This window comes from Enterococcus sp. 1001283B150225_161107_E12, from assembly GCF_015556925.1.
GTDB lineage: Bacteria > Bacillota > Bacilli > Lactobacillales > Enterococcaceae > Enterococcus_B > Enterococcus_B mundtii.
The window spans coordinates 1-57,671 of record NZ_JADNNI010000019.1 but is presented as its reverse complement, the minus strand read 5'-3'; the positions used below and the strand labels follow the sequence as shown (position 1 = coordinate 57,671).

56 protein-coding genes are annotated in these 57,671 nt (G+C 39.1%); 7 read left to right on the top strand and 49 right to left on the bottom strand.

Annotated elements, in window-relative coordinates:
* Nucleotides 1-98: 98 nt before the first annotated feature.
* A complete protein-coding gene (locus I2F89_RS13085) occupies nucleotides 99-1,535 on the bottom strand; it encodes an NCS2 family permease (protein WP_071866067.1) in 1,437 nt (478 codons plus the stop codon).
* A 291-nt stretch (nucleotides 1,536-1,826) separates the two neighbouring features.
* On the opposite strand from I2F89_RS13085, the gene I2F89_RS13080 reads away from it, so the two are divergent.
* The gene (locus I2F89_RS13080) at nucleotides 1,827-2,636 is read left to right on the top strand and encodes a Cof-type HAD-IIB family hydrolase (RefSeq protein ID WP_010735846.1); all 810 of its coding nucleotides are present in this window, start codon (nucleotides 1,827-1,829) and stop codon (nucleotides 2,634-2,636) included.
* A gap of 154 nt (nucleotides 2,637-2,790) precedes the next feature.
* On the opposite strand, the gene I2F89_RS13075 is transcribed toward I2F89_RS13080, so the two are convergent.
* The 7 genes from I2F89_RS13075 to I2F89_RS13045 all read right to left on the bottom strand — a co-directional run bounded on the left by I2F89_RS13075 (nucleotide 2,791) and on the right by I2F89_RS13045 (nucleotide 12,100).
* Nucleotides 2,791-4,947, bottom strand: a complete 2,157-nt coding sequence (locus I2F89_RS13075) for a peptidoglycan D,D-transpeptidase FtsI family protein (RefSeq protein ID WP_195514482.1) — start codon at nucleotides 4,945-4,947, stop codon at nucleotides 2,791-2,793.
* A 254-nt stretch (nucleotides 4,948-5,201) separates the two neighbouring features.
* The gene (locus I2F89_RS13070) at nucleotides 5,202-6,047 is read right to left on the bottom strand and encodes a MurR/RpiR family transcriptional regulator (RefSeq protein WP_034688402.1); all 846 of its coding nucleotides are present in this window, start codon (nucleotides 6,045-6,047) and stop codon (nucleotides 5,202-5,204) included.
* Nucleotides 6,048-6,329: 282 nt separating this feature from the next.
* Complete coding sequence (locus I2F89_RS13065) at nucleotides 6,330-6,734, bottom strand: VOC family protein (RefSeq protein ID WP_071866066.1); 405 nt, start codon at nucleotides 6,732-6,734, stop codon at nucleotides 6,330-6,332.
* A 42-nt stretch (nucleotides 6,735-6,776) separates the two neighbouring features.
* A complete protein-coding gene (locus I2F89_RS13060) occupies nucleotides 6,777-7,580 on the bottom strand; it encodes an AraC family transcriptional regulator (protein ID WP_195514481.1) in 804 nt (267 codons plus the stop codon).
* Nucleotides 7,581-7,739: 159 nt separating this feature from the next.
* Nucleotides 7,740-9,674 (bottom strand): threonine--tRNA ligase, encoded by a 1,935-nt coding sequence (gene thrS / locus I2F89_RS13055; RefSeq protein ID WP_074799751.1) that lies wholly within the window; start codon nucleotides 9,672-9,674, stop codon nucleotides 7,740-7,742.
* A 324-nt stretch (nucleotides 9,675-9,998) separates the two neighbouring features.
* Nucleotides 9,999-10,178 (bottom strand): 2-hydroxymuconate tautomerase, encoded by a 180-nt coding sequence (locus tag I2F89_RS13050; protein WP_002287649.1) that lies wholly within the window; start codon nucleotides 10,176-10,178, stop codon nucleotides 9,999-10,001.
* A gap of 110 nt (nucleotides 10,179-10,288) precedes the next feature.
* Nucleotides 10,289-12,100: a heavy metal translocating P-type ATPase gene (locus tag I2F89_RS13045; protein ID WP_161642961.1), complete on the bottom strand. Its 1,812-nt coding sequence runs from the start codon at nucleotides 12,098-12,100 to the stop codon at nucleotides 10,289-10,291.
* A gap of 196 nt (nucleotides 12,101-12,296) precedes the next feature.
* On the opposite strand from I2F89_RS13045, the gene helD reads away from it, so the two are divergent.
* Nucleotides 12,297-14,579 carry an RNA polymerase recycling motor HelD gene (helD, locus tag I2F89_RS13040; RefSeq protein WP_195514480.1) on the top strand — a complete coding sequence of 761 codons (2,283 nt, stop codon included), beginning with the start codon at nucleotides 12,297-12,299 and terminating at the stop codon, nucleotides 14,577-14,579.
* A gap of 199 nt (nucleotides 14,580-14,778) precedes the next feature.
* On the opposite strand, the gene I2F89_RS13035 is transcribed toward helD, so the two are convergent.
* The 27 genes from I2F89_RS13035 to I2F89_RS12905 form a co-directional block, all read right to left on the bottom strand.
* A complete protein-coding gene (locus I2F89_RS13035; protein ID WP_071866062.1) occupies nucleotides 14,779-15,417 on the bottom strand; it encodes a hypothetical protein in 639 nt (212 codons plus the stop codon).
* A gap of 479 nt (nucleotides 15,418-15,896) precedes the next feature.
* Nucleotides 15,897-16,616 carry a YebC/PmpR family DNA-binding transcriptional regulator gene (locus I2F89_RS13030; RefSeq protein ID WP_029594248.1) on the bottom strand — a complete coding sequence of 240 codons (720 nt, stop codon included), beginning with the start codon at nucleotides 16,614-16,616 and terminating at the stop codon, nucleotides 15,897-15,899.
* A gap of 98 nt (nucleotides 16,617-16,714) precedes the next feature.
* Nucleotides 16,715-17,896: a nucleotidyltransferase gene (locus I2F89_RS13025; RefSeq protein ID WP_071866011.1), complete on the bottom strand. Its 1,182-nt coding sequence runs from the start codon at nucleotides 17,894-17,896 to the stop codon at nucleotides 16,715-16,717.
* 77 nt (nucleotides 17,897-17,973) lie between these two features.
* Nucleotides 17,974-18,735, bottom strand: a complete 762-nt coding sequence (locus I2F89_RS13020) for a class I SAM-dependent DNA methyltransferase (protein ID WP_066025699.1) — start codon at nucleotides 18,733-18,735, stop codon at nucleotides 17,974-17,976.
* A 1-nt stretch (nucleotide 18,736) separates the two neighbouring features.
* Complete coding sequence (gene rsfS, locus I2F89_RS13015) at nucleotides 18,737-19,090, bottom strand: ribosome silencing factor (protein WP_034688417.1); 354 nt, start codon at nucleotides 19,088-19,090, stop codon at nucleotides 18,737-18,739.
* 24 nt (nucleotides 19,091-19,114) lie between these two features.
* Nucleotides 19,115-19,699: a bis(5'-nucleosyl)-tetraphosphatase (symmetrical) YqeK gene (gene yqeK, locus I2F89_RS13010; protein WP_023519420.1), complete on the bottom strand. Its 585-nt coding sequence runs from the start codon at nucleotides 19,697-19,699 to the stop codon at nucleotides 19,115-19,117.
* Complete coding sequence (locus I2F89_RS13005) at nucleotides 19,689-20,336, bottom strand: nicotinate-nucleotide adenylyltransferase (protein WP_010735862.1); 648 nt, start codon at nucleotides 20,334-20,336, stop codon at nucleotides 19,689-19,691. Before I2F89_RS13005 ends, yqeK begins: the two co-directional genes overlap by 11 nt.
* 12 nt (nucleotides 20,337-20,348) lie before the next feature.
* On the bottom strand, nucleotides 20,349-20,660 hold the full coding sequence (gene yhbY, locus I2F89_RS13000) for a ribosome assembly RNA-binding protein YhbY (RefSeq protein ID WP_019724120.1): 312 nt from the start codon (nucleotides 20,658-20,660) through the stop codon (nucleotides 20,349-20,351).
* Nucleotides 20,661-20,675: 15 nt separating this feature from the next.
* The gene (yqeH, locus tag I2F89_RS12995) at nucleotides 20,676-21,785 is read right to left on the bottom strand and encodes a ribosome biogenesis GTPase YqeH (protein WP_019724121.1); all 1,110 of its coding nucleotides are present in this window, start codon (nucleotides 21,783-21,785) and stop codon (nucleotides 20,676-20,678) included.
* Nucleotides 21,782-22,309 carry a YqeG family HAD IIIA-type phosphatase gene (locus tag I2F89_RS12990; RefSeq protein WP_010735865.1) on the bottom strand — a complete coding sequence of 176 codons (528 nt, stop codon included), beginning with the start codon at nucleotides 22,307-22,309 and terminating at the stop codon, nucleotides 21,782-21,784. The genes yqeH and I2F89_RS12990 overlap by 4 nt, the downstream gene beginning before the upstream one ends.
* Nucleotides 22,310-22,624: 315 nt before the next feature.
* Nucleotides 22,625-23,359 carry an amino acid ABC transporter ATP-binding protein gene (locus I2F89_RS12985; RefSeq protein WP_161642955.1) on the bottom strand — a complete coding sequence of 245 codons (735 nt, stop codon included), beginning with the start codon at nucleotides 23,357-23,359 and terminating at the stop codon, nucleotides 22,625-22,627.
* Nucleotides 23,360-23,372: 13 nt separating this feature from the next.
* Nucleotides 23,373-24,062 (bottom strand): amino acid ABC transporter permease, encoded by a 690-nt coding sequence (locus tag I2F89_RS12980; protein ID WP_161642953.1) that lies wholly within the window; start codon nucleotides 24,060-24,062, stop codon nucleotides 23,373-23,375.
* Nucleotides 24,063-24,073: 11 nt separating this feature from the next.
* Nucleotides 24,074-24,892: a transporter substrate-binding domain-containing protein gene (locus I2F89_RS12975; protein WP_074799755.1), complete on the bottom strand. Its 819-nt coding sequence runs from the start codon at nucleotides 24,890-24,892 to the stop codon at nucleotides 24,074-24,076.
* A 331-nt stretch (nucleotides 24,893-25,223) separates the two neighbouring features.
* On the bottom strand, nucleotides 25,224-26,081 hold the full coding sequence (locus I2F89_RS12970; protein WP_195514479.1) for a nucleotidyl transferase AbiEii/AbiGii toxin family protein: 858 nt from the start codon (nucleotides 26,079-26,081) through the stop codon (nucleotides 25,224-25,226).
* Between the two features lie 12 nt (nucleotides 26,082-26,093).
* Nucleotides 26,094-26,687 carry a type IV toxin-antitoxin system AbiEi family antitoxin domain-containing protein gene (locus I2F89_RS12965; RefSeq protein ID WP_195514478.1) on the bottom strand — a complete coding sequence of 198 codons (594 nt, stop codon included), beginning with the start codon at nucleotides 26,685-26,687 and terminating at the stop codon, nucleotides 26,094-26,096.
* Nucleotides 26,688-27,153: 466 nt separating this feature from the next.
* Nucleotides 27,154-27,639: a hypothetical protein gene (locus I2F89_RS12960; RefSeq protein ID WP_195514477.1), complete on the bottom strand. Its 486-nt coding sequence runs from the start codon at nucleotides 27,637-27,639 to the stop codon at nucleotides 27,154-27,156.
* A 263-nt stretch (nucleotides 27,640-27,902) separates the two neighbouring features.
* Nucleotides 27,903-28,688 carry an acetyl-CoA carboxylase carboxyl transferase subunit alpha gene (locus I2F89_RS12955; protein WP_071866002.1) on the bottom strand — a complete coding sequence of 262 codons (786 nt, stop codon included), beginning with the start codon at nucleotides 28,686-28,688 and terminating at the stop codon, nucleotides 27,903-27,905.
* Nucleotides 28,681-29,550: an acetyl-CoA carboxylase, carboxyltransferase subunit beta gene (gene accD / locus I2F89_RS12950; protein WP_062805459.1), complete on the bottom strand. Its 870-nt coding sequence runs from the start codon at nucleotides 29,548-29,550 to the stop codon at nucleotides 28,681-28,683. The genes I2F89_RS12955 and accD overlap by 8 nt, the downstream gene beginning before the upstream one ends.
* A gap of 1 nt (nucleotide 29,551) precedes the next feature.
* A complete protein-coding gene (locus tag I2F89_RS12945; RefSeq protein ID WP_071866000.1) occupies nucleotides 29,552-30,931 on the bottom strand; it encodes an acetyl-CoA carboxylase biotin carboxylase subunit in 1,380 nt (459 codons plus the stop codon).
* A 7-nt stretch (nucleotides 30,932-30,938) separates the two neighbouring features.
* Nucleotides 30,939-31,358 carry a 3-hydroxyacyl-ACP dehydratase FabZ gene (fabZ, locus tag I2F89_RS12940; RefSeq protein WP_010735872.1) on the bottom strand — a complete coding sequence of 140 codons (420 nt, stop codon included), beginning with the start codon at nucleotides 31,356-31,358 and terminating at the stop codon, nucleotides 30,939-30,941.
* Nucleotides 31,359-31,377: 19 nt separating this feature from the next.
* Nucleotides 31,378-31,857, bottom strand: coding sequence for an acetyl-CoA carboxylase biotin carboxyl carrier protein (accB, locus tag I2F89_RS12935; RefSeq protein ID WP_307725284.1), 480 nt, complete (start codon nucleotides 31,855-31,857; stop codon nucleotides 31,378-31,380).
* 2 nt (nucleotides 31,858-31,859) lie between these two features.
* A complete protein-coding gene (gene fabF, locus I2F89_RS12930; protein WP_010735874.1) occupies nucleotides 31,860-33,095 on the bottom strand; it encodes a beta-ketoacyl-ACP synthase II in 1,236 nt (411 codons plus the stop codon).
* Nucleotides 33,096-33,107: 12 nt separating this feature from the next.
* Nucleotides 33,108-33,845, bottom strand: coding sequence for a 3-oxoacyl-[acyl-carrier-protein] reductase (gene fabG, locus I2F89_RS12925; protein WP_071865998.1), 738 nt, complete (start codon nucleotides 33,843-33,845; stop codon nucleotides 33,108-33,110).
* 10 nt (nucleotides 33,846-33,855) lie between these two features.
* Nucleotides 33,856-34,776 (bottom strand): ACP S-malonyltransferase, encoded by a 921-nt coding sequence (fabD, locus tag I2F89_RS12920; RefSeq protein ID WP_074799792.1) that lies wholly within the window; start codon nucleotides 34,774-34,776, stop codon nucleotides 33,856-33,858.
* Nucleotides 34,777-34,885: 109 nt separating this feature from the next.
* A complete protein-coding gene (locus I2F89_RS12915) occupies nucleotides 34,886-35,110 on the bottom strand; it encodes an acyl carrier protein (RefSeq protein WP_034688440.1) in 225 nt (74 codons plus the stop codon).
* A 54-nt stretch (nucleotides 35,111-35,164) separates the two neighbouring features.
* Entirely contained in the window at nucleotides 35,165-36,127 is a 963-nt protein-coding gene (locus I2F89_RS12910) for a beta-ketoacyl-ACP synthase III (RefSeq protein WP_115357461.1), read from the bottom strand.
* 9 nt (nucleotides 36,128-36,136) lie between these two features.
* Nucleotides 36,137-36,577, bottom strand: a complete 441-nt coding sequence (locus tag I2F89_RS12905; protein WP_010735879.1) for a MarR family winged helix-turn-helix transcriptional regulator — start codon at nucleotides 36,575-36,577, stop codon at nucleotides 36,137-36,139.
* Nucleotides 36,578-36,886: 309 nt separating this feature from the next.
* On the opposite strand from I2F89_RS12905, the gene I2F89_RS12900 reads away from it, so the two are divergent.
* Nucleotides 36,887-37,843, top strand: coding sequence for a GIY-YIG nuclease family protein (locus I2F89_RS12900; RefSeq protein WP_071865996.1), 957 nt, complete (start codon nucleotides 36,887-36,889; stop codon nucleotides 37,841-37,843).
* Nucleotides 37,844-37,873: 30 nt separating this feature from the next.
* Here I2F89_RS12900 and I2F89_RS12895 read toward each other — a convergent pair whose 3' ends face one another.
* The 6 genes from I2F89_RS12895 to I2F89_RS12870 all read right to left on the bottom strand — a co-directional run bounded on the left by I2F89_RS12895 (nucleotide 37,874) and on the right by I2F89_RS12870 (nucleotide 43,610).
* The gene (locus tag I2F89_RS12895) at nucleotides 37,874-38,104 is read right to left on the bottom strand and encodes a YkuJ family protein (protein WP_010735881.1); all 231 of its coding nucleotides are present in this window, start codon (nucleotides 38,102-38,104) and stop codon (nucleotides 37,874-37,876) included.
* 85 nt (nucleotides 38,105-38,189) lie between these two features.
* Nucleotides 38,190-39,077, bottom strand: a complete 888-nt coding sequence (locus I2F89_RS12890; protein WP_195514476.1) for an NAD(P)-dependent oxidoreductase — start codon at nucleotides 39,075-39,077, stop codon at nucleotides 38,190-38,192.
* 87 nt (nucleotides 39,078-39,164) lie between these two features.
* Nucleotides 39,165-40,388, bottom strand: a complete 1,224-nt coding sequence (locus I2F89_RS12885; RefSeq protein ID WP_071865994.1) for a glycosyltransferase family 4 protein — start codon at nucleotides 40,386-40,388, stop codon at nucleotides 39,165-39,167.
* Nucleotides 40,389-40,411: 23 nt separating this feature from the next.
* A complete protein-coding gene (locus tag I2F89_RS12880; RefSeq protein WP_195514475.1) occupies nucleotides 40,412-41,452 on the bottom strand; it encodes a glycosyltransferase family 4 protein in 1,041 nt (346 codons plus the stop codon).
* 164 nt (nucleotides 41,453-41,616) lie between these two features.
* Nucleotides 41,617-43,344, bottom strand: coding sequence for a phosphoenolpyruvate--protein phosphotransferase (ptsP, locus tag I2F89_RS12875; protein ID WP_019723966.1), 1,728 nt, complete (start codon nucleotides 43,342-43,344; stop codon nucleotides 41,617-41,619).
* The gene (locus tag I2F89_RS12870; RefSeq protein ID WP_002287602.1) at nucleotides 43,344-43,610 is read right to left on the bottom strand and encodes a phosphocarrier protein HPr; all 267 of its coding nucleotides are present in this window, start codon (nucleotides 43,608-43,610) and stop codon (nucleotides 43,344-43,346) included. Before I2F89_RS12870 ends, ptsP begins: the two co-directional genes overlap by 1 nt.
* A gap of 544 nt (nucleotides 43,611-44,154) precedes the next feature.
* Between I2F89_RS12870 and I2F89_RS12865 the strand changes: the two genes are divergently transcribed.
* Nucleotides 44,155-46,392, top strand: coding sequence for an ATP-dependent Clp protease ATP-binding subunit (locus I2F89_RS12865; RefSeq protein ID WP_071865992.1), 2,238 nt, complete (start codon nucleotides 44,155-44,157; stop codon nucleotides 46,390-46,392).
* A 194-nt stretch (nucleotides 46,393-46,586) separates the two neighbouring features.
* Complete coding sequence (locus I2F89_RS12860; protein WP_071865991.1) at nucleotides 46,587-46,907, top strand: DUF1827 family protein; 321 nt, start codon at nucleotides 46,587-46,589, stop codon at nucleotides 46,905-46,907.
* Between the two features lie 21 nt (nucleotides 46,908-46,928).
* Here I2F89_RS12860 and I2F89_RS12855 read toward each other — a convergent pair whose 3' ends face one another.
* The 4 genes from I2F89_RS12855 to I2F89_RS12840 form a co-directional block, all read right to left on the bottom strand.
* The gene (locus tag I2F89_RS12855; RefSeq protein ID WP_071865990.1) at nucleotides 46,929-47,150 is read right to left on the bottom strand and encodes a flagellar motor switch protein; all 222 of its coding nucleotides are present in this window, start codon (nucleotides 47,148-47,150) and stop codon (nucleotides 46,929-46,931) included.
* Nucleotides 47,151-47,392: 242 nt separating this feature from the next.
* Nucleotides 47,393-48,973, bottom strand: a complete 1,581-nt coding sequence (locus I2F89_RS12850; RefSeq protein ID WP_195514474.1) for a peptide chain release factor 3 — start codon at nucleotides 48,971-48,973, stop codon at nucleotides 47,393-47,395.
* Between the two features lie 245 nt (nucleotides 48,974-49,218).
* Nucleotides 49,219-50,595, bottom strand: coding sequence for a hemolysin family protein (locus tag I2F89_RS12845; RefSeq protein ID WP_071865988.1), 1,377 nt, complete (start codon nucleotides 50,593-50,595; stop codon nucleotides 49,219-49,221).
* A 126-nt stretch (nucleotides 50,596-50,721) separates the two neighbouring features.
* On the bottom strand, nucleotides 50,722-51,846 hold the full coding sequence (locus tag I2F89_RS12840) for an AI-2E family transporter (protein ID WP_071865987.1): 1,125 nt from the start codon (nucleotides 51,844-51,846) through the stop codon (nucleotides 50,722-50,724).
* Nucleotides 51,847-51,981: 135 nt separating this feature from the next.
* On the opposite strand from I2F89_RS12840, the gene I2F89_RS12835 reads away from it, so the two are divergent.
* Complete coding sequence (locus I2F89_RS12835) at nucleotides 51,982-52,416, top strand: GNAT family N-acetyltransferase (RefSeq protein ID WP_019722746.1); 435 nt, start codon at nucleotides 51,982-51,984, stop codon at nucleotides 52,414-52,416.
* 60 nt (nucleotides 52,417-52,476) lie between these two features.
* On the opposite strand, the gene I2F89_RS12830 is transcribed toward I2F89_RS12835, so the two are convergent.
* From I2F89_RS12830 to recX, 3 genes are all read right to left on the bottom strand, one after another.
* Entirely contained in the window at nucleotides 52,477-53,010 is a 534-nt protein-coding gene (locus I2F89_RS12830; RefSeq protein WP_010735893.1) for a DUF402 domain-containing protein, read from the bottom strand.
* Nucleotides 53,011-53,102: 92 nt separating this feature from the next.
* Nucleotides 53,103-54,287 carry an A/G-specific adenine glycosylase gene (gene mutY / locus I2F89_RS12825; protein ID WP_071865986.1) on the bottom strand — a complete coding sequence of 395 codons (1,185 nt, stop codon included), beginning with the start codon at nucleotides 54,285-54,287 and terminating at the stop codon, nucleotides 53,103-53,105.
* Complete coding sequence (recX, locus tag I2F89_RS12820) at nucleotides 54,280-55,080, bottom strand: recombination regulator RecX (RefSeq protein ID WP_071865985.1); 801 nt, start codon at nucleotides 55,078-55,080, stop codon at nucleotides 54,280-54,282. Before recX ends, mutY begins: the two co-directional genes overlap by 8 nt.
* Nucleotides 55,081-55,185: 105 nt before the next feature.
* On the opposite strand from recX, the gene rlmD reads away from it, so the two are divergent.
* Nucleotides 55,186-56,562: a 23S rRNA (uracil(1939)-C(5))-methyltransferase RlmD gene (gene rlmD / locus I2F89_RS12815; RefSeq protein ID WP_071865984.1), complete on the top strand. Its 1,377-nt coding sequence runs from the start codon at nucleotides 55,186-55,188 to the stop codon at nucleotides 56,560-56,562.
* A gap of 114 nt (nucleotides 56,563-56,676) precedes the next feature.
* On the opposite strand, the gene I2F89_RS12810 is transcribed toward rlmD, so the two are convergent.
* The gene (locus I2F89_RS12810) at nucleotides 56,677-57,393 is read right to left on the bottom strand and encodes a YcjF family protein (protein WP_019722749.1); all 717 of its coding nucleotides are present in this window, start codon (nucleotides 57,391-57,393) and stop codon (nucleotides 56,677-56,679) included.
* Nucleotides 57,394-57,671 lie beyond the last annotated feature (278 nt).

Genomic DNA, 57,671 nt, shown 5'->3' with positions numbered 1-57,671 from the left:
ACGTATGTGCCGGTATCGTTCGTTTTTGCAAAAGAGGAAGAATACCAAAAAAATAGAAGCAAAGAGTTAGCTTACTCTTTACCCCTATTTTTTGTCATTTAAATGATTGCTAAAATAACGAAGTTGAGGATGAATAAAATATCAACAACCCATAAAGCAAATGAAATCTCACTAGTTTTGCCTTTGACTACTTTCATGATCGTATAGAAGATAAATCCAGCAGCGATTCCGTATGAGATGCTGTAAGCTAATCCCATGAAGATCGAAGCAAAAAAGGCAGGTAATGCTTCTTCCATATCTAACCAATTGATATCAGCAAACGAAGCCATCATCATCACACCAACTAAGATCAATGCTGGTGCAGTCGCTTGTGCTGGTACAATAGCAATCAGTGGAGAGAATAAACTACTCAAAGCAAATAATGCAGCTACGACGACTGAAGTCAAACCTGTACGTCCACCAGCACCGATTCCAGCTGCCGATTCAACATAAGTCGTAGTATTCGATGTTCCAAAAATCGCACCGATCGATGTGGCGATTGCATCAGCAAACAACGCTTTATCCATTTTTGTTCTAAATCCTCGACCGTCTTCTAAAGCTTCTTCATCTTCTTTAGAGAAGATTCCTGTACGTCTACCGGTACCGATGAATGTTCCGATCGTATCAAATGTATCGGATAAACTAAATGCGATGATCGTCATCAGTACTTGTGGAATCTTAGAGCTATCACTAAATAATGATTGCATCCCTTCCGCACCGAATGCCGCACCAAAGGTTGTTCCCAGTTCATTGATCGAATTCCCCAAAGAATTTTGTTCCCAGTCGATCGCTCCTAGATCAACGACCCCCATCAAAATCCCGATGATCGTCGTTACAACGATCCCGATCAAGATCGCGCCACGGATATTTTTAACCACTAAAATCGCTGTCAATACTAGCCCGATGACTGCTAATAAGATTGGCGCATTATTGAAGTTTGCAAGTTCTGGAACGATGCCACCATTGATGGTCACGTTGGTTACTTGACCGTTGTCAACCACAGAGCTAGAAATCGCTGATTGATCTGCAGAAAAAGACAAAAATCCAGCATTTTTGATCCCAACGTATGCAACAAAAATCCCGATACCACCGCCAATTGCATGTTGTAAACTCTCAGGAATGGCATGGATGATCATTTTCCGAATATTTGTTACTGTAATAAATACATTGATCAACCCACAAATAAAGACCATGGCTAATGCTTCTTGCCAAGAATAACCTAATCCAAAAACAACTGTAAACGTGAAGAAAGCATTCAAACCCATTCCAGGGGCTTGTGCATACGGCACATTAGCAAATAATCCCATAACTAAAGTACCGATGATCGAAGCAATGATCGTCGCTAAAAAGACTGCCTGAAATGGCATGCCAGCAGCTGACAAGATCGTCGGATTAACAAATAATATATAACTCATGGCAAAAAATGTCGTGACACCCGCCATTATTTCTGTTGGTACATTTGTATTATTTTTCTTTAGTTGGAAAAACTTTTCCATAAAAATTTCCACTCCCTGATTTTTTCTAACGGACTATATAATATGTAAAAATAAATCCAAATATAATTTTCCGTCGAACATTTATAAATTATATAGACATTTCATTCGTTTTTCAACATAAATCTTTATGAAATACCATTTTAATCTTTTAATGTTCGTGTTTAGGTTGATTTCGTTTCTTATTTTCTATTTTTGCTTCAAAGCAATTATTTTTCAGAAAGATCTGCACCTTGTTTATTCATTGAAATATGCTAGACTAAAACAAATCGTTGTTTGAAAGGAATGACAGCATTGAACAAAAAATTGATTGCGATCGACTTGGATGGAACAACGTTGAATCCTGAGTCGATCATTACTTCTAAAACCCAAGAAACATTGAGAAAAGCCATTGATGCTGGCCATCATGTCAGTATTGCAACCGGACGTCCTTATCGAATGAGTTATCAATATTATCAACAGTTAGAATTGACAACACCGATGGTCAACTTTAACGGTGCGCTTGTGCATATCCCAAACCAACAATGGGCTGGGGAGCAAGAAACATTGATCAATAAAGAGATTGTTTTTGAGATCTTAGCGCAAAAAAATCAATTGAATCTAGATTTTATTGCTGCGGAGAATCGCGACACTTTCTTTATCGATACTTTTGATTTTTTTGACGCAAAATTCTTTGCTTCACCAAATCCTAAACCAGAAAACCTACTGTCTCCACGAAATCTAACAACTAACCCTACGTCCTTATTGGTACGTACAGAAAAACAATATGCTGAACAAGTTTCTGCCGAACTAACACGTCAATTTGGGAAGCATGTCGATGTAAGGACTTGGGGTGGCCCAATGGCGATACTGGAGATTGTTTCAAAAGGGATCGAAAAAGCGAAAGGAATCCATCAAGTAGCGAATTATCTATCGATCGAACAAAAAGATGTGATTGCTTTTGGTGATGAACACAATGACTTAGAACTTCTTGAATATGCGGGCTGGGGTGTGGCAATGGCTAATGGGACTGAGCAACTAAAAGGCGTAGCCAACGATGTCACTGAGCAAACAAATGAAGAAGACGGTTTGGCGAATTACCTTGAAAAATTACTTTCATTATAAAAAATCCATCTGGGGCATTCGTCCTCTCGCACCACTTAAAACCAAATAAACAGAGGGAGCAGAAGTAAGCTCTTCGAAAATAAGGCGCCATCCACAAAATCTTTGTGGATGACGCCTTATTTCTTGAGGCTAAATACTTCTGCTCTGACCTCTGTTATCTGTTTGCCATGAACATATCGTAATAAGCATTCATGATCTCTTTGGCTATGACCGAATTCATATGGTCTTTTTCATCTAGCAGGTTTGGTAAGACAACACTTACCGCAATCTCAGGATTTTCTGTTGGTCCGTAGGCCACAATATTACTATTGACTGTTACGATATCGGGATGACCTTCAGCGACTGTTTCGGCTGTCCCTGTTTTAGCAGAAAGATCCATTTTTGCATCTGCTAATGATCGAGCAGTCGTGTAGTTATTTGTTCCATGGACTACTTGATGGAATCCTTCACGTAAAAGGGCCATCTCTTCAGGAGACACGTCTACTGTATTTTCGACAACTGGTTCCATCTCTTTTTTCACTTCACCTAAGTTACCATTCTCGTCGTTTCCGTAAATGCCTTTGACAATGCGTGGTTGGATTCTTTTTCCACCGTTCGCCACCGTTGCAGCATATTGCGCTAACTGGATTGGGGTATACGTATCGAACTGGCCAAATGCCAAGTCAGTAAAGTTTCCTGGTGTGAACCAGTCTTGTCCGTTGTCTGCATTGAATTTCTTCATGTATTCAACAGAGTGTGAGATCCCCGCAGACTCATTTGGTAAATCGATCCCTGTGACTGTTCCAAGTCCAAATTGTTTAAAGCCGTCACGCAATTGTTCATACGCTTGTGCCTCTTCACTTAGACTAGGTAAGCCCATATTTGGTACGTACTCTAACCCTAGCATCTTCAACGCTACTTTGATCATATAGGTATTTGATGAAAGCTCTAACGCTTGGACCACATCCAACGGTACAGATCCAGTACGATTGAAGACGGAACTTTTTTCTGAAGAGCCCTGTAATCGAATCGGTTCATCTACTAATACTTGATTACCGCTGATCACGCCACTTTGCCAACCGGCGGCTAACGTACCTGCCTTTACAACAGATCCTGGAACAAAGGCATTCGTGATCGTACCAAGGGCATTTTCAGTCAACTCTTTTGAGCCTTGCTCATGGCTGAAACCCGTCATCGCTAATACTTCACCCGTTTGAGGATTCATCGCGACTACATACGCACCTGGTGAGTATTGGGCTTTTCCATTATCGACTAATTTTTGATAATTGTTTCTAAGAATCTCTTCGACCTTCGCTTGGAACTCTGCATTGATCGATAACATCAAATTCGATCCTTTTTCTCCTGCATACAATTCTTTTTGTTGGATGACATTTCCATTGTTATCTAAAGTGATTTCATATTGTGTCTTTGTTCCTTGCAAGACATCTTCATATTGTTTTTCTAAATAGCTTTGGCCTACTCGGTCATTACGTGAGTAGCCTTTTGCCAAGAATTCTTCCACTTGATCGGCAGGTAAGCCTTGTTTTTCTGATGTTACGCTTCCTAGAATACTCTTGATGGAATCCGCCGCATTATACTGGCGTACCCAGTCAGTTCCTGTTGAAACACCTGGCAGGTCTGATGCATGTTCTGCCACGATCGCCAATTCTTGATCCGTAACACCAGAATTTTTAATGAAAACTGTATTCAATTCATAAGCATTATTCATTCGTTTAAAAATCGTTGCTGCTTTCAATTGTTCCTCATTGAAATTGATTTCCTCATCTGTCACTTTATCTACAGTTGCTTGGTATTGTTCACTCGTGCTCAAGCTTTTTTCTTTTGCCGATAGGCGTTCAGTCGCAGCTTTCAAATGTTCGGGGTCTGCTAACCAAAAATCCTTCTTATCACGTGTAGTCAAGTTTTCATCCACTGGCATATCGATCAACTGTGTCAAGGTATTTGCTGTTTTCAGCAAATCCTCCGCTGTCATATTTCTGCCTCTCGTGAATGTGATTGCTTGGTTGGCTTGATTTGTCACCAAAGCTTTCCCAGTGGCATCATAGATCATGCCTCGGGGTGAACTTACTTGTACCGTTAGAGACGAAGATGATTTGACTTTTGCTTCTAGTTCCTCACTGTTTACGATCTGCAAATAACCTAATCGAGCAATCAATGACACGAACAACGTAAATATAATGAAAAAAAGGAAATTTAAACGAAAGGGAACATGCGAACGTCGAAACGTTTTATTTTTTGGTTCTTGTGTTCCTTTTTTTATTCGATCTAACCAAGAATTATTTGTATTTTTTTTCATAAAACTTTTCATCATTCCTTCTTTTTCGCCTACTTATAGGCTCCATTGTACCTAAAAAAAACAAAATTAAAAAGTAAAATCCTGATCCGCAAGAAATTCTTTAATTCTCGACCCAAAAAAGACTAGTTTGTTTCACAAACAAGCAATGTGTCACACAAATGGATTCTAAAAAACTTTAAAAAATATGGTTATTTTTGAAAATAAAGTTTTCTTTTACTGTGAAACAATGGAAACAAATATGACATTGTGGAAAACTATCATCTGTTATTTCATTTTTGTTTGACATAATTTTTGATCACTTCTTTGGTTTGAGTGACTTTCTCCGTTAATTTTTCATTCTTTGCCATATAAAGATAAAAAATGATATCAATCGTTGCAAATTGAGCCAATAATGAGTTAGTTGCTGCACTTCGGTTCGTGATTTCTTTTGGTCTTGATGTCTGGACAACGACATCGGCCAATTTACTTAATCGGTTATTTCCAAATTGAGTCAATGCGATAACATCGATACCCATTTCTTTGGCTAACTGTCCGATCATCACCACTTCTTTGCTGTTTCCTGAGTTAGAGACAAGCCATAGGACTTTTTTGGTCTCATTACTCACTAATTGTGGCAATAAGACGTGGATGTCTTTTTCAAAAATGATTGGTTTTCCTACACGTGACCATTTTTGGAGGATATCCTCAACCACTAAAGAAGATGCGCCCACACCATATAGATAAACTGTTTGTGCTTCTTCCAGACGCTCAACGACACGTTGGATCATCTCTTCTTCTAAAATATCCACGGTTTCTTTGATCGCCACTTGCGCATTATTCCCTAATTTATGTTTGATCGAATAAAATGATTCATTTGGTTCAATATCACTGAATCCTTCCACGATACCTGCTTGTAGTTCGGTGGAAATAGTGATTTTAAAATCCGTTAAACTTTGAAATCCAAGTTTTTTGGAGAAACGAACAACTGTGGGAGCGCTCAGGCCCGCCGCTTCTGCTAGCTCATTGGCTGTCATCGTTGGTATTTTTTCTACATGTGTTACGATATAATCTGCTAGTTTTCTTTCGGCAGAAGAATAGTCATTCATCATACTTTCAATGCGACTCACTACGCTCATCTCATACACATCCCTTTTTCTAAATGTCTATGTCATTATATCATACTCAAAGGCAAACAATTCTCATACTAAACAAGAAAATAGAGAATATCCTTTGTTCTCTGCCTGCTCAACCGATTACTGTTATTCCTAAAAATCAATCGCTAAAAAAAGAAGCCAAGGTATAAGTGGCAACATGTCACACCCTTATCTTGGTTTCTTTTGACTTATCATTTATGGAATTTCACAGAACCAGCTATAAAAAACAAAATAAAAAAGAAAGAAGCAACATATAAAAAGAAACTAATATCCATCATTCAGTTCAAACAAATTGCCTTCTGGGTCTCTAAAGTAGGCACTGGTAAATCCTCCCCAAGCCTCTATTTTCTGAGGTTCACCTAAAAAAGTGACACCGTTGGCGGTTAACTTCGCATAGTCCTTTTGGATATCCTTCGTAGGTAATGTGATCACCACTGTATCAGATATTCCATTTTTAGCAGACTGTATATACCCTTTGACCAAAGACATTTCTTTTGCTAACGTCATATCAAAACAGTTAGGTTCTCCTTTTGCCATAGCAAATGACGTATACGGACCTTTTCGATCTCCCCATGTAGGAACCAATCCTAATTTTTTTGTGTAAAAATCATAACATTCCCCATAATCTTTTTGAATCAACAACCCGATTTTTGCCTGATTAAAGTTCATCTATCGACCACTCCTTTTTTAAGTTAGTTTTATTGTAGCAACTTAGGTTAGTAACGTATTGGATAGAAGCGACATTTTTCGCTGCTCACTCAACTTAACAAACTCAATGGGTGTGAGGCCAATATTTTTTTTGAACTCATTGATAAAATGGGACTGGTCATAATAATTTCCAACAAGCTCCCTTCGATCGGCAGGTTGTTTTAATAAAATGGTCAAACTATGATGAAATTTTATGGTCGATAGAGCCAATTGTGGGGTGAGACCGTAATGCTTTTTGAATAGCCGTTGGACATGCCTTGGACTAAGTCTCATATATTCGTATAATGCTTGTGGGGAAGCTAATTTTTTTATATATAGTTTTTCAAATAACTGAATGTATTCCGTCGAAGAGATACATTTGGCTAATCCGGATAAATAGCTGATCAGCGATTCTTTCATTTCTTCAATCGTGAGCGTAAAAAGAAGGGTTGTATCAAACCCAACATCTACTTCTTCAATGAACAACACTTGATCCATCGCTGCTGTTGCCTCTCGACCAGTTAAGGCAGAAAAAGCGCCTGGCTTCAAACGAAAACCAATATAGTGTTCGGGAAACCTTGTGATAAAGTTGAAGTCCGTTTTACTTGAACCGGTATAAAAAATAGATTGATCCAAGACATTGACAATTAAATCAATGCAACCATCGGCGATGATCACATCCTTGACCGTACCGCTAAAGTCAAATGAAATAGACTCCCACATACACACCAAGACATCTGCTAAGTCTGGGAGAACCGTTTCTTTATAATGTATTTTTTCTTCATATGCTTGATGAAACAGATGATGAGGTTGGATCGGTTGATACATTCTCTACGTTCCCCCTTATTTATCTAATACTTTTATTTTAGCATGATCAAGCGTTTTGACGTATGTAATGAGTGCCTCATAAAAAAACAGGAAGGAACAATTCTTTGTTGTCCTTCCTGTTTTTATTAAATTAGGCGTTGGTTCTCTTACGAACTCGTCTTAACGGCTGTAATTATGAACCTCTTCTGCCATCGCATCGACAAAGATATTCAAGTCCTCTACGGCAGTTTCTTTACTACCGTATCGGCGGATATTGACTGTTGCATCTGCCACTTCTTTATCTCCAACCACGATTTGGTATGGGATTTTTTGCGTTTGTGAAGCACGGATCTTATAGCCCATTTTTTCATTGCGATCGTCGACTTCTACACGCAAGCCTTTCATTTGTAGACGTTCTTTGATTTCATACGCGTAATCTGAATGAGCATCAACTGAAACTGGGATGATCGTTGCTTGGATCGGTGCCAACCAAGTTGGAAATGCGCCTTTGTATACTTCTGTCAAATATGCCACGAAGCGTTCCATTGTTGAAACGATGCCTCGGTGGATAACGACTGGACGATGATTATTTTCACCATCTTCTCCTACATAAGTCAAATCAAAACGTTCTGGTAGTAAGAAGTCTAATTGGATCGTTGATAATGTTTCTTCTGTTCCCAATGCTGTTTTAACTTGGACATCTAATTTTGGTCCATAGAAGGCTGCTTCTCCTTCCGCTTCGAAATAGTCAAGTTCCATTTCATCCATCGCAGCTTTTAACATGATCTGTGCTTTCTCCCACATGGCATCATCGTCAAAATATTTGTCTGTGTTGTTTGGATCACGGTAACTTAAACGGAAGCGATAGTCTGTAATATTGAAATCAGCGTAAACTGCGACCATCAACTCCAACGTACGTTTGAATTCATCTTTGATCTGATCAGGACGAACGAATGTGTGTCCGTCATTCAATGTCATTTCACGTACACGTTGTAATCCAGACAACGCACCTGATTTTTCATAACGGTGCATCATACCAAGTTCTGCGATACGGATCGGTAACTCACGGTATGAATGGATCGTATTTTTGTAGACCATCATGTGATGTGGGCAGTTCATTGGGCGTAGCACGAGCATCTCGCCATCTCCCATATCCATTGGCGGGAACATATCTTCTTGGTAATGATCCCAGTGTCCTGAAGTTTTGTATAACTCCACGTCACCCATGATCGGTGTATACACATGTTGATAGCCTAAACTGATTTCTTTGTCTACGATGTAACGTTCGATCGTACGACGGATCGTTGCACCTTTTGGTAACCAGAAAGGTAAACCAGAACCAACTTCAGGTGCTACCATGAATAATTCTAATTCTTTTCCTAATTTGCGATGGTCTCTTTCTTTAGCTTCTTCGCGCATTTGGATAAACTCTTTTAACGCCTTTTTATCAAAAAATGCTGTTCCATAAACACGTTGCATCATTTGGTTATTTGAATTTCCACGCCAGTAAGCTCCTGCTACAGATAATAATTTGAAGACTTGGATCCGACCAGTTGAAGGGACATGTGGGCCACGGCATAAGTCGATGAACTCTCCTTGTTGGTAAGCCGTGATTACTTCGTCTTCTGGTAATTCACTGATCAATTCCACTTTGTAAGGATCACTTGCAAAGATTTCTAATGCTTCTTGTTTTGATAACACACGACGTTCGATCGGCAAGTTTTCTTTGACGATTGCCATCATTTCCGCTTCGATCGCTGGTAGATCTTCGGCACTGACTTGGCTTTCACCATTGTCTGTATCGTAGTAAAACCCTGAATCGATTGCTGGTCCTACACCAAAGTGGATATTTGGATATAGACGGCGCATAGCTTGTGCCATCAAGTGAGCACTTGAGTGACGAACCAAACCAAGTGCGTCTTCATGATCAGGTGTCACGATCTCGATCGAGCCATCCTCTTCGATCCCGCGGTTCAAGTCGATCAGTTCGCCATTCACTTTTCCAGCCAAGGCTTTCTTTGCTAAACTTTTAGAAATACTTTCTGCAATTTCTGCAGTAGTGATCCCTGGCGCAAACTCTTTGACTGCACCATCAGGAAATGTCATTTTTATCATAGGGGTTCCTCCTTTAAATTTCTGTTTTTAGCTTCGCCACCAATAAAAAAAATCCTAGTATCTATACAGATACTAGGACGAAAAATTCGTGGTTCCACCTAATTTTGAATACGACATACGTACTCCTCAAGCGTGATAACGGTACGACCGCCTCTGTTTCAACAAAGGTTTCGAAAGTGGTCATCCTTTGGTTTTCTCCTGGAAAAGTTTCAGCCTAGCTTTTCCTCTCTTATCGAAGACTCTCAAATTCAGTTGTCTTTCTCATCAATCATCTATGTGTTTATTTAACCACTATTATTTCAAAAAATCAAGCCTCGAATCCACTTATTTTTTCCATTCACCATTGACACCATATGTGCCTTTTTTCATTTCGTTGATAATCACATGAATGTGTTCTTTTGGTGCTTGCGTATTTTTATGGACAGCCTCGGTGATATCTTTCATCATGTTCTCTAATTGTTCTGGGCTACGTCCTTCGACTAATTCTACGTGTACGAATGGCATATTCTCAACTTCCTTTCATGGTTTGCTCTTTTATTGATCAAGTGTTGCTTCTCTCTTTGCATCATACCGCAAAAAGATTTTGCTGAAAAGTCTCTTTTATCATTTTGCCTTTAATTTTGTGTGATCATGGAATGTTGTTTTTGTTTCGCTGACTTTTTTGCCCGTAACGCACTTAAAATGGAAACTGTATCAACCACTTCTTGAAGCATTGCGCCAAACAACGCTGGAATGACTCCTGTACTGGCAACGATCATCAAAAAGACACAAACAAAAATACCGATCAAAACAGATTGTTTCGCTACTTTCATCGTTTCCCGAGAAATCATCACTGCTTCTGCCACTCGTTCTAAATCATCCTTTAAAATGACGACATCTGCACTTTCACTTGCAGCAGTTGAGCCATGGGCGCCCATCGCGATGCCTACATCTGCGACAGTCAAGGCAGGAGCATCATTGACACCATCTCCTACCATCGTGACAGGCCGCTTTTCTTTGGGGATACTAGTTAAAATCGTTAATTTATCTTGTGGTAAACAACGTGCATGAACTTCGGTCAAGCCAACTTCCTCGGCAATTGCTTTTGCAACCGTACGACCATCCCCAGTCACCATCAGTAAGTCGGTGATGCCTTGAGCTTTCAAGTTTGCGATTGTTTTACTTGCTTCTGGACGGATCGTGTCTGAGAAGTAGATCGTTCCGGCATATTTTCCATCAATTGACACATAGATCGCAGTCGTATCTGTTTTAGCTTCCGGAACATCAATAAAGCGTGCATTCCCTACTTTAACCTGCATGCCATCAACCGTAGCTGTAATCCCTTGCCCTGAGATTTCTTTTAAATCAGTGACTGGTAACAATTGGGGAACTGCTTGAACTAAGGAACGGGCCAAGATATGGGCTGAGCCTTGTTCCGCACTCGCCGCCACACGTAATAATTCCACTTCTGAAAACCCATCAACTGGAGCGACACCCGTTACTTCAAGTATCCCTTTGGTGATCGTTCCTGTCTTATCAAACGCAATCGTTTTGGTCTCTGCTAATTTTTCCACAGCGGTACCAGTCTTGACAACAATCCCACTTTTACTTGAGCGACTCATTCCCGCTACTAGAGCGACAGGTGCAGCCAAAATCAATGGACATGGCGATGCTACAACTAAGACTTGCGCAAAGCGTACAGGATCACCACTGGCCCACCAAGAGATTCCGCCGATCAAGTAAGCGATCAAAGTAAAGGGAACAGCATAACGATCTGCTAGACGGACAAAACGTGCGGGTTTTTCTTTCGATTCCTCTACTAGTTTGATAATTAATTGATACTGGCTATCTTCTGCCCGTTTTTCAACCACCATTTTGACAGATGAGTCCCCATTGACCGAACCGGACATCAATTCATCACCGACTTTCTTGCTCATCGGTTTTGCTTCTCCAGTCAATGACGCTTCGTCAAAAGTAGATTCCCCCATGATCACTCGTCCGTCAGCTGGAACGATTTCCCCTGGTTTGATCACCAGATGATCGCCGATCTCAAGTGTGTCTACCGCAACATCCAGTTGTTGATCTCCTTGCAATTTATGGGCAGTTCTTGGCGTATTATCTAATAGGGATTGCAATTCCTGACCTGCTTTTTTTTGTGCATAGTCTTCCAAACTTTCGCCACCTGTCAACATGATCAAAATCATCAAACTCGCCCAATATTCATTGACGAGCAATGTCGCAACAATAGCTGTAATTGCTAAAATATCGACCCCATATTTCCCTGAACGTAGCGTTTTGATCATTTCGACAAACATCAAGAAGGCGAGTGTACCACCGGTGATAGCAATGATCATAAACGCAAGGCGAGGACGGTCGAACATAAACTCACTGATGAGGGCCACCGCTCCAATCAGTAGTGTCATCGCAAATTTTTTAAAATGTGTCATTTCGTTCAGCTCCTTTCTCCACATTTAGAATACCTGTTCTCTAAAGCCATTTGAACTAAAAACCCCTAAATGAAAACAACTATCACTCTCATGTAGTTTGACGTTTATTTTTAGTTAACTCACTTGTGTACCTTTTTTAGTCAAACTGTGCTATACTTTTAATTCGTTATTTACGGCGGAAGGAGTAAACGATGCAATGAATGAAAGACAATTAGAACAACAGCATGTGGAAGAAACCACACAAATGATCCAACTTGAACAACGCCTATTGAATCGCAAATTAAGCGACTTGACTGAAAAAATGAATGACTCCACAAAAGAAACAGCTAATCACAAAATACGTAGCGGCTCCAACGAGTCTTTTTATGAGTCAGTGGTCGAATACCGCCAACATGAACAAGAATTGCTTTTAAAATACCACACATTAGAATCTCAGCAAAAACGTCTGCAAACATTAGAAGTAATGAAAGACAGTCCTTACTTTGCTCGTATCGATTTCAAAGAAGAGACGGAAAAAGAAACTCTCTATCTTGGCATCGCCTCATTGAGAGATACAGAAGAAGAAACCATCGTGATCGACTGGCGTGCACCGATCGCTAACCTGTATTACGAAGGAGAAATCGGTCCTGCTTTTTATGAAACAGATGTCGAAAAAATCGACGTCGAACTTCTCTTGAAACGACAGTTCAAAATCGTTGAAGGAAAAATCGTCTCTATGGTCGATACATCTGAAGTCATCAATGATGATTTTCTATTAGAAATCTTGGATGACGCATCAAGTGCTCACATGAAAAACATCGTTTCAACGATCCAAAAAGCACAAAATGCCATTATCCGTGACACCAACAGTAAAGTGATGCTGATCGAAGGAATTGCTGGAAGCGGTAAGACTTCAGCATTACTTCAACGTATCGCATTCATCCTTTATCACAATCGGAAATGGCTGGATGCTGAGAACGTCTTATTGTTCTCACCAAACCATCTGTTTTCTGATTACATCTCCACTGTTTTACCATCTCTTGGTGAAAGTGGTGTTCCGACACAAACCTTCAAAAATTATTTACAGCAATTGGTTCCTGAATTTGAGTTGACTGAAGAAGAACAACAAGAAGTCGGTTTCCTTTCTGGTGCTGATGACCCGATAAAAACGTTGAAATCCGGATTGACTTTCGTGGATCACCTGGAGACTTACATCCAGACGATCACTGATTTTGGGCCATTGTTCCGTGAGATGAAAATCAATGGTCGAACGATCCTATCCAAAGAAGCGATCCGAAGATGGTACCAAGAAACCAATGAACTACTTCCATTGCATCAACGTCTATCTTTATTACAGACAAAGTTATTGAAAAAATTGGGCGGCCTGCAAAAGGATGAAACCCGTCAGAAATGGGTCAAAGAACTGGCAGAAGAACAACTTCAAGAACTATATGCAACCGATCCAAATTTAGAATACACCGAACAAAAAGAAAAATCATTGCGTAAAAAACTCACGAATCAAATCGTGAAAAAAAGATTCCGTAAAGTTCACCGAGGAATTTTACATTATCAATTCGTCAACTTACCGAAACAGTTTCTTCACTTTTTACAAACGATTCCTAAAACGATGTTAACCGCACATGGAATCAGCGAAACTTCTTGGAACGAACATCTTCAAGAAGTCAAAATGAACTTACGGAAAAGAGAATTGCCGCAGGAAGACGCCGTCTTGTACTTCCTATTGATGCGTCGAATCCATCCCGTATCAGTCACACAAAAGGCAAGGTATATTTTCATTGATGAAATGCAAGATTTTGCTCCTTCGCAGGTCGCATTGCTGCAATCAATCTATCCAACTGCAAATCTAACATTTTGTGGGGATCTGAACCAAAATGTTTTTGGGAACGAGACGATCACTGGTTCGCTAGAGTCGCTTTTCCCAGAGAAAGAAGTGACCCAATTCCAATTGACGACGAGCTATCGCTCCACGAAGCAAATCACTGATTTTGCCAATCATTTCTTAGCTCACGACAATCTTGTAGAAACAACGGCTCGTGAAGGTCGCCTACCGTTGATCGTCCAAAGTGATTCATCTGTAAGTAAAATCAATTGGTTGGAACAAACGATCATTGACACGAAAGAGCAAGCAAAATATTGGCGTACTGCGATCATTGGTAAAACGATCGCTGAATGTGAAGCACTCTATGAACAATTGCCTAGTTCGCTAAAAGATCAAGTCCAATTGATTGCGGACGAGTCTGATTTTATGAAACGTTCAATTATTCTTCTTCCTGCTTATCTAGCAAAAGGATTAGAATTTGACCGAGTCTTTTTATGGAATGTCGATGATGCACATTTTAATTCAGGTCATGACAAACAAATCTTATATACGATGTGTACGCGTGCTATGCATGAATTGATCCTCTTCACATCAGCGAAAGACGCTTCTTTTCTACAAACAATGGCTACTGAAAATCATGAGTCTCTCGCTTTAGATTGATTCGTTATTAAAAATAAAAAGCATCAGGGGAATCAGTCCTCTCCCACCACTTTAAACTGAATATAAGGCGAGAACAGAAGTAACCTCTTCAAAAAATAAGGCGCCAGCCACAAAAATTGAAAAAACAATTTTCGTGGCTGGCGCCTTATTTCTCGAGGCTAAACACTTCTGTCTCTGCCTCTTTTTATTCATCTATCGGTCACAACATCAAATCTGTGTTTGGGTATTTCAAACGAACAAGTGAGACGATCATTCGCAATTCTTCGATATTTTCGGGATATTCTGGGTCAAATACTTTACTATGGCGACCAATCCCTCCATTATCGATCAGACGATAAATACGATTCCAATCCATAAATTGTTCGACTGTTTGGAAATTACTGATCGGGTAACCCCCACTATCCAATATTTCTGATACACGAAAAGCCAAATAAGCTGTATCAATGACTTTTTCTTTTTTCGTATCTACTTTTTGACTTGTCTCAATCAATATCTTTTCTGGTTGATGCTTCAGACTCCAGTCCAATAATAAAAAGAAAGCTTCCATCCGATAATCTTCTTCAAACAACTGAAATGCTGAGTCAGAACGTCGAAAAAGCAATGGAATCAAATATTTTTTTTTATAGATCAGCATGGGCGCGCGATCAACCATACATTCTAGGTAACGATTCAAATAGCCTGTGCCTATATAGTTTCCTAAACGATAGCCTTCTACCCCATAAGGTGCATATTTTTGTGCAAGCTTTGAGCAATCGGTGATATTGACTGCCAACTCTTCTACTTTTTGGTAACCGCTTAGAATACGTTCGAAAGGCTCTAGATTAATTTTTGCTTCCATTATTCTTTCCCCGCCTACATCAAATTACTATTCGTTTACTCACGATACTTTAATAATAACACAGGTTGAAATAGAAATGATAATAAATCACAAAAAAACTGTAACAAATAACACAGGATTTTTAATTTAGCTACTCTGTACTTGTTCTCTTTCTTTCACATCGTATGACTATACTTCATTTTTAGAATCGCCAAAAAATCCCTTTACCAGAAAAAGTTGGATAAATAAAAGATCAAAAGCAAAACATGACAATGGCTTTCCGAACAGGATAACAGCTGTTTGTTTTTTAGGAAAATAAAAAAGTATCTGGCCATTCATCCTCTCGTAACACTTAAAACGGAACAAACGGCGGGAACAGAAGTATCTCTTCAGAAATAAGGCGTCAGCCACAAAAATTTGAAAAACAATTTTCGTGGCTGGCGCCTTATTTCTCGAGGCTAAACACTTCTGCCATGGCCTCTTCTATCCGCTTTATTCAATTAATCTTCTAAGGCAACATTATGGAAGACATGTTGGACATCTTCTAGATCTTCTAATACATCGATCATTTTTTCGAATTGTTCCAAGTCTTCGCCAGTCAACGTCACTTCATTTTGAGGGATCATTTGGATCTCCGCAATTGAAAAGTCAGTGATGCCTTTTTCTTTTAGTGCTTCTTGAATACTGTGGAAATCTGGCACTTCTCCGTAAACGATGATTTGGCCATCTTCTTCCATGACATCACGTACATCGATGTCCTTTTCCATCAAGTATTCTAAGATCTCATCTGCATCTTCACCGGCAAAACCAAAAATCGCGGTATTGTCGAACATATAAGATACTGCCCCAGAAACGCCCATATTTCCGCCGTTTTTACCGAATGCTGCACGCACATCAGCGGCTGTTCGGTTGACGTTGTTGGTCAATGTGTCTACGATCACCATTGAGCCATTTGGTCCAAATCCTTCATAGCGCAATTCAGAGTATGTTTCATCCCCTGAACCTTTTGCTTTTTCGATTGCTCGGTCGATGATATGTTTTGGTACATTGTAAGTTTTAGCGCGTTCAATGACGAAACGTAGTTTTTGGTTAGCGTGTGGGTCAGGGTCACCTGATTTTGCTGCTGCATAGATTTCAATTCCGAACTTCGCATAAACTCGGCTGTTATTTGCATCTTTAGCTGTTTTTTTAGCTACGATATTGGCCCATTTACGTCCCATAGTTTCACTTCGCTTTCTGATTTGATATAAGATAGATTCTTTTTGATTCGTGCGGGAACACACAAAACGTCCTGTTTCATTATACTTGTGAATCAGGTTTATGTGAAGCTTTTTTTCTCTTCGATCGTTTCGATAAAGACTGGTTTTCGCCCAAATACTTGTTCCGCTACCTCGCCACCTAAGCGATAGATTTGATCACTGCGAACGAGTAGTTTTGCCACTTGCGCTTCTTTTTTGCCGATTTTCGCAAAAAGGGCTAAGGTTTTTTTATTTTTGAGACATGCTCTACCTGCTGTTGTAAAGCCCAACACATGGATGTATTCTTGCATCTGTTGCTCTCTCATCTCTTCTTTTTGGATATTCAATAACACGTAGCATGACAAGCGCTGGATCCTCGTCCACGTATAGCGTTTTGTTTTGACTTGTTCGACAAACTCGTAAAATGTATTAGCTGTCTTTGCCGCTTCTAACATCCTGATCTCTAAACCTTCCGTCATCTGGTAGATTTTTTGCAACGAGTCAACGGTGGAAGAAAGAAGACGGTATTTTAGCAAGGGCCAATAGGATGTCCAAGTTTGCAAACTTGCTATTTTTAAAAACGTCTCTGTCTCTGATGGAACTGTTGCAGAAATCGATCGACTTTCAGTTAGTGCTTTACGAATCGCTGTGGCACTGGCTATTGTTTCTTCTGATAAGTCTTCATCATGATAGCCAGCCCCTTTACGGTTGATCGGAACTAATTCCATTGGATGTTCATACGTAGCATTTTCTTTTGCATAGCTCAACCCTAGAATATGATTGGGTGAAGAAAAGTCAAGTGAGATTTCTGGGTAGACATGTTTGAATACCTGTGTCATCTTTTGCGGATAACTCATTGTCTGATCAGGTAATTCTTGAAAAGCTTTGGTGATTTGATCCTGATGGTGCAAAACAAATTGACCGAATGCTTGATAATCGAAGGTCGCTTCATCTTCTGTTCCAAAACATAAATAGTCACAGTTTAATTTTTGCAACAGTTGAACTGCTCCTTTGGCAAAATAATCAGCAGATTGTACTGCCCACTCGATTGGTAATTCAACTACGAGATCCACTCCGTTTTGCAAGGCTACTTCTGCACGTTGCCACTTATCTAAAATCGCCGGTTCACCTCGCTGCAAAAAATTGCCACTCATCACCGCAATCACTACATCGGCACCGGTTCGTTCCCGTGCTTGTTGGACATGGTAAAGATGACCATTGTGAAAGGGATTATATTCAACAATGATGCCACATACTTTCATTCGCTTTTCTCCTTTCGCCTAGTAAAAAAGAAGAGACTAAGCTTTTTGATCCAGCCGTCTCTCCTTTTTATTGTTTGCTACAGTTCGTCGATTTCGCCTTCTTCTTTCTGGGCGACAAAAAACCAACGTCTGGATTCTTCGTTAGGTGTTTCGTCTGTAAAATCAGCGAATACTTCTACTTTAGCAAATCCGCTATTCTCTAACATCCGCAAGTAGTTTTCTAGTGGATACGTACGTTCTTGATGTAATTCATCCTCACGTGTGAACGTACCGTCTTTTTCTTGTGATTCGACAAAGAATGTCAAATAATGTTCAATGCTATGTTTTTCTTTCCCCGTATAACTGTCCCAAAGAAAGGCAAAATCGTCTCCTTGGTAATGATAACTATACTCCGGAAATACTTGATCGATTTGATAAACGGAATGGACATCAAACAAGAAACGGCCGTTCTCTTCCAATGCCTGATAGACTTCATCGAATACTTGTTGTACTTCTTGATCGTTTTGCATATAGCACAAAGAATCTGAGAAACAAGTGATGGCTTGGTATTGCCCACTCTCTGATAGATCTAACATATTCCCTTCAACAAATTGTACCGTTGCTTCTTCTTCATAGGCACGTTGACTGGCGATCATCAGCATTTCTTCTGATAGATCCAAACCAGTTACATTGTAGCCGTCTTTGGCAAAAGCCACAGCTAATGCTCCTGTACCACAAGCTAGTTCAAGGATGTTTTTAGTTGTTTCAGGCAAATGGCGTTTAGAAAATGCGAGCCATTGTTCATAAAGCCCGTCATCCATGACTTCATCGTAAATAAAGGCAAATGTTTCGTAGGCCATGCTAATCCAACCATTCAGTCAAATCGACAAGTGGCGCATCCGACCATAACTTCTCTAAATTATAAAAACCACGTTCTGGGGCATGGAATACATGGATGATCAAATCACCTAGATCGATCAGAATCCATTTGCCGCCTTCTTTTCCTTCTACGCGTTTTACTTCGTATTTGCTTTCTTCTTCTTTTTCAATGATTTCTTCCACGATGGCATTGATCTGACGTTCACTGTTTGCTGAACAGATCATAAAGTAGTCAGCTAATAGCGACACTTTACGGACGTCTAAAGCTAAAATATCTTCTGCACGTTTTGAATCTGCTGCTTGGACAGCGATTTTTAATTGTTCTTTACTATCGATGATGATTTCCTCCTAATGGGTCAGCTATTTTGCCACCCAATGATTATATGTTTCAATTGTTTTTGGATAAATTTTGCTTTCTTGCGCAATCAAATGTGCTAATGTATGTTTGGTTTCGAATGCAACTGCTTCATCTAAATCGATCATGGCAATCTCACGGGCTTCTTTGACACCTGGAAAAGAACGTCCTGGTTCGATATAGTCAGCCACATAGATGACTTTATCGAGTAAGGACATCTCAGCAGCTCCTGTCGTATGGAGACGGATTGCTTGTAAGATCTCCTCATCAGTGATGCCTAATTCTCGTTCAACAAATGATGCACCGACTAATCCGTGCCAAATTGCATTTCCATAAGCTAATAACTCTGGGTCAAGTTGCTCACGTTCGATGAATAAGATAAACTCATCGTCTGGTCGTTCTTTCGCATAATCATGTGTCAATGCGGCGATACTCGCTTTTTCTGGCGAGCAACCATACCTTTCAGCAAGTGCAACAGCTGTTTGTTCTACACCCAAGACATGTTTGAAGCGTTGTTCACTCATTCTCATTTGGACTTTTTGCATCAAAATTTCTCGAGTATAGGCCGTATAATCTGTACTATAATTCATGTTGATACAATCCTTCTTTCTGAATATAATCCAAGACTTTATCTGGGATCAAATAACGGACGGAACAACCTTGTTGAATTTTTTGACGAATCTTTGTCGAACTTAGATCAATCTCAGGGACATCGACCCAGATCACAGGATACGGGGTTTCCACTTGATACCCACGTCGATGAATACCGACAAAGTGGACCATTGTCAATAACTCGTCGATTTTGTACCACTTTGGTAAATATTCGACCATATCACCGCCGATGATAAAATAGTAGTCCGTATCAGGATTATTTTGAGTCAAAGCCTTCATCGTGTCATACGTATAGCTTTTGCCGCCTCGTTCGATTTCAATCGTTTCAATCGTTAGAAAAGGATTGTCTTCGATCGCAAGTTCCAGCATGTTTAAGCGATGTTCTGCCGGTATAGTTGGCTTTTCATCCACATGAGGTGGTTGATAGGAAGGCATTAAACAGACATGGTCTAGTCCTAAATTCTGTCCTGCTTGTTCTGCCATCACTAGATGGGCTAGATGCACAGGATTGAAAGTTCCGCCCAAGATCCCCACCTGTTTTCTTTTCTCATAAAGATGGGGCATTTCTTTTGGAAATACTTGAGGTCGAACAAAGGATTTCGCTTGCGATTTCATCTTCGTCACTCCTTAGATTGCATGTACTTCTTTAGATATCCGTTGGTATTTCTCTTTAGATGATGCTTTGTATAAAACAAGCACGCGTCCGATGATCTGAACCACTTCACATGCGATGGCTTGTTCTAATACTTGTGCCACATCTTCCGCGATTTCATCTGTATTTTGCAACAATGATACTTTGATCAATTCTCTTTTTTCAAGTGCTTCTTCGATTTGGACGATCATCGCTTCATTGATCCCACCTTTACCGATTTGGAAAATCGGTTGTAGATGGTGTGCCTGACTACGTAAAAATCGTTTTTGCTTTCCTCTTAAACTCATGTTTTTCCTTCTTTCTTAAATCAGTGCTTTTCTTCTTAACACATGTACCCCTTTTGGCGCCCAGCCTGCGATGACTGCTGGTTCCGTTACCGTGATCCAGCCTAGTCCTGCAAAGACGATATCTGTCTTTTCTTTTACAGAAAACTCAAAGCGAACAAGTTCAGGGAATTCACTGACTTCATTCGGACGTGGTGGTTGCAATAAGCCGCCTACATGTTTTTCATAAAAAGCATCGGCTTTTTCTAATTTTGTCCGATGTAAATTGACATCATTTGATACATAAGCAATAAATGAACCCCTTTTGCCACTGATAAAGTCGAATCGAGCTAATCCTCCAAGGAAAAGCGTTTGACCTTCATTCAGCTGATACACCTTAGGCTTGATTTCCTTCGTCGGTGCGATGATACGTAAGTCTTTTTTGCCTAAATAGTGGGCCATTTGATGGCGATGGATAATTCCTGGTGTATCGATCAAAAATTGCCCATCATCCAATGGGATCTCGATTTTGTCTAACGTTGTTCCTGGGAACTGCGAAGTCGTGATCACTTCTTGGACGCCTGCCGTATTTTTGATGATTTGATTGATCAATGTCGATTTTCCGACATTCGTCACACCAACGATATATACATCTCGACCCTCACGATATTTTTCGATTTTCTCTAGAAGTGTTGTCATTTCAGGTGCTTTTTTTGCGCTTGTCAACAACACCTCAACAGGTCTTAGCCCTGCTTCATGGGCACGCTCATTCATCCATTGGATCATTTTTGATTTTTTCAATGATTTAGGTAAAATATCGACTTTATTTCCTACCAAAAGAACAGGATTATTGCCGACAAAACGATGTAAACCAGGAATCAGTGAGCCGTTGAAATCAAAGATATCAACCACATTGACGATCAATGCGTCTTTTTGTCCTAATTCATTTAGTAATCGCAAGAAATCATCATCTGTCAATGATACATCTTGGATCTCATTATAATGTCTCAAACGGAAACAACGTTGACAATAAACATCCCCTGTTGCTAACCCTTTTTCGAGTGCTGCTTTTGGTGTATAGCCTAATTCATCAGGATGTTCTGTTTGGATCATCACGCCACAACCGATACATTGCAATTCTTCGTTCATTCAATGCCACCTCGCCAATCCATATCTGGATGTTTCTTTACTAAATAACTCATGATCTTACGTTCCCAGAACCGATTGAATTTCGTCTTCCAACTATCAGTTTCAATGATTGGTTTAACTAAGACACTACGGATACCAGCACTATTCGCGCCACGAATATCGGTCATGATCTGATCTCCGATCATGATGATCTCTTCATCTGCCAGATCCAACATTTTTTTTGCTTTATTGATTCCCACTGGCAAAGGCTTCAACGCTCTTGCAACATAAAGTAGCTCAAATTTTTTAACTGCACGAGCTACGCGTTCTGAGTTGTTGTTAGAAACAACGACTACTGGTATGCCCGCATTTCTCATTTCTAAAATCCAAGTGAACAATTCTTCCGTTCCATCTGGATTATTCCAAGCAATCAGTGTATTATCAAGGTCCGTCAAGACGGCTTTGATCCCTAGTTTTTTCAGTTGTGCAGGGGTAATTTTATAGACGGCTTCTACCATCCATGTAGGTTTATAATTTGAAAACATGTTGTCTCCTCATCTGCAAAAAATGAAGGAGCACGATATGTACTCCTCAACCCCATATTATACTGTAAAATCTAAAAAAAAACTACCTCTATACATTAAACCTTTTAATGGAGGGAATAACAGAAGGAACCAACTCCAAAAATAAGCAACCAGCTCATAAAATAGATTCTTCTATTTCTGGAGTTGGTTGCTTATTACTGAAAGAGTTACTTTTGGAACATCATTCATACAATTTTAGAAAAACCTAAAGAACTGAAATCACTATCCATAGGTAATGTTGGAAAAAGAGCGCCATTCCTTATATCTTAATTTTTACTACAGTACTTTGGCCAAAAAATCGATGGTCCGAGGCTGGCTCGTCCGCTCCAGCACTTCACTAGGTGTCCCCTCTTCCACGATCTGTCCTTGATCCATAAAGATGATTCGATCACCCACTTCTTTCGCAAAGCCGATTTCATGAGTGACAATGACCATCGTCATCCCTTCTTGTGCCAATTGCAACATAACCGAGAGTACTTCACCCACCATTTCTGGATCAAGTGCCGAAGTGGGCTCATCGAACAACATGACGTCTGGTTGCATTGCCAACGCTCGGGCAATCGCTATCCGTTGCTGCTGTCCACCTGATAAAGAGTAAGGATAGGCGGTGGCTTTATCTGACAAGCCAACTTTTGCCAATAATTCCAAAGCGATCGCCTCGGCTTCTTTCTTAGGCATTTTTTTCACTTTGATTGGTGATAAGGTGATATTTTCTAATACTGTCATATTGGGAAATAGATTGAACTGTTGAAAAACCATGCCCATTTTTTCTCTTGTTTTAAAAATATCGTGTTGCTTGTGTGTGATATCCGTTCCCTCAAACTCCACCGTACCAGCTGTAGGGGATTCGAGTAGATTCAAACAACGGAGAAACGTACTTTTTCCTGAACCTGAAGGACCGATGATCACCACGACCTCCCCGGCGGAAATGGTCGTAGTAATTCCTTTCAATACTTCTGTTTCTGCAAATGATTTACTTAGCTGTTTGATCGTTACTATTGATTTTTCCATTCGACATTCTCTCCTAACGTTGATACCCTTTTCCGAGTTTTTTCTCCCAACTACTCAACAACCGCGATGTTACAAAGGTCATAACGAAGTATAACCCTGCGGCAATAAAATAAGGTTCCAATGGGATATAGGAGTTTGAGATAACGATTTGAGCCGATCCCATCAATTCATTGATACCGATCACTGTCAATAAAGAAGAATCTTTGATCAACGTGACAAACTCATTTCCTAATGGTGGCAAAATATTTCTCAACGCTTGTGGGAAAATGACATAACGCATCGCCTGTATAGGACGTAAGCCTAGTGAATACGAAGCTTCTGTTTGTCCCATATCAACAGCCGCAATTCCTCCACGGATGATTTCAGCAACATACGCCCCAGAGTTCAGTGATAATACGATGATTCCTGGTATCAAACGCCCTAAGTCGATCGTTAAAATCCCCACGGACCAATCCACCGCTGGAAAGAAACGTTGCAATAAGATGAATCCGATCATGATCTGCAATAACATCGGTGTGCCTCTTAATAATTCGATATAACTATTAGCTAACCAATTCAAAGGCTTGATCTTTGAGCGCTTCAATAATGCCATGGCTAAGCCGATCATTGTACCAAAGATGACAGTCAAGATCGAAATGACGATCGTAACGACCGCGCCGGATAAAAAATAAGGTAAGTACTTATCTAAAAACGAAAAATTCACACTGCGTCCCTCTATTCTGTCGCTGTTTGTTCAGCTAGTTCATGATTTTTTTTGATGAATTCATCGATTTTTTCCTCATCACTTAGTTTTTTGATAATTTTATTCAACTCTTCTTGTAATTCTGTACTCCCTTTTGGTAAGGCAATAGCAAAAGCTTCATCGTCTGATTGTTCTAAAGGAATATCTGCAATCATCAAGTTGGGATTTTGAGCGATATATGCTTCGGCAATCGTTTGTTCAACGACCATGCCATCCAGCGAACCTTGATTGATCTCGATCACCATATTTGGTACTTTATCGATCGTGACTACTTTAGCTTCTTTGATTTGTTCGTTGATCACTGCTTCTTGGATCGAGCCTTTTTGCGCCCCTAAGCTTTTACCTGCCAAGCGATCAATGCTTGTTAACGTGTCTTCATCTTTTTTATTGATCACGAGAACTTGTGGCGGATTGTAGTAATTATCGGTGAAATCAAATTGTTCTTTCCGTTCTGCGGTCGCTGAAATTGCTGAAATCGCTACATCGACTTTTCCTTCTTTTAAAGAGGCTAGCACTGTATTGAAACTCATATCTGAAAGCTCCAGTTTCACACCAAGTTCATCTGCAATGGCATTTGCTAAATCAATGTCTGATCCGACGATTTGATCTTTCCCATCGACGATCGTATGAAATTCAAACGGCGCATAATCAGCAGATGTTGCTACTTTCAATACACCACTTTCCTTGATTTCTGCCAATTGATCGTTTGATTCTGCTGCATCCCCATTACCACACGCTCCTAATGCGAATGTTGTAACTAAAAATAAAATAATTCCTGAAATCTTTTTCATTGTCTCGCCCCTTATTTATTTTGTTCTGTCATTATAGCATGAAAATTTCAAAAATAAACCATTTTTTGTATATTTATTTATTTCATTTCACTTTTATGCTTTAATAATGAATAATAATCACGAATTAAGAATATTTATTTTAATATTTCAAGGGAAGAAATGAAAAAAAGCTGAGAACCAAGTCTCAGCTTTTTTTATTTGATTTTCAGTCTATTTTACTTTGTTTTTCAAGGCCAAACACCTCTGTACCAAGCTCATTAGTTCCGCTGATTTACGCTAAATCACACAATTAATATCGTTTGCCATCTTGATTTTTTTCAATTCTTGTAAACTATTGTTTTCTTTCTTGATTTTCAATTTTGATTATATTTTGCATTAGATAAGCAACTCCGTTAACTGTATCTGCAAATGAAATAGAATTCGCAAAAGAATTAACTGAGCGATATTTGTCCCATAGTTTTTCCAAATAATCGCTCCCTTTTATCTTTTCGATTTCCCTTTCATAATAAAAAGATAACGGTTTGTTGTCTCCACGTTTTGTAAATGTATTTCGGACACTTATATATAGCTCTTTCATATCAATATTTTCTAGTTTTGGGATGGCAAATAGGTCGTAGTAATCTTTCAGTCTCGAATTGTCTGTCCCAAAGCTAAATGTAGCACTCAGCTTTTCTGCAATAATCTGTTCAGTTGGATAAGCTGGAATCTCCACTTTTTTATCTTCAAACATCAATTGATGATGATGTATATCTACTTCAGGATAAATAGAATCTCCTGTTGTTACATCCAATTTAAATGGGACACGTATTTTTTCTAAATGAGCAATCACTTTAATTTGAAACCCAGGATAAAAATCAATTTCCCTTGTCTCTTTAATCTCTTGAACAGAGAAAACAATTCCCTCTTTCGTAGGTTTACTAGTTAATTCATTAAAGATGTTCTTCAATTTTTCTTTAGTTAATTTACTATTTCTAAATGTCGTATCAATATCAATTGTTGTTCTTCTATCAATTCCATATTTTGAACCTAATAGAAAACCACCTTTCAAAATAAAGTCATTTTTATACTTCGATTCAGAGATTTGTTCAACTAAGCGATCCATCATAAAATGCCTTTGAACTAACTGTGCATTTAATCCTATACTTTTTGCAAGATTTCTTGTTTTTGCTGTAAATTGTGTAGGGGTCATATTTTCTCTCCATCAATACAAACTCTGCATATGATATTTCATTTCTTTTTCTACATGTAGTTTTGTCATATAATCTCTTAATTTACTTGGGTCTCTCATAGGATCTCTCATGTACTCTTTTAAAGCTTCTAATTTCATTTCGTATTCAATTTCATATCTCGGATTCCAAATATCACAAAGAGTTCGTTCCTTATCGTATATAATAATAGGATTTCCTTGAAAGGAAGTGCCCTCCACTTTCCCTAACTCGTATACTTCCTTCTTCACAAAATGAAATTGTAACTGTTGCTCTTTCGTAATTGAACGATTCACATTATAACCATGTGGAAAAGTCAAATGAATGAAGTTCGGCATGTTTGTAGAAAGTTGATATATATCTAATGTCGTTTCATGAGAAAATATTCCTCTGGAAAATCGTTGCTGAAGACAAAATAAATCATCGATTCCATGACCAGTCTCTACATAATAACCACGATCAACTTTCATCAAAATTCCTTGATTCACCAATCTTTGTACAGTAGTTGCTGAAATTCCTAATTTTCTAGCTTCCTTCATAGATAAATTTCCATCGCGAATACGCAACAACTCTTTCAGCTTATCTTGCATTTAATCCCCTCACTTACGTTACAAATACACTACATTAAACTTATCATAATAGTGTAATTGTAACAAGGCATTCTTTATGTGGGAAACAAATGGTCGATTACTGTGTAATGGATGTTTCGCGAATATCTGGATAATATAACTTCCTGAAAGCTATACCAAGACGATAAGATACGTTAGCAAGTTTATGCACACACCAAGAACGCCTTACACTATAACTATTCAGATGGTCTACTTAAATAGTTAAGTACCAATATCCAGCACTAAAAAGAAATACCTATGGTTTCAACAACTTTTAAAATTTCAAATCAAAAATCCTGATTCGGTACAGAAAAATATTTTTAATCAATTAAAAGAACAGGGAAAAGATGGTGCCCCCCTTCTTTCTGTTCAAATTATTCTGAAATTCCTCTACTTCAATAATCATTATGCAAGAAGCATCGTTTTTTAAGGCTATTCCTTTACTCAACTATTCCTCATTCCCTGACACAAAACTATATTCAATCTTATGTGAGTCAGATAAACGATTTCCACTTTCACCTACCCAAGAAAATTCTTTTCGATAATCCTTTCCGACTAATGTTGTCGTTTTCTTCTTCTGATTTACTTCGACTGTTACATGTTTGATTTCTTTAACAAACGTTTGAAAAAGTTCAGTCGTTTTTAATTCTTGTTCTTCGGTTGTAAAATCAGGTGTCAGCAAACTTTTGATTTCTTGTTCTTCACTGCTTGAGAGTTTCAGATTAGACGGGACTTGATCTAGGTTTTGTGCCAGTTGGATTTCTTTCATGATTTCTAAATTGCCCTCTTTAAGAGTATAACTACCTCTGTTTTGTATCGTCCCAGCATTCGTTAGTTGAACGATCTCGGCGTTTTCTAATTGATGATCATCCGATTTAGAAAAGCCAGGCAAAAATAGCGTTACCGAAAGTAACACTCCATAAAAAAAGAACATTCGACAATTTGTCCAACACTACATCAACTCCTTTTAAACAAAGATATCATATACATTAAAAATAACAAAAATATGTTTTAGAATACTATTTTTACATGTATTCTGTATCGACAATAATCAATACTTTCCATTATTTATTGACACACAAGCAACCATCATTCTACTAGAGATTAAGCTATTTGTTCATACACAAAAAAACTATAGAGGAATCCCTCTACAGTTTTTCATTTACATAAGCGAAGCGTGCATATGACGCGTTACCTTTAATATTTACGAAAACGTTGGTAGCGTTGTTCGATCAATTCTTCAGTTGGTTTCTGACAGAGTTCAGTCAGTTTTTCGATCAATGCTTTTTGCATCATACGCGCAACTTTTTCTTTGCCTAAATGCTCTCCATTGAATGTTTCGGGAATCACTCGATCGATGACGTCTAACTCTAATAATTCACCAGCAGCGACTTTCATCAATTCAGCGGCTTCGGCTGCTCGGCTACCGTCTTTCCAAAGAATCGAAGCAAAGCCTTCTGGTGATAAAACAGCATAGATCGTTTGTTCTAACATCCAGACTTCATCGGCTAAGGCTAAGGCTAAAGCCCCGCCACTACCGCCTTCACCAATAATGATACTGATGATCGGTACCTTCAAATCCGACATTTCTAATAAATTACGGGCAATCGCTTCCCCTTCGCCACGTTCTTCTGCACCGATTCCACAATAGGCACCAGCAGTGTTGATCAACGTAATGACCGGACGGTTGAATTTTTCTGCTTGCTTCATTAAACGCAGTGCTTTACGATAACCTTCCGGATGAGGAGAACCAAAATTCCGGCGAATATTTTCTTGTAAGTCACGACCTTTTTGGATGCCAATGACGGTCACAGGTTTTCCGGCTAGTTTTGCCACACCTCCGACAATCGCTTCATCATCACCAAATAAGCGATCACCATGAAACTCTTGGAAGCCTTCAAAAATCGTTTCAAAAAAATCAAGACTTGTCCAACGATCTTTTGCTCGCGCCAGTTGGACGATATCATGAGCAGTTTTATTCATGGTTGATCCATCCTTTCTGCGTATGCAATTCTAGTAATTGATGGATCGTATCCTTGAGTTCTTTTCGTGGAACGATTTGATCCACAAAGCCATGTTCCAGTAAAAATTCTGCTTTTTGGAAATCTTCTGGTAGTTCTTGTTTGATCGTTTGTTCAATCACTCGGCGGCCAGCAAAGCCGATCAAACTTTGTGGTTCAGCTAAGATGATATCCCCTTCCATCGCAAAGCTGGCGGTAACACCACCTGTCGTCGGATCTGTTAAGACAGTCAAATAAAATAGCTGTTTATTGCTATGACGTTTGACCGCTGCGGAGATTTTGGCCATTTGCATGAGAGAGAAAATCCCTTCTTGCATCCGGGCGCCCCCTGAAGCAGTGAACAATACGACGGGTAATTTTTTACTCGCCGCACGTTCAAACAAGCGTGTGATCTTTTCCCCTACGATCGTGCCCATACTTCCCATGATAAAATTAGGGTCCATGACACCGATAGCAAAAGGAATACCTTTAATAGTCGCTTGACCAGTTAGAACTGCTTCATGTAAGCCAGTCTTTTCTTGCATCTTGCCAATCTTTTCTTGATAATCAGGAAAATCAAGGGGATCTTTCGTGACGAGATCCGTATCCCATTCCTCTAAACTTTTCTCATCAATGATCAACGCTAATCGCTGCCATGCGCCGATCCTAAAGTTATAACTACAGTGTGGACATACTTTTTCTTCCCCAATATCTTTTGTGTAGATGATATGTTTACAATTCGGGCATTTCGCCCACATATTGTCAGGGACCGATGGTGCATTCGTTGGCTTGATTTCTCGATTAGGATTGATTCGAATGTATTTTTTCTTTTTGAATAAAGCCATCTTATTCGTCTCCTATCTCCGTCTCGGGAATCCAGTTTGGTAAAAACTCTTCTTGTAAGAATGCGGTACTGTAATCACCAGCAATCACTGCAGGGTGACTGATCAGATCCATTTGGAATTCAGCATTCGTGATCACGCCATCTGTTACGATCTCGCTCAATGCCCGTTGCATTTTCATCAACGCATCGAAACGTGTATCGCCATGTACGATGACCTTAGCAATCATTGAATCATAATAAGGCGGAATCGTGTAACCAGAATAAACCGCGCTGTCGACCCTTAATCCCATACCACCAGCTGGCAGCAACAAATTCTTGATTTTACCTGGTGAAGGCGCGAAATGAAATGCTGGATTTTCTGCATTGATCCGGCATTCGATCGCATGCCCTTGGAAAATGATATCTTCTTGTTGGATCTCTAGTGGTCGTCCGGCCGCAACCTCAATTTGTTTTTTGACAAGATCGATATTTGTGACCATTTCTGTTACTGGATGTTCAACTTGGATGCGGGTGTTCATTTCCATAAAATAAAAATCACCGGATTCATCCATTAAAAATTCGATCGTTCCTGCATTTTCATAGTTCACTGCCTTTGCTGCTCTAACAGCTGCTGCACCTAAGTGATTTCGTTTTTCTTCAGAGATCACAACAGATGGTGATTCTTCTAAGACTTTTTGATTATTTCGTTGTAAGGAACAATCACGTTCACCTAGATGCAGAACATGACCAAATTGATCACCTAATATTTGCACTTCAATATGTCTTGCGGGATAAATGATTTTTTCCAAATACATATCATCGTTACCAAAAGCAGCTGCTGCCTCTTGTTGGGCGGATGAAAAATGTTGTGGTAATTCTTCTTTTGACAAGACTTTGCGGATTCCTTTACCGCCACCACCAGCGGCGGCTTTGAGCATCACTGGATAGCCAATTTTTTCTGCCACTTCCAGTGCTTCTTCAACAGTCGATAGCACACCATCACTACCTGGGATCACAGGAACATCTGCTTGTTGCATCAACTGACGTGCGTTGATTTTATTTCCCATATCATCGATCGTTTTGCTTTTAGGTCCAATAAAGACGATATTACATTCTTCACACATCGAAGCAAATCGACTGTTCTCTGATAAGAATCCAAATCCAGGATGGATTGCTTCTGCTTTTGTAACGATGGCTGCACTTAGAACTGCTTGTACATTCAAATAGGAATCTGTTGCTCTTGCAGGACCGATGCAGACGGCTTCATCTGCTAATTGTGTGTGTAATGCCTCCGCATCCGCTTCAGAATAGACCGCAACGGTTTGGATTCCAAGCTCACGGCAGGCACGAATGATCCGTACGGCTATTTCGCCGCGATTTGCTATCAAGACTTTTGAAAACATAACTCACCTATCCAATCATAAAGGTTAATTCAGCTTCAGCAACTTTTTTGCCGTCCACTTTTGCAATTCCTTTGCCTATTCCTGCAGAAGACTTGATTTTAGTGATTTCCACTTCTAATATCAACGTATCTCCAGGAGTCACTTTTTTACGAAACTTCGCTTTATCTAATCCGCCAAAGTAAGCAGTTTTTCCTTTGAACTGTTCCAATGATAATAGAGCTACTGCTCCTGCTTGGGCCATCGCTTCTACGATCAAAACCCCAGGCATCACAGGTTCTTCTGGAAAATGTCCTTGGAAAAAAGGTTCATTGATCGTCACATTTTTTTTAGCAACGATCCGTTCGCCTTCGACGATTTCTTCCACTCGATCAATCAGCAACAGCGGATAGCGATGAGGGATGATTTCTTTGATTTCTTGTATATTCATAGGTCTGGTTCTCCTTGGCTTAATTTGGTTGGATGATAAAGAGTGGTTGTCCGTATTCTACGACTTCTTCATTGTCGATCAAGATCGCAACGATCTCACCATCGACATCACTGGTTACTTCGTTCATCAATTTCATTGCTTCGATGATACAGATCACTTCACCCTTAGAAACTTTGTCTCCTACTTTTTTGAATGCTGGCTTGTCAGGAGATGGTTGTAGATAGACGATTCCAACGATTGGTGATTTCACTTCAGTCCCATCAATTGTCGGCGCAACTGCTTCCGGTTGAACAGCATGGCTTTCTTCTTTTGGTAAAGCCGGTACAACTTGTTGAGGTTGTGGTTCAGAAGCACTCGTTGTTGGTACTGTTTGCCCCATTCCCCGACTCATTTCATTTTTATTCATATATAATTCAAATTGTCCGTCTTTCAAGTCAAATTCTGTTAAAGTTGACTGATCAAATTGACTGACTAATTCTTTGATTTCATTGATCTTCAACATTATTCCTCCCAGCGTTTCATACATAGTACAGCATTATGTCCACCAAATCCTAATGAATTACTCATGGCATAAGACAGTTCAGCTGGTTTACTTTCGTTGATCACAACGTTCAGATCGATTTCAGGATCTTGTTTTTCAACATTGATGTTTGGTGGAATAAACTGGTGCTCTAACGCCATCAAAGTGGCAAGCGCCTCAATCCCACCTGCAGCACCTAATAAGTGTCCAGTCATTGATTTCGTACTGCTGACATAGGTTTCTTTGAAAGAGTCTCCTAAAGCGATTTGGATCGCTTTAGCTTCTGCTTGATCGTTTGCTGGTGTACTTGTTCCGTGTGCATTGATATAGCCCACTTCTTTAGCATCGATCCCCGCTTCTTCCATCGCCAATTTCATTGCTTTTGAGGCACCAGAACCATCTGGTGTCGGAGCTGTCATATGGTAAGCATCACAATTTGAGCCGTAACCCACAACTTCACCATAGATTTTTGCGCCACGAGCTTGTGCATGTTCCAGTGATTCAAGAACTAATACTCCTGCCCCTTCACCCATGACAAAGCCATTACGGTCTTCATCAAATGGCATAGAACCACGTTCAGGATCTGTCGATGTTGACAAAGCAGTCAATGCCGCAAATCCGGCGATCCCCATTTCACAGATTGTTGCTTCTGTTCCACCTGCAAGAATGATATCGGAATAACCATGTTTGATGTTGCGGAACGCTTCACCAATGGCATTCGTTCCACTGGCACAAGCAGTCACGATCGACGTACAAATTCCTTTCGCCCCTACACGTAGCGCAATATTACCAGCTGCCATATTGGCGATCGACATTGGAACAAACATTGGTGATACACGATTTGCTCCTTTGTCGTGCATGCGGATGACTTGGCTTTCGATCGTTGGTAACCCACCGATCCCAGAGCCAACGATAACGCCAAAACGATCTTGGTTGATCGTTTCTTTTTCAATTCCACTCATTGTCAATGCTTCCATTGCAGCATAAATGCCGTAGATTGAAAACATATCCATACGTTTGCTATCTTTTTTTACAAAATATTTATCAAAAGGAAAGTCTTTTACTTCACCTGCTAAAGTGATTCCTGTGTCTGTTGCATCAAATTTTGTGATCGGTGCAATGCCATTTGTCCCAGCTTTTAAACTAGCTAAAAAACTATCTGCATCATTACCGATCGGTGAAGTGACTCCATAACCTGTAATTACTACTCGATTCATAAATTTTCCTCCCTATCCGTGCATGACCAATCCGCCGTCAACATTGATGACTTGACCTGTGATATACGAACTTTTCGCTAAGAACAATGCGGCTTCCGCAATATCTTCCACTTGGCCGAAACGTTGCATTGGAATTTGTTTTTCTGCTTGTTCTCTTACTTTTTCGGATAATACATCTGTCATATCTGTAGTGACAAACCCCGGAGCAATCACATTACATGTGATTCCTCGTGTGGCAACTTCTCTTGCCACAGATTTAGTGAAACCGACAACCCCTGCTTTACTTGCTGCATAATTGGCTTGACCCAAGTTACCGATCAATCCTGAAACACTTGAAAGATTGATGATCGCGCCTTCTCTTTTTTTCATCATTTTCTTTAGCACGTGCTGTGTCATATTGAAAGTTCCTGTTAGATTGATATCCAAACATTTTTTGAAATCATCTGCATCCATACGTAGGACAAGTTTATCATTCGTAACTCCCGCATTATTGACCAAAATATCGACAGAACCCAACTGCTGTTCTGCTTCTTTGATCATCTCTCCTGCTTTGTCATAATCGGAGATATCACCTGTGATCCCTACACATTCAACCCCATGCGCTTTGATCGCATTGATTTTTTCGGCTGGGATCTCTCCACGACCATTTAAAAAGATGTTTGCGCCTGCTTTGGCAAAGGCTAAAGCGATCGCTTCACCGATTCCTCGTGTACTGCCTGTAATAAATACATTTTTTCCAGTTACGTCCATAACTTGCCTCCTATGACAATCGATTGATTGTTTCTTCAAATGTTTGTTGATTCTCCACACGTGCAACGGCGATCGACTTGTCGATTTTTTTCATAAAGCCACTTAATACTTTACCGGGCCCGACTTCGACCACTTGATCGATCCCTAAATCTTTAAGTTTTTCGATACTTTCGTAAAAACGAACGGGTTTCATCACTTGTTGTTCAAGTAAACCTGGAATTCTTTCTTTCGTCATGATCTCTGTCGTGGTGTTGCTGATCACAGGTATTTCAGGTTCTGAAAAAACGATCTTGCTTAGTTCCTCCGCTAATTGTCTAGCAGCAGGTTCTAAGATTGCTGTATGGAAAGGGCCACTTACATTGAGTGGAATCATTCGTTTGATCCCTTGTTCTTGTAATAGTGCCACCGCTTGATCCACTGCTTTTTCTTCCCCTCCGATGACGATTTGCTGAGGTGTATTGTAATTTGCGGGGGAAACGATCCCCGTTTCTTCCGCCTGCTTACAACAGCTCTCGATGACATCCACCGGTGCGTTCATCACAGCTACCATTTTTCCACTACCGGTAGGTGCAGCGTCTGTCATAAACGTGCCTCTTTTTTCGACCAATGCTACCGCTTCTCTAAAGGAAAGCGCGCCACTGGCTACTAAAGCAGAATACTCACCTAAACTAAGCCCTAAAACGGCTTGAGGAGTGATCCCACGTTCTTTTAGCAAACGATAGCACGCAATGCTGACAGTTAAAATAGCTGGCTGCGTATAGATTGTTTGATCCAAACGTTCATTTGTTGAAAAACAAAGCTCCGCCATATCATAGCCCAAGATCTGACTAGCTTCATCAAAAGTCTGTTTCACAATGGGTTCATGGTAGAGGTCTTGACCCATTCCTTGGTATTGTGCACCTTGTCCGCTAAATAAAAATGCTGTTTTCATCATAGTCTCCAATTTATATTCAGGATAGATAGCTTTTTGTTTCATTTAAAAAAAGGCTAAGACATTCCTTTTTCGGAAAATGTCCCAGCCCCCAACCTAATCTTGATGATTATGCAGTTTGTTTTTCAACATAAGTGACTAAATCTTGAACTGTTTTGATGCCGTCTTCTGTTTCGATTTTCACATCAAATTCATCTTCGATTTCGTTGATGATTTGGAATAAATCCAAGCTATCTGCTTCAAGGTCTTCTTGGATGTTTGTCGTTAATTTGATTTCTTCTGCGTCTTTCCCTAATTCTTCCGCAATGATTTCTTGAATTTTTTCGAATACCATATGATAATTCCTCCGATATTGTTTCTTTATTTTATATTTTTTATTTTTATCAGTTTATAGTTCCATGAGGATACTTCCCCATGTCAATCCTCCACCATAACCTGTAAATACCACTTTTTGTTGTTGACCTAAGGTAATTTTTCCGCTTTCTATCGCTTCATCTAAAAGAATCGGGATGCTTGCTGCGGAAGTATTGCCATATTTATCCATGTTCGTTAGAAATTGCTCCTGGGGAATTTTTACTTTGCGAGCAATCTTTTCGATAATTCGTAAGTTTGCCTGATGCAAAAGCAGATAATCAACAGGTGTGTCTTGAATGAGTTCCTTGATGTTCATCGCAACGTCTCTTACAGCAAAGTCAAAAATATCCCGTCCAACCATTTTTAAATAGTAAGAACCTTCTGAATCTTTCGTGTATAAAGGCGATCGATTTGGTAGATAGCCAGAAGTAAGGGATTGCGCACGCGAACCATCTGCCGCTAGCGATTCTCTCACTAATTTTTGATTTGAGCCAGCTTCTAACAAAACCCCACCAGCACCATCACCAAACAAGACAGCGGTTGAACGATCCGTCCAATCGATCAGTTTAGATAATGTTTCGCCACCAATTACTAAACCTTTCATTGAGCCACAGCGAATCAGTTTCTCTGCAACACTCAAAGCATAAACAAACCCTGAACATGCGGCGCTGATATCAAATGCGATTGCTTTGGTTGCGCCGAGCCTTCCTTGAACTAAAGTTGCTACAGAAGGCGATGTATAATCAGGCGACATCGTAGCAACGATAATAAAATCGAGTTCCTTTGGATCGAGTGTTTTTTTCTTTAGTAATTTTTCGGCAACGAGGTAACACAAATCGGAAGTCTCCTGCTCGGTCACACAATGTCTCTCTTTGATTCCTGTACGGGATGAAATCCATTCATCCGAAGTGTCCATCATTTTTGAGAGATCATCGTTTGTGATGATTTTTTCCGGTAAGAAACTTGCCGTTGCTGTGATCGTTCCAAATTGTTCCATTAAACTTCCTCACTTGTAATCTCGCAAGAAATCATGCAAGTTTTTCAATGCAGACAGCAAAGCTTGTTGTTCGTCGGTAGCCATACCATCCATAATGTTTTTGACCATTTCACGATGGAAATGCTGATGCACGCGGTAAAGTAACTTACCTTTTTTGGTCAACCCCAGCTTCACCACTCGTCGGTCGTCTTCACTACGGATACGCTCAACGTAGCCTTTCCTAACTAACTTGTTGATAGCAGTGGTCAAGGTCCCAACAGTAATCGACAGTTCTTTGGCTACTTCTGAAGTTGTCTTTTTCTTGTACATACCGATTGCCTCGATCGTATGCATCTCTGTAATCGACAGATCTTTGAATTGTGACTTTTTTAATTCGGATTCTTCGATCGTCAAAATATCATTGAAGACACTAACGAGATAATCATTTACTGTATTAAAATCAGGTTCCATGTTCCACCATCCACTAAAATTAGTTTGATTATCAAATCTTTTGATGTTCAAACTATATCTTAACTTTTTTCAAAATGCAACCTTTTAACTAGATTTTTTTGCATTATTAATTTTTTTTAATTTTAAACTTATGACAAAATGCTTTAATATCAACCTTTTAACCTCTAAAAATTAAAATAAAAGAACAAAAAAATATTTTGATTATCAAAGTATCTCTCTAATTTATTTATAAAATATAATCCCTTTTATTGTTCATTTTTTTAAATCTGTTATAATCTTTTTAGTTCAAATTCAATTAGGGGAGCGCTTATGCACTTAAAAGAGAAAGTAAAAAACCTACCTTTATTACCTGGTGTTTACTTGATGAAAAATAGCGATGGAAAAATCATTTATGTGGGTAAAGCTAAAAATTTAAAAAATCGCGTAAGTACGTACTTTCATCAAAATAAACAACACTCGAAAAAAGTCTTGCGCTTGGTTCGTTCGATTGCTGATTTTGAGATCGTTGTCGTTGATACTGAACTAGATGCCTTATTATTAGAGTGTCAATTGATCCAACACTATCGCCCTATCTACAATCGTCGGATGAATTATTTTGACAACTATAACTATTTACATATTCAATCCGATGGTCTTTTTCTCACGAATATTCCTACCGCAAGAACTTACGGACCTTTTCGCCTTTATAAAAAAATGCCTAGTATCCTTCGAATCATCGAAGAAAACTATCAAATGCCTTGGCTTTCTGAAATCAGTCATTTGGCGTTACAAGTCCAACTTCCTGAAATGAAGGCACTGAGCTTTGAACAAAAAAAGAAAGAGATCCAAGGTCTATTGCAAGGAAGAAACAAAAAATTGTTAGGCTATTTAAAAAAACGACAATTGCATTTTATTGAACAGCTTAATTTTGAGAAGGCAGCTATTCTACAACGGGATATCGAATTGATCACGTACTTTACTGGTCGGATACAAGAACAAAAAAAATTTTTACGAACACCGAGAATCACATTGAGCATGCCGTTAGCTAGCGATGAGACCAAGATCAAGCATTTCTTGGTTTCGTACGGTCAAGTGGCTGACACAACGATCACAGCCCCTGGACAAGCACCTCATTTCTATTATGAAAAAGACAATAGGTTGTCACTCAAGCGACAACTGTCTCAAGAAGAAATCGATCCTGTTCAAATCTTGATCAGCTACCAACGTAAACTGACAAAAGACGAACAGGAAACAAAAAAAGAGTCTGGAATCCAACCGATTGGTTGAATCCCAGGCTCTTTTAGCTAGCTCGAAATCTTATTGAATCAAATCATAGATCTCCATCGCAACGATATCGATATTGTCGAATTCGTATTGTTGATGTGTGTCTGTTTCAGTTAGTTCAAATGTTTCTGTCGCTTTATCATAAGTTACGGTGCATTTTTCTACGCCCTCTTTTTCAAAGCGACGAACTTGCAGCTCATTGTCTGCTGATTCGACCATAGCCTCCAGTCGTTTAATGATTGCGACTAATTGTGAATGTGCCATCGGAGGTCCTCCTTTTCTTAGTTCTGTTATATTGTATCAAAAGCATCGTCGACTTGCATTGATTTTCTCCAAAAAAACTAGTTTTTTAGGATTTTTTTTTCGGCTGTCTACCATCTTCCCACCAAAGCTTGATCAATGCTTGCGTTCCATCGTTCTCGAAACCCTTTTCTGCTAACTGTTCATATAGCTTTCGGGCTTCTTTGGTCGCTGGTAAGTCCAATCCTACTTTTTCTGCTTCGGCTAAAGCAATCTTCAAATCTTTGATAAAATGTTTGACAAAAAATCCTGGTGTATAATTCTCTTGTAAAATACGAGGTGCATAATTACTCAATGACCAATTTGCCGCACTACCGCCTGAAAGCGTCGCAATCACTTTTTCTAAGTCTAAGTCAGCTTTCTGTGCATAAACGAGCATCTCTGTCATGCCAGTCATTGTTCCGGCAATCATGATCTGGTTTGCCATTTTTGTGTGTTGTCCTTTTCCAGCTGAACCATGCAACGTAAATGTTGTTCCAAACTCACGAAATAGTGGTAATACTTGCTCGTAGACATTCTCTTTTCCACCCACCATGATCGTTAAGGTGCCATTTTTTGCACCTAGATCGCCTCCTGAGACAGGGGCATCCACGGCTTCTGCTCCAAGCTCTTGTGCGCTTGTTGCAATTTTTTCAGCAAGTGTTGGCGTACTTGTCGTCAAATCTATGACTGTTTTCCCCTTTACGCCTGCTTGGAAAATGCCTTTCTCACCATAATAGATTTCTTCCACATCTTGAGGATAGCCAACCATTGTAAAGATGACTTGGCTCATCTCAGCTACTTCTTGTGGACTATCTGCCCATACTGCTCCTTCTTCCATAAGTGGCGCAGCTTTTGTTTTCGTACGATTATAAACAGTCAGTTCATGGCCAGCTTTTTGTAAATGACGAACAATCGCGCTTCCCATAACTCCTGTGCCGATAAAACCAATTTTCATCTTTTGCCCTCCTAAACGATAAAATCCTTGTTTCTATGCTAGTATACGCTAGAAACAAGGATTTTTTTAGGATTATTCACTGTTTTTTTATTTTTTGAAAGAATTTAATTTAATTTTAATCCGCTCAATGGATGCTTCTTCTTCTTTTTTACGCATCTCTTCTTTGTAATACACAAGCATATCTTCATAAAATTCGATCATTGATTGACCAAAATGAGTAGCAGAGATCTCGTAAAGTTTCTTTTCAAACACTTCTGGATTTTTTTCAACTTTGCTTTCAATATAATCAATAAGTGCAGGTGCAAAGTCTTCATCTCGTTCAAATGTTCGGCCAAGGGAAGCATGATCAAATAAACGATTCAAATAATCATTTCCTTCAACTACACATGGTGTACCAGCTGCCATTGCTTCTGTATACGTCAATCCTTGTGTTTCCGATGTCGAAGCACACACAAAATAATCAGCCGCCCGATAATAGAATGCGACGTCATTGTTATCGACTTCTCCAGTAAATTGAACCACATCAGCTAAATCCAGCGACGTGATCAGTTCTTTTAGTTGCTCAACATAAGGCCCATTTCCGACTATGATTAGTCGTGCATCTGGATAGTGTTTGATGACTTCTGGAAACCCTTGGATCAACGCTTGGATATTTTTTTCATAAGAGATTCGACTTAAAGATAAAATCATCAAGCCGTTTTCCTTTACTCCTAATGAGGTACGTAATTCATTGATTTGTTCTTGTGTGATTTCTGGACGTTTAAATTTTTCGATATCGATCCCTGTTGGTATCACTCGTAATGGGGCTGTCACCCCATAGCTTCGCAATGTCTCGATCACACGCTCACTTGGGCAAACCACACCTGTCGTATGGTTCACAAATAGACGAGATAAGTATTTGACATGGGATTGTCGAATCACTTTCCCTTTTGCAATATAATGCAGGTAATCTTCATACATCGTGTGATACGTATGAATCGATGGGATTTTTAATTTTTTTGCGACCATCTTGCCAAGAACCCCCGCTCCAAACTCAGTGTGAGTATGGATAAGATCTAACTCTAATTCTTTTGCCACTAAATAGGCGTACCACATTCCTCGTACCACTACTCGACGTTCTTTGAATGATACAAAAGGAACACTTGGCATACGAATCACATCTTTTTCTAACTTGTCTGCATTGGGATCTGTTGTCGTAAATATATATACGTCATGTCCCATTTTTTCGAGTTCTTCTTTTAATGTCTTGATCGATGTAGCTACACCACTTACCTGTGGAAAATAGGTATCGGTAAAAAAGCCGATTTTCATCTTTTTTCGCCTCCAAACTACCTTTATTTTGATTCTTGCATTTGTTCATCTGAAGAATCGGATGCCTTTAGCACTTGTTGATAAACGGATTGAAGTTGTTGACCAATTCTTTTGATACTTCGTTCTTCAGCCGTTTGATAGCCAGATTCAACTAAACTAGGTACTTCATGTTGAATGATTTTTTGAATGAGTTTTGAAAACTCTTCATTGTTTCGCCCTATATAACAATTTTTTTGGTCTTCAAGCCAGCCATCATAGACTGGAATATCACGTACTAACACATTTTGTTTACTTGCTAAAGCTTCCAGTACCACAATACCTTCCGTTTCTTCATAAGAAGGGAAAAAGAACAGATCTGCTCCTGAGTAAGCTCCTTCGATGATTTCTCCTCGAATATAGCCTGGAAAAATGACATTATCGGGATGATCTTCTTTCACGATTTTTCGGATATTACTTGGGATCGAGTACATCGGCACATGACCAAACCAGATGAATGTATATTCTGGTAATTGTTTGGCTATTTCAACAAAATCAATGATTCCTTTTCTTTCAAAGAACAGTCCTACACAAATAATCACTTTTTGATCAGGTGAAAGATTGAAGTACTCCCTGAATTTTTGTTCTTTGACAGGGTCTGGTTGGTATTTTTCCAAATCGATCCCATTGGAAATCGATTGAATAGGTAAATCGATGCCATAACTTTGTAACAATTTTTTTGAATATGGAGTTGGTGTAATCAAGTAATCTGCCTTTTCATACAACCCGACTAAATATTTTTTTACAAATGGTGCTAATTGATTCGAACCGATAAAGGAATTACGAAAATCCTCCTCCGTTGAATGCGCATGATAAATAATTTTTTTACCGTTTCTACGCGCTTTGTTGACCATGTTGTGACTATTGATACCATATGTATTGATGTGCAAAATATCATAGTCTTCTTTACTATCTAAAGTATAGGAGATCCCTACATCTTTAAGCGCACGCTTTTGGTGATCAAGTGCACGACCAATGCCGGACTTAGAAAGTATCTTCTCACTTTCAAAATATAATAATACCTTCATCTACGTTCCCCCTCACTCTTATATTATAACACAGCGTGAAAGCTGTCACTCAACCTTAAGTCCGATTTTTTCCCAACAAACTTGTAAGTTGGAACGGAATTTTATTTATTATTGCAAGAAGACAAAAAAACAGGCACAGCAAAATACTGTGCCTGTTCTGAAAATCAAGCTAGATATTCATTGACAAGTTCTACGACTTCTTCCATTGTATCGCACTCATTTAGGGCACGATCCGCTAGTTCAGCCATTTTGCTTGTATCTAAACGTTTCATCAAGCTACGTGTTTTTAAGATCGATGTTGCACTCATTGAGAACTCATCTAATCCCATACCTACTAGTAAAGGAACAGCCATTTGATCGCCGGCCATTTCTCCACACATACCAGCCCATTTACCTTCAGCATGTGCTGCATCAATGACGTTTTTGATCAAACGTAGAATTGATGGGTTGTATGGTTGGTACAAGTATGAAACACGTTCGTTCATACGGTCAGCTGCCATTGTGTATTGGATCAAGTCGTTTGTTCCTACTGAGAAGAAGTCTACTTCTTTAGCAAATTTATCCGCAATAACGGCTGCAGCTGGAATCTCGATCATGATCCCTACTTGGATCGAATCAGAGACTTCAATGCCTTCATTTACTAATTTTTGTTTTTCTTCTTCAAAGATTGCTTTTGCACCACGGAATTCTTTTAGTGTAGCAACCATTGGGAACATGATACGCAAGTTTCCATGTACAGAGGCACGTAATAACGCACGCATTTGCGTACGGAACATATCGTCCCCTTGTTCTGACAAGCTGATACGTAATGCACGGTATCCTAAGAAAGGATTCATTTCATGCGGCAATTGCAAGTATGGTAATTCTTTATCTCCACCGATATCCATTGTACGAACAACGACAGGTTTTCCTTCCATTCCTTCCAATACTGCTTTGTAAGCAACGTATTGGTCTTCTTCAGTAGGAAAGTCTGGTGAATCCATATAAAGGAATTCAGTACGATAAAGTCCAACTGCTTCACCACCATTGTTGTGTACACCAACTAAATCTTTAGGTGTACCAATGTTGGCTGCTAATTCAAAGTGTTTGCCATCGGCAGTCACTGTCTCAGCATGTTTCAGTTTTTCCCATTCTGCTTTTTGTGCAGCATAATCTGCACCGATTTTTTCAAATTCGGCTTTTTGTTCTGCTGTTGGCTCAATGACTACATCGCCTTCGATCCCATTAACAGCTAACATTACGCCTTCTTTTACCTTCGCAGTGATTTCTTTTGTTCCAACGATTGCTGGAATTTCAAGAGAACGAGCCATGATTGCAGAATGCGATGTACGTCCACCGATATCTGTTACAAAAGCTTTTACGAAGTTACGATCTAATTGAGCAGTGTCACTTGGCGTCAAATCATGCGCCACGACAACAACTTCTTCATTGATCATGGAAGGGTTTGGTAAAGTCACACCTAGAAGATGTGCTAAAATACGTTTTGCAACGTCACGAATATCTGCTGCACGTTCTTGCATGTAAGCATTATCTTCCATTGCTTCGAACATACCGATATACATATCCGTTACTTCTTTAAGAGCTGATTCAGCATTTACACTGTTATCTTTGATGTTTTGTTTGATTTGACCTATCATTTCAGGATCTGAAAGAACCATTAAATGTGCGTCAAATACTTGCGCTTCTGCTTCACCTAAGCTTTGCGCTGCTTTTTCACGAATTTGTTGTAATTCTTCAGTTGATTTTGCTAAAGCATCATCTAAGCGAGCTTCTTCAGCTGAAGTATCCTCAACTGTCGTCTTACTGAATGATAAATCCGGTTGAACTAGCAGGTAAGCTTTTGCAACGGCTACTCCGTCACTAGCGGCGATCCCTTTTAGCATTTCAACCATTATTCAGATAAGCCTTCTTTCTTCATTGTTTCAACGATAGCTGCCATAGCGTCAGCTTCGTCAGCACCTTCAGCAGTGATAGTAACGTCAGAACCTTGACCTACACCTAAAGACATAACGCCCATGATAGATTTTAAGTTTACTGATTTACCTTTATACTCTAAGTTTACATCAGAGTTAAATTTGCTTGCTGTTTGTACTAATAGTGTAGCTGGACGTGCGTGGATCCCAGTTTCTGCTACTACGTGAAATTCTTTCTTTTCCATATTAATCGGTCTCCTTTAAGTGAGTGTTGTTTTTATGTGAGGGTTTTCTTTTTTAGCAATCCATGATAGAACTAATCAGATGAACCCTTTCATCTGTAAAGATTACCATTTTTTTTCCTTAGATACAACAGTTTTCATTTAAATTGAGAGAAAATCCAGTAAACTATTCTGTAGAACTGTTTCATGTGTAGTTACGATTATTCCTGTTTTAATAAATTCCATGTTTTTTTATATCTAATAAACCGTCTCGCCCCTCAGTGATTGTCGAGTGGTTGAACCATTCATGAGATTTTAGCTATATTCCCCTACAGATTCGACGACAACTTGAGACTCGTACCCAAATGTTTTGTCACATTGCCTGAAAAAAAGAATCAATTGCTTGCGTCTATTCAAAAAATTAGTATAATAAAATTAAATGGTCAGTAATGGTCAACAAGGTATGACTTTTATAAGGTTTGTTAATCGAGTGTTATTCTTTTACCCAAAGATAGGCGCGATGTAAAATAGACTTAATGACCAATGTTTGAAAGGACGTGAATGTTTTATGCTTTGTCAAAACTGTGGAAAAAATGAAGCAACGATTCACTTATATGCGACTGTCAATGGCCAACGTACACAACTTGACTACTGTCAGAGCTGTTACCAAAAAATCAAAAATCAGCAAAATGGAGGTCTAACAAGTATGGCCCAAAATGATCCATTTGGCTTTGGGAGTCTGGACGATCTGTTTCGTTCGATGTCTCGTCAAATGCAACAACAAGGAAATTATGAACAAACTCCCCCTACTCAATTTGGTGGGAACAACAACTTCAATGGTGGACAACCACCACAAGGCCCCGCTTCAGATGGTCTTTTAGGCGAATACGGTATCAATATCACAGAAGAAGCGCGCCAAGGTGAAATCGATCCAGTCATCGGTCGAGATGATGAAATCAAGCGCGTGATTGAAATCTTGAATCGCCGTACAAAGAACAACCCTGTATTGATCGGGGAACCAGGTGTCGGTAAAACGGCTGTGGTTGAAGGACTCGCTCAAAAAATCGTTGATGGCGATGTTCCACAAAAATTACTAGATAAAGAAGTAATTCGTTTAGATGTTGTTTCACTTGTCCAAGGCACAGGAATCAGAGGACAATTTGAAGAACGGATGCAAAAACTGATTGAAGAAATCAGACAAGCAGAAAATGTCATTTTATTTATAGATGAAGTTCATGAAATCGTTGGGGCTGGTTCAGCTGGTGATGGTAACATGGATGCCGGAAATATATTAAAACCCGCGTTAGCTCGTGGCGAATTACAAATGGTTGGGGCAACAACATTGAATGAATACCGAATCATTGAAAAAGATGCTGCGTTAGAGCGCCGGATGCAACCTGTTCGTGTCGATGAACCTTCTGTAGATGAAACAATCAGTATTTTACAAGGATTGCAAAAGCGCTATGAAGACTACCATCACGTCAAATATACAGATGCTGCGATCGAAGCTGCGGCTAGATTGTCCAATCGTTATATCCAAGATCGCTTTTTACCGGATAAAGCCATTGATTTACTGGATGAAACAGGATCTAAGAAAAACTTGACGATCCAAATCGTTGATCCAAAAATGATCGAAAAGAAATTAGAAGAAGCGGAAGAACAAAAGTTGTTGGCTTCTAAAGAAGAAGATTTCGAAAAAGCAGCTTATTATCGCGATCAAATCAATAAATTGAAAAAAATGCAAGAACGTCAACTTTCAGAAGAAGAAATCCCAGTGATCTCTGAGAAAGACATGGAAAAAATCGTTGAACAACGGACAGGCATCCCTGTTGGTGAATTAAAAGAAAAAGAACAAACCCAATTGAAAAACTTAGCAGACGACTTGAAAAAACATGTGATTGGGCAAGATAATGCGGTTGATCGGGTAGCCAAAGCCATTCGTCGTAATCGAGTTGGTTTAAGTAAGAAAAACCGTCCAATTGGTTCTTTCTTATTTGTTGGTCCTACTGGTGTTGGTAAGACAGAATTAGCGAAGCAACTAGCCTACGAATTATTTGGATCTGAAGAGTCAATGATTCGTTTCGATATGTCAGAATACATGGAAAAACACAGTGTCGCAAAATTGATTGGTTCTCCTCCAGGCTATGTCGGCTATGAAGAAGCTGGTCAATTGACTGAAAAAGTACGTAGAAATCCGTATAGTTTGGTTTTGCTTGATGAAGTAGAAAAAGCACATCCAGATGTCTTACACATGTTCCTACAAATCTTAGATGATGGACGTTTAACCGATGCGCAAGGTCGTACAGTCAGCTTCAAAGATACAATCATCATCATGACAAGTAATGCAGGAACTGGAAAAGTAGAAGCCAATGTTGGCTTTGGTGCTGCTCGTGAAGGTGTGACTCGTTCTGTCTTGAATCAATTGAATAACTATTTCACACCAGAATTCTTGAATCGTTTTGATGGAATCATCGAGTTCAGTGCTTTATCAAAAGAAAACTTGATGACGATCGTTACTCTCATGCTTGATGATGTCAACCAATTGTTGGCGGCTCAACAATTACATGTGGACGTTCCTACGAATGTCAAAGAAAAGCTGGTTGATCTTGGTTACGATCCAGCAATGGGTGCCCGACCATTACGTCGGACGATCCAAGAACAAATTGAAGACGGCATTGCCGAATTCTATCTTGATCATCCAACGATCTCAGATCTTAAAGCAAAATTAGATAAAGACGACAAAATCGTCATTACGTCTAAACCTGAACGTTTAGTCAAAGAAGCAAACAACGAATCGACAGAGTAATTCCATATTGGAATGGTAGTAAAAATCGAGCGGAGAGTTTGCCACTCTCCGCTTTTGTTTTTATTTTTGGAAAAGAAAGTAACGATTTTTTCTCTTCCATTCAAATTTAAGAAGACAAAATGCTGTTCATTTTACTAAAAAAAAATTATAATTAATGTAAGTTATTTCTTAAATACATAAGAGAGGTGAGCGCCATGAAACTAGTTAATGTAACAAACAGCCATTCACGATTAGTTTTGAATCAGTTGGAAAATACAGATGCACATATGGTCAAGGTGTATACCGCAGGAAATACAACCGTTATTTATACAGAAGCTCCTGAGCACAACGAAATCGTTCTGATGAATGAAAATCGCAATATCCAACCAAAGGAAATTGAAGAAATCCAACACTACTTCTTAAAAAAAATCCATGACGCTGAGTACCATCCTGAAGACATCCAAGTGATCGAGTTACCGGGATTAGTAGAAATCTCTATTCCAAAAAGAAATTTAGATGCACCAATTGCTATGTAGATATAAAAACTAAATCATGAATCAAAAGGGTTTTGTCGATGGCACTTGGCATTCCCTTTTTTTCTTTTTCCTATTTCCAACTTCCCTCCCCTTTACAGGTCGATCCGCTTGGATGATCGAGCGGATTTCTTTGACGATCCGTTCATTTTTTTCCCAGTTCTCAATATCCAACATTTGACATACTCGACGCATTTTTGCTTTTTTTCTTTCAATACGCTGTTTTTTTTCGATTTCTGTTTCCATTTGTTCCCTACTTTCTTTGCTTATTTTATATATATATACGCAAAAATATTCTAATCTATTTTTTTATTTGATTATAATTGATTTTTTCAAAATAACCAAAAAAACGTTAAAATCCAAAACAAACACACGACAATTCACTGAAAACATGAATCGCCGTGTGTTTGTTTTTTTTATATGCTAAATGAATATTTTTAAGCTTTATGTTAAAAATAAAGCAACTGACGAGTAACGAGAATCACTGATTACATCAAACTTTTTAATTTTACGTTTGGATACTTGTCAGCAAACCAACGCTCTGCAAACTGGTTCTCAAATAAGAATAGCGGTTGATCAAAGCGATCTCTCGCTAAGATATTACGACTCGAACTCATTTTCTCATCCAGATCTTCTGGCTCGATCCAACGAGCAATCTTGTTACCCATTGGCGACATGATCACTTCTGCATTGTACTCATTCAACATCCGATATTGGAAAACTTCAAATTGCAATTGTCCAACAGCCCCGATGATGTATTCTTCAGTCACATAGGTTTTATATAATTGGATGGCACCTTCTTGTACCAATTGATTGATTCCTTTGTGGAATGATTTTTGTTTCATCACATTTTTAGCCGTTACTTTCATGAAAAGCTCAGGCGTAAATGAAGGTAATTCTTCATAAGCTACTTTTAGTTTTCCTTCATATAATGTGTCGCCGATTTGATAATTTCCGGTATCATATACACCAATGATATCTCCTGCTACAGCATTTTCAACGTTTTCTCTGGCATCTGCCATAAACTGCGTGACATTACTCAATTTCAATTTTTTGTTCGTCCGTTCCAATGAAACGTCCATTCCACGTTCAAAAGTCCCTGAGCAAATCCGTACAAATGCAATACGATCTCGGTGAGCTGGATTCATATTGGCTTGGATCTTAAAGACGAAACCAGAAAACTCTTGTTCATAAGGGCTGACTACTTGATCTTCACGGGTTTTGTGTCCGTAAGGAGATGGCGCCAAATCAACGAATGTTTCTAAAAACGTCTGAACACCGAAATTAGTCAAAGCTGAACCAAAAAATACTGGCGTCTGCTCTCCTCGTGCAATTTTTTCTTCATTAAAGGAATCCCCGGCTTCTTTTAACAGCTCTACTTCTTCTAATACTTGCTCGTACAATGAATTATTTCTTAGGGGATGATTTTCTAGCAAGTGGCCCTCTTCATCTAATTGAGCTAAGCGTTCATCTTGATAATTCTCAGGACGATAGAATTCTACTCGGTTATGATGGATATCGTATAATCCTTCCAATCCTTTACCCATACCAATTGGCCAATTCATTGGGCAAGATTCGATATCTAATAACTCTTCTAATTCTTCTAATAGATCAAGCGGTTCTCGACCATCTCGGTCCAACTTATTGATGAAAGTGAAAATAGGGATACCTCTTCTTTTAACTACTTGGAAAAGTTTTTTGGTTTGTGCCTCGATCCCTTTTGCACTATCTATGACCATGACTGCACTATCGACAGCCATCAACGTACGATACGTATCTTCTGAGAAATCTTCATGCCCAGGTGTGTCTAGAATATTGACTCTTTTACCGTGATAATCAAATTGCATCACGGAACTAGTAACAGAAATCCCACGTTGTTTTTCGATTTCCATCCAGTCAGATTTTGCAAAATTACCTGTTTTCTTCCCTTTGACCGTTCCTGCTTGGCGAATCGCACCACCGAATAAAAGCAGTTGTTCGGTGATCGTTGTTTTCCCCGCATCCGGATGGGAAATGATCGCAAATGTGCGTCGATTGTCCACTTGCTGTTTTAATTCTGGATTGTTCATAAATTTACTCCATTCTTCATTTGTCTATTGCTTCATAAAAGAGAACCCCTTCGACTATTCGATAGTTCCTCTATCCTTTTCTTCAACTCAAATAGTATAGCATGGATCTTCAATTTGAAAAAGTAAGCGAAACAGTTTTACTTTTTCTTTTCATTCGATATCTCCAAAAAAAGAACAGATACATCACTTCATACAGCAAGTGATATATCCGCTCTTTGTTTCGTTAAAAGATCATCGAAGGTGCTTTATCTTCGCGGTTCGTCATCTTCAAAATCTTTTTTGAAATAGCGACGTTCTTCTTCAGGTTCAGCTTCTATTTCTTCTGGATCATGGAAGATCACACGAATTTTAAGTACTCTTGAACCTTCCATTTCTTCAGAAATCAAGGTAATATTTTCAACATCAAATGAAAGTTTTTCTCCTTCATCGGGAATCATACCTAAAGCTGTGATCAAATAGCCGGCCATCGTATCCACATCACTCATGTGAAGATTACTTTCAAACGCCTCATTAAATTCATCGATCAACATGCGACCTTGGATGATATACTCATAGTCACCGACTTGTTCGTAGAGATTTTCTACTTCGTCTGACTCATCATCGATTTCTCCAACGATTTCTTCAAGTAAGTCTTCTAATGTCGCTAAACCTACGACTCCCCCATATTCGTCTAACAGGATCGCCATTTGATTTTGTGTTTTTTTCATTTCATATAATAGATCATCAATAAAAATCGTTTCTGGAACAAAAAGTGGTTCCTGAATGATTTTTTTGATTTCTAAGTGTTCAAACCCAAATTTATGGGCAGCTTTTAATAAATTTTTCGTATGAAGAATTCCAACAACTTTATCTTTGTCTTCATTATAAACAGGAATTCTTGAGTAATTCTCCGATAGTACTTCGTTGACATTTTCTTCAATGGAGTCATTAATGTCGATCATAAAAGCATCTGTTCGAGGAACCATTACTTCCCTTGCAACTTTTGTGTCTAAGGAAAAGACACCTTGAAGCATTTCCAACTCTTCGTTGTTCAATACCCCTTCGTTTTCAAGCATATACCGCATTTCGTCGCGGGTCATCTTTGAATCTTCATCATCAAAAGTCATTGGTGTTATCCGTGCCAACAAGCTGGTAGATGCAGACAATAGCCACACGAAAGGTTTCGCTACGACACCAATCATTCGGATCATACCTGAGGTAAAATTCGCTACCTCTTCTGATTTATTCAAAGCGATCCTTTTCGGGTATAATTCTCCAAAAACAATCGAAACATAGGTCAAAATAGCCAGTACGATAATATTTGCAATACTTCTTGCTGCGGCACCGCCACCTAATAGTGGGGCTAATCTTACGGATAAAGTATTAGCTAAAGATGCACCAGATAAAATATTGACCAAAGTGATTCCTACTTGGATAGTTGATAGGAAGTTATTTGGGTTCTGCAATATTTTTAAAAGCTTTTTAGATTTAACATCTCCTTCTTCCGCTTTTTGTTCGATCCGATTTTTATTGATCGATACAACTGCAATTTCGGAAGCTGCTAAAAAAGCATTGATCAATGTCAAAATGATCAATAATAAAATTTGCGCTAACAGCGACTGACTCTCAGGGTCAGCATTCATAATCGCATTCTCTCCTTATTCATTTATATTTTTATTTTTTTAAAGAAAAAAACGTGGCTAAAGGTAGCCACGTTAAAATGGTATCATAAAGCGATTTTCTTTGCAATAAAAATAGCCATTCGATCATTAAGATTCAAGAGTCGTCGCTATTTTTTTCTTGTTCTCGTTTTGTTTATCTTCTTTTACGATCTTGACAACATAAGAAATGATTGTTTTACAGATCGCATAAAAAGGTACACCCAGAAAAATCCCAAGTAATCCGGCAATGTTTCCTGCAACAAGTAGAACGATAATGATCGTTAGTGGATGGATCTTCAATGATTTACCAATGACATTCGGATAAATGATATTTCCGTCTAGTTGCTGAACGATCAAAACGACCACACAACACAGCAATGCTTTGAATGGATCATTGAATACTGTCACTAAAAAGGCAGGAGCTAAACCTAAATATGGGCCTAAATAAGGAATGAGGTTGGTCAAACCAGCAATTACTCCGAAAAGGAAGGCGTAATCTACGCCTAATGCAAAATAACCTAGAAAGGTGAATGTACCAACGAATAAGCATTCAATTGCTTGGCCACTAATATAATTAGCTAACGTTTTATTCAACTGTCCTAACAATTCAACGATTTGCTCTCTTCGTTTTTCTGGGAAGAAACGTTTGATGTTTGGTACAAGTTTTTCGCCATCTTTCAACATGTAAAACAAGATGAACGGCGCGGTAATAATAACGATGGTCGCTGAAGCAATCGTTCCAACGATCGAACCTAAGCTATTAGACAAGCCACTCAGAAATTGTTGGATGATCGTGCCATATGAAATATCCAATTGCTCAAAATATTTATTGATATCGACATCTTTGAATACGGACCATTGCGCAACTTCTGCTAACCAAGTCTCTACTTGGCGAATAAAGTTCGGCGTATTCGAGGCCAAAGAAGAAATTTGTTGGACTAAACTTGGGATGACACTTAACAAGATCCAGACCAGAGCGGCTACTAACAATAACAGTACGATTGCTACTGCCCAGATCCGTTTTATTTTTGTTTTCATCAATAATCCAACGATTGGATTCAAAATATAATACAAAAAACCAGCAATCAAAACTGGTGCAAATAATGTGGAGAAGAATGTCCCGATTGGTTGGAAGACAAAGCTGATTTTCGAGGAGACTAAGATCAATGTTGCTAAAATCAACAATTCGAATGACCAGAACATCAACTTTGATTGTTTTAACTTATCGAACAAATAATTCACTTCTTTCCTTTTTTATGATAGTATATAACATTCTTTTGAAAAAATCTGTTATTTTTGATTTTATTTTATGCACTTTCCATTCCGATCACTTTACAGTATACTACTGAAAAGAAAGGTGGCTGTTTGATGAAAGTAGTTCATACAAAAGATACGATGAGTCCGATCTATCTCGATGCTGTACGTATCAGAAACCAAGTCTTCGTTGTCGAGCAAGGTGTTCCCTTTGAGAGAGAAATCGATCAGGATGAGGCACATTGTATCCATTTCGTCCTTTATACAGATGCACAGGAGGCGCAAGGTACTGTTCGTTTACTGCCACTCGAAAATGGCCAGATAAAAGTCCAACGTATGGCGATCCTTGCTGAATACCGTCAACAAGGTTTGGGGCAAGTCTTGCTAAGAGAAGCAGAGGCTTTTGCTAAAAACCAAGGCTTTGATACGATAAAATTAGGCGCTCAACTGACCGCTATTCCTTTTTACGAGAAGCTTGATTATCAAGCCTACGGTGAAGTCTTCGAAGATGCGGGCATCCAACATCTCAACATGAAAAAAAACTTGTGAAGCATCCAAGTAAAAACAGTAAGCAAGATGAAGATTCCTTCACTTACTTACTGTTTTCGTTTACTTTTGCGACAATTGCTTGTAACGGTCATACCAAATATCAATATAGCCTTCTGAGAATGGGCCATCTCCATTATTGATCCAGTCAACCAAAATCTTCACGTTCTCTTTTAAAATGAAGTCAATATCACTTGGATAATTCATCATTTGACTATGCATTTCATATTCATCGACATCTAACAAGCGCTTCTCGCCATCAGGAAAAACCTTGATATCTAAGTCATAATCAATATATTTTAATGCTTCATCATCTAATAAAAAAGGTGAAGCCAGATTACAATAATAGGAAACCCCCTTTTCTCTGATCATTGCTATTACATTGAACCAGTATTTTTTGTGAAAGTATACAATCGCTGGTTCTCGCGTCACCCAACGTCGTCCATCAGACTCTGTTACAAGAGTATGATCATTGACACCGATCATTGAATGTTCGCTTGTTTTCAATACCATGGTATCGCGCCACGTTCGATGCAATTTGCCGTCGTGTTTATAACTTTGGATCGTTACAAACTCTCCTTCTTTTGGAACTCCCATCGCAATCCTTCCTTAGCAACATTTTGTGCTTTGTGTTGGGGTGTTCATTACACCGACATCGTAATTATTATAGCAATAAAAATCATCTTTGCCTAGAAAGGATTACTATTGTTTCGATTTTTATCCAACTGCTGGATGAGCTTCATTTGCACTTTTGGGAAAACTACTTGTTCAAATGCTTCTGGTATCAGCCACTGCGTCTGTTTGCCAGTCTCAGATAGGTCTTTTTCAGTCTTAGGCAACCGACCATAAAATAATAAAACATGCCATTTCAAATGACTGAAGATATGCGTCACTTCCCCTAAGTGACGTTTTTGCCATACGACTTTGTCCGCATGAGCAAAAGGCAATACTGAAGCACCATCTTCAGCGACTAAAACCTCATCGAATAAACTGATTTCGTTCTTAGGTTGCCAGTCTGTTTCTAGTTTTTCGTATACCTCTTTCGTTACTTCTACCATCGGAAATGTCCACATATCAGCCAGTAATTTTTGTTGATCTCGTTGTTCAAAATAAAAAGCACTTTCTGCGTTTTCAATCGCGGCACAAACATAATAAACATCTCGCGGCTTTGCTTTTTTTGTTTTGACAGGATAGGCGGTTTGAATCCCTTTTTCTTTTGCTAAACAAAAAGCTTGGATCGGGCATTCCTCACATTTAGGCGAGGTCGGCGTGCAGATTGCTGAGCCAAGATCCATCAATGCTTGATTGAACTCACCCGGATGCTCTTCGTCAATGATTTTCCGCATGGCTTGATCAAATACTTTGCGACTTGATGCTTTCGCAATATCTTCTTCAATACAGAACAGCCGACTAACCACACGCATGACATTTCCATCGATCGCTGGTTCAGGTACCCCAAAAGCAATACTTGCGATTGCCCCTGTCGTATAAGGACCGATCCCTTTTAATGTACTGATTTCTTCCGGTGTTTGTGGCATCTTTCCGTCAAAATCTTCCATGATTTGTTTTGCAGCAGCTTGAATATTTCTGGCCCTCGAGTAGTAACCTAAGCCTTCCCAAGCTTTCAACAGTTTTTCTTCAGGTGCTTGCGCCAACGCTTCGATGGTTGGGAACCACTCCATAAAGCGATAAAAATAATCAATGACTGTATCGACTCTGGTTTGTTGCAACATGATTTCTGATATCCAAATACGATAAGGGTCTTGATTATAACGCCAAGGGAGATTTCTCTTTTCAAGCTCATACCATTCAATAAAACGTTCTTGAAATTCTTTTGTTTTTTCTAAGGACCAGTTTTCCCATTCTCTACTCACTTGCTTCTTCTTCCTTTTCTAAAATAAAGCGCTGGATCATCTCAAAATCAAAGCCTTTTTGATAGAGACTCTGCTTTACTTTCATCTTTCTCTTCTGAGGTTCAAAGCGACTATTCTTACGCCAGATTTTCTCCCCTTGTTGTACTAAAAGCTCGTATTCAGCTTCTGGATCGGTTTCTTGGGGTAATGTTTGCATCGCTTCTTGGATCACATCATTGGTAAATCCTTTTGTCATCAACTTCTGTTGGATATTCCGTAATAGATCCTTTTGACTTTTGGCACGATTTTTTTCATAAGTCTTTTCTGCTGTTTGTCGCGCATTTTCTACTTGCTCGTCAAATGGATACTGGCTTAAAGACTGCTCGATCACTTCTGGTGATAGCCCTTTTTGTTGCATTTGTTGTGCCAATTTTTTTGGTCCTTTGTCACTCAAACGCATATTCGTACGGACGTAACTTTCACCAAATGTCAGATCGTCAATCAGGCCTAATTCTTTTAATTTTTCAACGATTTTATGACGGTCTTCTTGTCCTATTTCTTTGTCTTTTAAATAGATCCGAATTTCTTTTTCCGTTCTTAGTTGATAACTCAAATAATTCAATGCTTGCTGTAAGCCAAAATCATAACCTGTACTCTTTTTGATTTCAGCTAATTTATCTTCTGTCAATTCTTGTCCTTTTAATAAACGATAGCGTACTAAAATATCTTCTGATACTTGTAGTGTTTCGCCATCTGATAGATCAATCTGATAAAAAGGCCCCTTGCCTTTACTGATTCTTGCAATAGAAAGCAAACTATCCCTCCTCGAACATATATTCCTATCATAACATAGAAAATCCCCAACTTTCGCTATAATATGTTAGAATATAGCCACATAATGATAAAAAGGGAGATACCTATGCCAGAAGCAATTGTTAAAAACGGCCAAACGATCACATTAAAAATCAAACGTTTAGGGATCAACGGAGAAGGAATCGGCTACTTTAAACGCATGATCGTCTTTGTTCCGTATGCCCTTCCTAAAGAAGAAGTCCTAGTGAAGATCACCAAAGCGACCCCTCGCTATGCCGAAGGACAGCTCGTTAAAGTCAAAAAAACAAGTAGTGACCGTGTGACTGCTCCATGTCCAGTCTACTATGAATGTGGTGGTTGCCAATTGCAACATTTAGCGTACCATGCACAACTCGATTTCAAAAAAGATTTGCTTTTGCAAGCTTTAGAAAAATTCAAACCCGCCGGTTATCGTGAGTATCCACTTTTACCGACGATTGGAATGGATGATCCTTGGCGTTATCGGAACAAAGCACAATTTCAATTGAGGAAAAATAAACAGACAGACAAAATCGAAGCTGGACTCTATCAAGCCAATTCTCATGACTTAGTAGCGATCACTGATTGTTTAGTGCAAGAGCCAGCGACACAAAAAGTGATGAATACAGTCGTCGATTTATTGAATAAATATGATTTACCGATTTATGATGAACGTGCGGATAGCGGGATTTTCCGCACGATCATGGTCCGAGTGGGTATACAGACAGGTGAGCTACAAGTTGTTTTTATCACTAGGAGTCAAAAATTCCCACAAAAAAATGCCCTGATTCGCGAGATCAATCAACAACTCCCTGAAGTCGTTTCGATCATGCAAAACGTGCAGCCTTTAAAAACCTCTCTTGTGATGGGTGACGAAACAAAACACCTTTGGGGAAAAGAAGCCATTGAGGAACGGATCAATGAAGTAACTTTTGATCTTTCACCTCGTGCCTTTTTCCAGTTGAATCCTCAACAAACAGAAGTCTTATACGGCGAAGGAATCAAAGCTTTAGCCATCCAACCAGAAGAAACGATCGTAGATGCTTATTGTGGTGTTGGGACAATTGGTTTGAGTGTGGCAAACAAAGCAAAAGAAGTACGCGGAATGGATACCATCCCCCAAGCCATTGCAGATGCACAGAAAAACGCACAACGTTTAGGATATGAGAATACTCGTTATGAAGTGGGAACGGCGGAAGAGCTCTTACCAAAGTGGTTGAATGAAGGCTTTCGTCCAGATGGGATCATCGTTGATCCGCCACGTACTGGTTTGGATGAGCAGTTGATCCAAGCAATTTTAAAAAATCCATCGCAAAAATTAGTTTATATTTCTTGCAATGTTTCGACTTTAGCAAGAGACCTCGTCCAATTAGCGAAAGTATTTCACGTTGAGTATCTACAGTCTGTCGACATGTTCCCTCAAACAGCACGCTGTGAAGTCGTCGTGAAATTAACAAAAAAATAATTCAATAGCGCCAGCCAGAATCCTTAAAAAAAATAAGCATTTCTCTCTGCTTAATAGTCAAAACTATTTCAGAGGTCAATGCTTATTTTTTATCCGATTATTTCTGATCAAACCTTATTTCATTTGTTTTTTTCGTTTCAATAAAGTAAAAAGTGTTTGAACTTGCCCTTTGAAAGACATGACATCATCAAAAATATCTTCGCCATCATTCAGCATTTTTACTGTGATCCAACCTAATGACTCAGTGATCGTACTAGCGACTGTTGCGTTGATCGCTGCACCAGCCACTGTACCTACTGCCGGAATGATCTTAATGATATTCCCTACTGCACTTCTACCTAAACTAACAACGATCAACTCTTTTGAGACACTTTTACCTAATGATTCAGACCATGATTGTCCAAATAACTTGTGGAGACGTCCCATCATCGTTAGCTGAACTGGTACAAGTAAAAAAGCATCTGAAAAAGGGATCGGTGAACAACCGATGATCGCCGCTGTCAAAGAGGCCGCATGAATCGTTGCATGGCATTTTCTACGTAAGGGTTCGTCTACCCCTTTTAAGAATTCTTCAAATAGACGGTCGAACTGTGTTTTACTCTTTGCTAATGTTTGTTCCGCTTTGCTTTTTGACGAATCAAAATTTCGTAAAATAGCCGCGGATGTTTTTTGAGGAAGTCTTTTCATTGTTTCAGCAAAAAAGGAAGCAAATTCTTTTTGTTCCTCAGGCGTTTGCTCCAATGTTTCTTCTACTTTTGTTTCTTCGTTTTCGATTACAGTATCTTCAATCGATTCTTTGTTTTTCTTTTTTTTTCGTAAAAATTTTTTCATTTGATTTCCTCCGTAACCCTACCTTTTGGTGTCCTTATTTCTATCATACAATACAACCTGAAGTTCGCCAAAAAATGGGATCATTATCGAACCTCGCTCTTTTTATTTTAGATGGTTCGAACATACAAATAAACACCCATGAAGTGAAAATGATGCAGCGACCCCCAAAAGTTAGACCAAAAAATCTAACTTTTGGGGGTTGCTATTTGTATGGCAAAATATCATTTTGAATTAAAGATAAAAATCGTTAAAGAATATCTTAGTGGCGGGGGTGGGTA

Bases quoted from the DNA above. Each gene is read 5' to 3' on its own strand.
- I2F89_RS13085 (WP_071866067.1), bottom strand. From the start codon at position 1,535: ATGGAAAAGTTTTTCCAACTAAAGAAAAATAATACAAATGTACCAACA.
- I2F89_RS13075 (WP_195514482.1), bottom strand. From the start codon at position 4,947: ATGATGAAAAGTTTTATGAAAAAAAATACAAATAATTCTTGGTTAGAT.
- I2F89_RS13070 (WP_034688402.1), bottom strand. From the start codon at position 6,047: ATGAGCGTAGTGAGTCGCATTGAAAGTATGATGAATGACTATTCTTCT.
- I2F89_RS13065 (WP_071866066.1), bottom strand. From the start codon at position 6,734: ATGAACTTTAATCAGGCAAAAATCGGGTTGTTGATTCAAAAAGATTAT.
- I2F89_RS13060 (WP_195514481.1), bottom strand. From the start codon at position 7,580: ATGTATCAACCGATCCAACCTCATCATCTGTTTCATCAAGCATATGAA.
- thrS (WP_074799751.1), bottom strand. From the start codon at position 9,674: ATGATAAAAATGACATTTCCTGATGGTGCAGTCAAAGAGTTTGCGCCA.
- I2F89_RS13050 (WP_002287649.1), bottom strand. From the start codon at position 10,178: ATGCCATTCGTACACGTAGAATTAGTCGAAGGACGTAGCCCAGAACAA.
- I2F89_RS13045 (WP_161642961.1), bottom strand. From the start codon at position 12,100: ATGACACATTTTAAAAAATTTGCGATGACACTACTGATTGGAGCGGTG.
- helD (WP_195514480.1), top strand. From the start codon at position 12,297: ATGAATGAAAGACAATTAGAACAACAGCATGTGGAAGAAACCACACAA.
- I2F89_RS13035 (WP_071866062.1), bottom strand. From the start codon at position 15,417: ATGGAAGCAAAAATTAATCTAGAGCCTTTCGAACGTATTCTAAGCGGT.
- I2F89_RS13030 (WP_029594248.1), bottom strand. From the start codon at position 16,616: ATGGGACGTAAATGGGCCAATATCGTAGCTAAAAAAACAGCTAAAGAT.
- I2F89_RS13025 (WP_071866011.1), bottom strand. From the start codon at position 17,896: ATGAAAGTATGTGGCATCATTGTTGAATATAATCCCTTTCACAATGGT.
- I2F89_RS13020 (WP_066025699.1), bottom strand. From the start codon at position 18,735: ATGGCCTACGAAACATTTGCCTTTATTTACGATGAAGTCATGGATGAC.
- yqeK (WP_023519420.1), bottom strand. From the start codon at position 19,699: ATGAATTATAGTACAGATTATACGGCCTATACTCGAGAAATTTTGATG.
- I2F89_RS13005 (WP_010735862.1), bottom strand. From the start codon at position 20,336: ATGAAATCGCAAGCGAAATCCTTTGTTCGACCTCAAGTATTTCCAAAA.
- yhbY (WP_019724120.1), bottom strand. From the start codon at position 20,660: ATGAGTTTAAGAGGAAAGCAAAAACGATTTTTACGTAGTCAGGCACAC.
- yqeH (WP_019724121.1), bottom strand. From the start codon at position 21,785: ATGAACGAAGAATTGCAATGTATCGGTTGTGGCGTGATGATCCAAACA.
- I2F89_RS12990 (WP_010735865.1), bottom strand. From the start codon at position 22,309: ATGTTTTCAAATTATAAACCTACATGGATGGTAGAAGCCGTCTATAAA.
- I2F89_RS12985 (WP_161642955.1), bottom strand. From the start codon at position 23,359: ATGGAAAAATCAATAGTAACGATCAAACAGCTAAGTAAATCATTTGCA.
- I2F89_RS12975 (WP_074799755.1), bottom strand. From the start codon at position 24,892: ATGAAAAAGATTTCAGGAATTATTTTATTTTTAGTTACAACATTCGCA.
- I2F89_RS12970 (WP_195514479.1), bottom strand. From the start codon at position 26,081: ATGACCCCTACACAATTTACAGCAAAAACAAGAAATCTTGCAAAAAGT.
- I2F89_RS12965 (WP_195514478.1), bottom strand. From the start codon at position 26,687: ATGCAAGATAAGCTGAAAGAGTTGTTGCGTATTCGCGATGGAAATTTA.
- I2F89_RS12960 (WP_195514477.1), bottom strand. From the start codon at position 27,639: ATGTTCTTTTTTTATGGAGTGTTACTTTCGGTAACGCTATTTTTGCCT.
- I2F89_RS12955 (WP_071866002.1), bottom strand. From the start codon at position 28,688: ATGAATAAAACTGCTCATGATATCGTCCAACTGGCGCGAGCAAAAGAT.
- accD (WP_062805459.1), bottom strand. From the start codon at position 29,550: ATGGCTTTATTCAAAAAGAAAAAATACATTCGAATCAATCCTAATCGA.
- I2F89_RS12945 (WP_071866000.1), bottom strand. From the start codon at position 30,931: ATGTTTTCAAAAGTCTTGATAGCAAATCGCGGCGAAATAGCCGTACGG.
- fabZ (WP_010735872.1), bottom strand. From the start codon at position 31,358: ATGAATATACAAGAAATCAAAGAAATCATCCCTCATCGCTATCCGCTG.
- fabF (WP_010735874.1), bottom strand. From the start codon at position 33,095: ATGAATCGAGTAGTAATTACAGGTTATGGAGTCACTTCACCGATCGGT.
- fabG (WP_071865998.1), bottom strand. From the start codon at position 33,845: ATGGACGTAACTGGAAAAAATGTATTTATTACAGGCAGTACACGAGGA.
- fabD (WP_074799792.1), bottom strand. From the start codon at position 34,776: ATGAAAACAGCATTTTTATTTAGCGGACAAGGTGCACAATACCAAGGA.
- I2F89_RS12915 (WP_034688440.1), bottom strand. From the start codon at position 35,110: ATGGTATTCGAAAAAATTCAAGAAATCATTGCGGAAGAATTAGGGAAA.
- I2F89_RS12910 (WP_115357461.1), bottom strand. From the start codon at position 36,127: ATGGAACAATTTGGAACGATCACAGCAACGGCAAGTTTCTTACCGGAA.
- I2F89_RS12905 (WP_010735879.1), bottom strand. From the start codon at position 36,577: ATGGAACCTGATTTTAATACAGTAAATGATTATCTCGTTAGTGTCTTC.
- I2F89_RS12900 (WP_071865996.1), top strand. From the start codon at position 36,887: ATGCACTTAAAAGAGAAAGTAAAAAACCTACCTTTATTACCTGGTGTT.
- I2F89_RS12895 (WP_010735881.1), bottom strand. From the start codon at position 38,104: ATGGCACATTCACAATTAGTCGCAATCATTAAACGACTGGAGGCTATG.
- I2F89_RS12890 (WP_195514476.1), bottom strand. From the start codon at position 39,077: ATGAAAATTGGTTTTATCGGCACAGGAGTTATGGGAAGCGCGATTGTT.
- I2F89_RS12885 (WP_071865994.1), bottom strand. From the start codon at position 40,388: ATGAAAATCGGCTTTTTTACCGATACCTATTTTCCACAGGTAAGTGGT.
- I2F89_RS12880 (WP_195514475.1), bottom strand. From the start codon at position 41,452: ATGAAGGTATTATTATATTTTGAAAGTGAGAAGATACTTTCTAAGTCC.
- ptsP (WP_019723966.1), bottom strand. From the start codon at position 43,344: ATGGTTGAAATGCTAAAAGGGATCGCCGCTAGTGACGGAGTAGCCGTT.
- I2F89_RS12870 (WP_002287602.1), bottom strand. From the start codon at position 43,610: ATGGAAAAGAAAGAATTTCACGTAGTAGCAGAAACTGGGATCCACGCA.
- I2F89_RS12865 (WP_071865992.1), top strand. From the start codon at position 44,155: ATGCTTTGTCAAAACTGTGGAAAAAATGAAGCAACGATTCACTTATAT.
- I2F89_RS12860 (WP_071865991.1), top strand. From the start codon at position 46,587: ATGAAACTAGTTAATGTAACAAACAGCCATTCACGATTAGTTTTGAAT.
- I2F89_RS12855 (WP_071865990.1), bottom strand. From the start codon at position 47,150: ATGGAAACAGAAATCGAAAAAAAACAGCGTATTGAAAGAAAAAAAGCA.
- I2F89_RS12850 (WP_195514474.1), bottom strand. From the start codon at position 48,973: ATGAACAATCCAGAATTAAAACAGCAAGTGGACAATCGACGCACATTT.
- I2F89_RS12845 (WP_071865988.1), bottom strand. From the start codon at position 50,595: ATGAATGCTGACCCTGAGAGTCAGTCGCTGTTAGCGCAAATTTTATTA.
- I2F89_RS12835 (WP_019722746.1), top strand. From the start codon at position 51,982: ATGAAAGTAGTTCATACAAAAGATACGATGAGTCCGATCTATCTCGAT.
- I2F89_RS12830 (WP_010735893.1), bottom strand. From the start codon at position 53,010: ATGGGAGTTCCAAAAGAAGGAGAGTTTGTAACGATCCAAAGTTATAAA.
- rlmD (WP_071865984.1), top strand. From the start codon at position 55,186: ATGCCAGAAGCAATTGTTAAAAACGGCCAAACGATCACATTAAAAATC.
- I2F89_RS12810 (WP_019722749.1), bottom strand. From the start codon at position 57,393: ATGAAAAAATTTTTACGAAAAAAAAAGAAAAACAAAGAATCGATTGAA.